This is a genomic window from Helicobacter sp., from assembly GCF_022770205.1.
Lineage (GTDB): Bacteria > Campylobacterota > Campylobacteria > Campylobacterales > Helicobacteraceae > Helicobacter_D.
On the sequence record NZ_JALEIK010000027.1, the window covers coordinates 1 to 56,674 of the forward strand.

At 36.9% G+C, this 56,674-nt stretch carries 58 protein-coding genes (1 of these 58 cut by a window edge); 25 read left to right on the forward strand and 33 right to left on the reverse strand.

Annotated elements, in window-relative coordinates:
• On the forward strand, positions 1–323 hold a 323-nt coding region (locus MRZ19_RS05425; protein ID WP_291031146.1), incomplete at its 5' end, for a methyl-accepting chemotaxis protein.
• Here the strand turns inward: MRZ19_RS05425 and MRZ19_RS05430 are convergent.
• The 4 genes from MRZ19_RS05430 to MRZ19_RS05445 form a co-directional block, all read right to left on the reverse strand.
• Complete coding sequence (locus MRZ19_RS05430) at positions 320–961, reverse strand: MarC family protein (protein ID WP_291031148.1); 642 nt, start codon at positions 959–961, stop codon at positions 320–322. The genes MRZ19_RS05425 and MRZ19_RS05430 overlap by 4 nt on opposite strands.
• Before the next feature lie 189 nt (positions 962–1,150).
• Positions 1,151–2,212, reverse strand: coding sequence for an ATP-binding protein (locus MRZ19_RS05435; RefSeq protein WP_291031150.1), 1,062 nt, complete (start codon positions 2,210–2,212; stop codon positions 1,151–1,153).
• A complete protein-coding gene (locus tag MRZ19_RS05440; protein WP_291031152.1) occupies positions 2,213–4,777 on the reverse strand; it encodes a DEAD/DEAH box helicase family protein in 2,565 nt (854 codons plus the stop codon). It lies immediately after the preceding gene.
• A gap of 11 nt (positions 4,778–4,788) precedes the next feature.
• The gene (locus tag MRZ19_RS05445; RefSeq protein WP_291031154.1) at positions 4,789–6,534 is read right to left on the reverse strand and encodes a site-specific DNA-methyltransferase; all 1,746 of its coding nucleotides are present in this window, start codon (positions 6,532–6,534) and stop codon (positions 4,789–4,791) included.
• Between the two features lie 359 nt (positions 6,535–6,893).
• On the opposite strand from MRZ19_RS05445, the gene MRZ19_RS05450 reads away from it, so the two are divergent.
• Positions 6,894–8,534: a CTP synthase gene (locus MRZ19_RS05450; RefSeq protein WP_291031156.1), complete on the forward strand. Its 1,641-nt coding sequence runs from the start codon at positions 6,894–6,896 to the stop codon at positions 8,532–8,534.
• 9 nt (positions 8,535–8,543) lie between these two features.
• Positions 8,544–10,118: a single-stranded-DNA-specific exonuclease RecJ gene (gene recJ, locus MRZ19_RS05455; RefSeq protein ID WP_291031158.1), complete on the forward strand. Its 1,575-nt coding sequence runs from the start codon at positions 8,544–8,546 to the stop codon at positions 10,116–10,118.
• On the opposite strand, the gene MRZ19_RS05460 is transcribed toward recJ, so the two are convergent.
• From MRZ19_RS05460 to MRZ19_RS05510, 11 genes are all read right to left on the reverse strand, one after another.
• Positions 10,103–12,487 carry an MMPL family transporter gene (locus MRZ19_RS05460; protein WP_291031160.1) on the reverse strand — a complete coding sequence of 795 codons (2,385 nt, stop codon included), beginning with the start codon at positions 12,485–12,487 and terminating at the stop codon, positions 10,103–10,105. The two genes, recJ and MRZ19_RS05460, sit on opposite strands and share 16 nt — an antisense overlap.
• Positions 12,462–13,082 carry an ABC transporter substrate-binding protein gene (locus tag MRZ19_RS05465; protein ID WP_291031162.1) on the reverse strand — a complete coding sequence of 207 codons (621 nt, stop codon included), beginning with the start codon at positions 13,080–13,082 and terminating at the stop codon, positions 12,462–12,464. The genes MRZ19_RS05460 and MRZ19_RS05465 overlap by 26 nt, the downstream gene beginning before the upstream one ends.
• Entirely contained in the window at positions 13,082–13,795 is a 714-nt protein-coding gene (locus tag MRZ19_RS05470) for a VacJ family lipoprotein (protein WP_291031164.1), read from the reverse strand. Before MRZ19_RS05470 ends, MRZ19_RS05465 begins: the two co-directional genes overlap by 1 nt.
• A gap of 8 nt (positions 13,796–13,803) precedes the next feature.
• On the reverse strand, positions 13,804–15,663 hold the full coding sequence (dxs, locus tag MRZ19_RS05475) for a 1-deoxy-D-xylulose-5-phosphate synthase (protein ID WP_291031169.1): 1,860 nt from the start codon (positions 15,661–15,663) through the stop codon (positions 13,804–13,806).
• Entirely contained in the window at positions 15,663–16,505 is an 843-nt protein-coding gene (gene fliH / locus MRZ19_RS05480; protein ID WP_291031175.1) for a flagellar assembly protein FliH, read from the reverse strand. The genes dxs and fliH overlap by 1 nt, the downstream gene beginning before the upstream one ends.
• On the reverse strand, positions 16,489–17,523 hold the full coding sequence (gene fliG, locus MRZ19_RS05485; protein WP_291031177.1) for a flagellar motor switch protein FliG: 1,035 nt from the start codon (positions 17,521–17,523) through the stop codon (positions 16,489–16,491). The genes fliH and fliG overlap by 17 nt, the downstream gene beginning before the upstream one ends.
• A complete protein-coding gene (gene fliF / locus MRZ19_RS05490) occupies positions 17,523–19,241 on the reverse strand; it encodes a flagellar basal-body MS-ring/collar protein FliF (RefSeq protein WP_291031179.1) in 1,719 nt (572 codons plus the stop codon). Before fliF ends, fliG begins: the two co-directional genes overlap by 1 nt.
• A 10-nt stretch (positions 19,242–19,251) precedes the next feature.
• Complete coding sequence (gene hisC, locus MRZ19_RS05495) at positions 19,252–20,355, reverse strand: histidinol-phosphate transaminase (protein ID WP_291031181.1); 1,104 nt, start codon at positions 20,353–20,355, stop codon at positions 19,252–19,254.
• Between the two features lie 62 nt (positions 20,356–20,417).
• A complete protein-coding gene (locus MRZ19_RS05500; protein WP_291031183.1) occupies positions 20,418–21,854 on the reverse strand; it encodes a hypothetical protein in 1,437 nt (478 codons plus the stop codon).
• A gap of 33 nt (positions 21,855–21,887) precedes the next feature.
• Positions 21,888–22,607, reverse strand: a complete 720-nt coding sequence (locus MRZ19_RS05505; RefSeq protein ID WP_291031185.1) for a polyphenol oxidase family protein — start codon at positions 22,605–22,607, stop codon at positions 21,888–21,890.
• A complete protein-coding gene (locus tag MRZ19_RS05510; RefSeq protein WP_291031187.1) occupies positions 22,604–23,599 on the reverse strand; it encodes a rod shape-determining protein in 996 nt (331 codons plus the stop codon). Before MRZ19_RS05510 ends, MRZ19_RS05505 begins: the two co-directional genes overlap by 4 nt.
• 136 nt (positions 23,600–23,735) lie before the next feature.
• On the opposite strand from MRZ19_RS05510, the gene MRZ19_RS05515 reads away from it, so the two are divergent.
• Both MRZ19_RS05515 and MRZ19_RS05520 read left to right on the forward strand, forming a co-directional pair.
• Entirely contained in the window at positions 23,736–24,947 is a 1,212-nt protein-coding gene (locus tag MRZ19_RS05515; protein ID WP_291031189.1) for a M48 family metallopeptidase, read from the forward strand.
• Between the two features lie 15 nt (positions 24,948–24,962).
• The gene (locus MRZ19_RS05520; protein ID WP_291031191.1) at positions 24,963–25,811 is read left to right on the forward strand and encodes a HemK/PrmC family methyltransferase; all 849 of its coding nucleotides are present in this window, start codon (positions 24,963–24,965) and stop codon (positions 25,809–25,811) included.
• Positions 25,812–25,817: 6 nt separating this feature from the next.
• Here MRZ19_RS05520 and MRZ19_RS05525 read toward each other — a convergent pair whose 3' ends face one another.
• The 6 genes from MRZ19_RS05525 to tatB are packed head-to-tail and all read right to left on the reverse strand — an operon-like array spanning position 25,818 to position 29,237.
• The gene (locus tag MRZ19_RS05525; protein WP_291031193.1) at positions 25,818–26,195 is read right to left on the reverse strand and encodes a hypothetical protein; all 378 of its coding nucleotides are present in this window, start codon (positions 26,193–26,195) and stop codon (positions 25,818–25,820) included.
• Positions 26,189–26,404, reverse strand: coding sequence for a PP0621 family protein (locus MRZ19_RS05530; RefSeq protein ID WP_291031195.1), 216 nt, complete (start codon positions 26,402–26,404; stop codon positions 26,189–26,191). The genes MRZ19_RS05525 and MRZ19_RS05530 overlap by 7 nt, the downstream gene beginning before the upstream one ends.
• Positions 26,398–26,961: a 16S rRNA (guanine(527)-N(7))-methyltransferase RsmG gene (gene rsmG / locus MRZ19_RS05535; protein WP_291031197.1), complete on the reverse strand. Its 564-nt coding sequence runs from the start codon at positions 26,959–26,961 to the stop codon at positions 26,398–26,400. The genes MRZ19_RS05530 and rsmG overlap by 7 nt, the downstream gene beginning before the upstream one ends.
• 8 nt (positions 26,962–26,969) lie before the next feature.
• Positions 26,970–28,046, reverse strand: a complete 1,077-nt coding sequence (gene queA, locus MRZ19_RS05540; RefSeq protein ID WP_291031199.1) for a tRNA preQ1(34) S-adenosylmethionine ribosyltransferase-isomerase QueA — start codon at positions 28,044–28,046, stop codon at positions 26,970–26,972.
• Positions 28,046–28,777: a twin-arginine translocase subunit TatC gene (gene tatC, locus MRZ19_RS05545; RefSeq protein ID WP_291031201.1), complete on the reverse strand. Its 732-nt coding sequence runs from the start codon at positions 28,775–28,777 to the stop codon at positions 28,046–28,048. Before tatC ends, queA begins: the two co-directional genes overlap by 1 nt.
• Entirely contained in the window at positions 28,770–29,237 is a 468-nt protein-coding gene (gene tatB / locus MRZ19_RS05550) for a Sec-independent protein translocase protein TatB (RefSeq protein WP_291031204.1), read from the reverse strand. The genes tatC and tatB overlap by 8 nt, the downstream gene beginning before the upstream one ends.
• Before the next feature lie 97 nt (positions 29,238–29,334).
• Between tatB and MRZ19_RS05555 the strand changes: the two genes are divergently transcribed.
• Positions 29,335–29,655 carry a hypothetical protein gene (locus MRZ19_RS05555; RefSeq protein WP_291031206.1) on the forward strand — a complete coding sequence of 107 codons (321 nt, stop codon included), beginning with the start codon at positions 29,335–29,337 and terminating at the stop codon, positions 29,653–29,655.
• Between the two features lie 4 nt (positions 29,656–29,659).
• Here the strand turns inward: MRZ19_RS05555 and MRZ19_RS05560 are convergent, their stop codons facing one another.
• From MRZ19_RS05560 to MRZ19_RS05610, 11 genes are all read right to left on the reverse strand, one after another.
• Entirely contained in the window at positions 29,660–30,925 is a 1,266-nt protein-coding gene (locus MRZ19_RS05560) for a 3-isopropylmalate dehydratase large subunit (protein WP_291031208.1), read from the reverse strand.
• Positions 30,926–30,935: 10 nt separating this feature from the next.
• Complete coding sequence (gene hisG, locus MRZ19_RS05565) at positions 30,936–31,550, reverse strand: ATP phosphoribosyltransferase (protein ID WP_291031210.1); 615 nt, start codon at positions 31,548–31,550, stop codon at positions 30,936–30,938.
• Positions 31,547–32,185, reverse strand: a complete 639-nt coding sequence (locus MRZ19_RS05570; protein ID WP_291031212.1) for a type III pantothenate kinase — start codon at positions 32,183–32,185, stop codon at positions 31,547–31,549. The genes hisG and MRZ19_RS05570 overlap by 4 nt, the downstream gene beginning before the upstream one ends.
• A 9-nt stretch (positions 32,186–32,194) precedes the next feature.
• Positions 32,195–33,214: a hypothetical protein gene (locus MRZ19_RS05575; RefSeq protein WP_291031214.1), complete on the reverse strand. Its 1,020-nt coding sequence runs from the start codon at positions 33,212–33,214 to the stop codon at positions 32,195–32,197.
• A complete protein-coding gene (locus MRZ19_RS05580) occupies positions 33,204–33,794 on the reverse strand; it encodes a hypothetical protein (RefSeq protein ID WP_291031216.1) in 591 nt (196 codons plus the stop codon). Before MRZ19_RS05580 ends, MRZ19_RS05575 begins: the two co-directional genes overlap by 11 nt.
• Positions 33,795–33,809: 15 nt before the next feature.
• Positions 33,810–34,241, reverse strand: coding sequence for a dUTP diphosphatase (gene dut / locus MRZ19_RS05585; protein WP_291031218.1), 432 nt, complete (start codon positions 34,239–34,241; stop codon positions 33,810–33,812).
• A 13-nt stretch (positions 34,242–34,254) separates the two neighbouring features.
• A complete protein-coding gene (greA, locus tag MRZ19_RS05590; RefSeq protein WP_291031317.1) occupies positions 34,255–34,725 on the reverse strand; it encodes a transcription elongation factor GreA in 471 nt (156 codons plus the stop codon).
• 70 nt (positions 34,726–34,795) lie between these two features.
• Complete coding sequence (gene lpxB / locus MRZ19_RS05595; protein ID WP_291031220.1) at positions 34,796–35,950, reverse strand: lipid-A-disaccharide synthase; 1,155 nt, start codon at positions 35,948–35,950, stop codon at positions 34,796–34,798.
• Between the two features lie 12 nt (positions 35,951–35,962).
• A complete protein-coding gene (locus MRZ19_RS05600; RefSeq protein WP_291031222.1) occupies positions 35,963–36,598 on the reverse strand; it encodes a hypothetical protein in 636 nt (211 codons plus the stop codon).
• Positions 36,598–37,197 (reverse strand): NUDIX hydrolase, encoded by a 600-nt coding sequence (locus tag MRZ19_RS05605; RefSeq protein ID WP_291031223.1) that lies wholly within the window; start codon positions 37,195–37,197, stop codon positions 36,598–36,600. The genes MRZ19_RS05600 and MRZ19_RS05605 overlap by 1 nt, the downstream gene beginning before the upstream one ends.
• The gene (locus tag MRZ19_RS05610; protein WP_291031225.1) at positions 37,197–38,441 is read right to left on the reverse strand and encodes a peptidoglycan DD-metalloendopeptidase family protein; all 1,245 of its coding nucleotides are present in this window, start codon (positions 38,439–38,441) and stop codon (positions 37,197–37,199) included. Before MRZ19_RS05610 ends, MRZ19_RS05605 begins: the two co-directional genes overlap by 1 nt.
• Positions 38,442–38,569: 128 nt before the next feature.
• On the opposite strand from MRZ19_RS05610, the gene MRZ19_RS05615 reads away from it, so the two are divergent.
• From MRZ19_RS05615 to MRZ19_RS05640, 6 genes are all read left to right on the forward strand, one after another.
• Entirely contained in the window at positions 38,570–38,764 is a 195-nt protein-coding gene (locus MRZ19_RS05615) for a hypothetical protein (protein WP_291031227.1), read from the forward strand.
• Positions 38,765–38,815: 51 nt separating this feature from the next.
• A complete protein-coding gene (locus MRZ19_RS05620) occupies positions 38,816–39,052 on the forward strand; it encodes a flagellar biosynthesis anti-sigma factor FlgM (protein ID WP_291031230.1) in 237 nt (78 codons plus the stop codon).
• 27 nt (positions 39,053–39,079) lie between these two features.
• Positions 39,080–39,535, forward strand: coding sequence for a hypothetical protein (locus MRZ19_RS05625; RefSeq protein ID WP_291031232.1), 456 nt, complete (start codon positions 39,080–39,082; stop codon positions 39,533–39,535).
• A gap of 11 nt (positions 39,536–39,546) precedes the next feature.
• On the forward strand, positions 39,547–41,373 hold the full coding sequence (flgK, locus tag MRZ19_RS05630; protein WP_291031234.1) for a flagellar hook-associated protein FlgK: 1,827 nt from the start codon (positions 39,547–39,549) through the stop codon (positions 41,371–41,373).
• Between the two features lie 194 nt (positions 41,374–41,567).
• Complete coding sequence (locus tag MRZ19_RS05635; protein WP_291031236.1) at positions 41,568–43,001, forward strand: major outer membrane protein; 1,434 nt, start codon at positions 41,568–41,570, stop codon at positions 42,999–43,001.
• A 103-nt stretch (positions 43,002–43,104) separates the two neighbouring features.
• On the forward strand, positions 43,105–43,395 hold the full coding sequence (locus tag MRZ19_RS05640; RefSeq protein ID WP_291031238.1) for a hypothetical protein: 291 nt from the start codon (positions 43,105–43,107) through the stop codon (positions 43,393–43,395).
• A 215-nt stretch (positions 43,396–43,610) separates the two neighbouring features.
• On the opposite strand, the gene MRZ19_RS05645 is transcribed toward MRZ19_RS05640, so the two are convergent.
• Positions 43,611–44,495, reverse strand: a complete 885-nt coding sequence (locus tag MRZ19_RS05645; RefSeq protein ID WP_291031240.1) for an NAD(P)H-dependent glycerol-3-phosphate dehydrogenase — start codon at positions 44,493–44,495, stop codon at positions 43,611–43,613.
• A gap of 98 nt (positions 44,496–44,593) precedes the next feature.
• Between MRZ19_RS05645 and fliI the strand changes: the two genes are divergently transcribed.
• The 13 genes from fliI to truA all read left to right on the forward strand — a co-directional run.
• A complete protein-coding gene (gene fliI / locus MRZ19_RS05650; protein WP_291031242.1) occupies positions 44,594–45,892 on the forward strand; it encodes a flagellar protein export ATPase FliI in 1,299 nt (432 codons plus the stop codon).
• Positions 45,893–45,960: 68 nt separating this feature from the next.
• Positions 45,961–46,278, forward strand: coding sequence for a thioredoxin (gene trxA, locus MRZ19_RS05655; protein ID WP_291031245.1), 318 nt, complete (start codon positions 45,961–45,963; stop codon positions 46,276–46,278).
• Between the two features lie 36 nt (positions 46,279–46,314).
• Positions 46,315–46,791 carry a hypothetical protein gene (locus tag MRZ19_RS05660; protein WP_291031247.1) on the forward strand — a complete coding sequence of 159 codons (477 nt, stop codon included), beginning with the start codon at positions 46,315–46,317 and terminating at the stop codon, positions 46,789–46,791.
• A gap of 9 nt (positions 46,792–46,800) precedes the next feature.
• On the forward strand, positions 46,801–47,739 hold the full coding sequence (gene trxB / locus MRZ19_RS05665; protein ID WP_291031318.1) for a thioredoxin-disulfide reductase: 939 nt from the start codon (positions 46,801–46,803) through the stop codon (positions 47,737–47,739).
• A 9-nt stretch (positions 47,740–47,748) separates the two neighbouring features.
• Positions 47,749–48,516, forward strand: coding sequence for a 4-hydroxy-tetrahydrodipicolinate reductase (dapB, locus tag MRZ19_RS05670; protein ID WP_291031249.1), 768 nt, complete (start codon positions 47,749–47,751; stop codon positions 48,514–48,516).
• Between the two features lie 23 nt (positions 48,517–48,539).
• The gene (gene purF / locus MRZ19_RS05675) at positions 48,540–49,931 is read left to right on the forward strand and encodes an amidophosphoribosyltransferase (protein ID WP_291031251.1); all 1,392 of its coding nucleotides are present in this window, start codon (positions 48,540–48,542) and stop codon (positions 49,929–49,931) included.
• Between the two features lie 18 nt (positions 49,932–49,949).
• On the forward strand, positions 49,950–50,903 hold the full coding sequence (locus MRZ19_RS05680) for a TIGR01212 family radical SAM protein (protein ID WP_291031319.1): 954 nt from the start codon (positions 49,950–49,952) through the stop codon (positions 50,901–50,903).
• A 152-nt stretch (positions 50,904–51,055) separates the two neighbouring features.
• Positions 51,056–52,399, forward strand: a complete 1,344-nt coding sequence (locus tag MRZ19_RS05685; protein WP_291031253.1) for a hypothetical protein — start codon at positions 51,056–51,058, stop codon at positions 52,397–52,399.
• A gap of 138 nt (positions 52,400–52,537) precedes the next feature.
• Positions 52,538–53,188, forward strand: a complete 651-nt coding sequence (locus MRZ19_RS05690) for a uracil-DNA glycosylase family protein (protein ID WP_291031255.1) — start codon at positions 52,538–52,540, stop codon at positions 53,186–53,188.
• Complete coding sequence (locus MRZ19_RS05695) at positions 53,181–54,407, forward strand: hypothetical protein (protein WP_291031257.1); 1,227 nt, start codon at positions 53,181–53,183, stop codon at positions 54,405–54,407. Before MRZ19_RS05690 ends, MRZ19_RS05695 begins: the two co-directional genes overlap by 8 nt.
• Positions 54,408–54,415: 8 nt before the next feature.
• Positions 54,416–55,180 carry a YgjP-like metallopeptidase domain-containing protein gene (locus MRZ19_RS05700; RefSeq protein ID WP_291031259.1) on the forward strand — a complete coding sequence of 255 codons (765 nt, stop codon included), beginning with the start codon at positions 54,416–54,418 and terminating at the stop codon, positions 55,178–55,180.
• Positions 55,177–56,214: an LptF/LptG family permease gene (locus tag MRZ19_RS05705; RefSeq protein ID WP_291031261.1), complete on the forward strand. Its 1,038-nt coding sequence runs from the start codon at positions 55,177–55,179 to the stop codon at positions 56,212–56,214. Before MRZ19_RS05700 ends, MRZ19_RS05705 begins: the two co-directional genes overlap by 4 nt.
• A 45-nt stretch (positions 56,215–56,259) precedes the next feature.
• On the forward strand, positions 56,260–56,674 hold the 5' portion of the coding sequence (gene truA, locus MRZ19_RS05710; RefSeq protein WP_291031263.1) for a tRNA pseudouridine(38-40) synthase TruA. The gene runs 290 nt beyond the window's last position; only the first 415 of its 705 coding nucleotides appear in the window; its start codon is at positions 56,260–56,262; its stop codon lies off the right edge, out of view.

Sequence of the window (56,674 nt, forward strand, 5' to 3'; positions counted from 1 at the left end):
CTATTGAAGCAGCAAGAGCAGGAGAACACGGAAGAGGATTTGCTGTTGTTGCTGATGAAGTAAGAAAACTAGCAGAGAGAACAGGAAAATCCCTAACAGAAATTGAAGCAAATGTTAATATCCTAGTGCAAGGCGTGAATGATATGAGTGAGTCTATAAAAGAACAAACTCAAGGTGTAAGTCAAATCAATGAAGCCATTGCACAATTAGAATCTGTAACACAAGATAATGTAAGTGTTGCAAACCATACAAGTGATATTTCTACAAATGTCAATAAGATTGCTGATGATATTTTAGGAGATGTGAATAAGAAGAAGTTTTAGGGAGTTTGTATTACTCCCATTCCTTGAAGCCCTGCAATAATCATTTGGATTCCAACAGCTATGATGAAAATTAACGCAATGCGTGAAAGCACATATAAGACTAAATGCCCTAAAATTTTTTCAATCATCGCAGAGAAATAAAATAAAATTAATAAAAAGATAAATGCGGCAATCACGGCTCCAGCGGCAATTAGCATATTGCTTTCTTCTGCGATGATGATGACGGTGGATAAAGTCCCTGGTCCTACAAGCATAGGGAATGCCATAGGGATTATACTATGCTTTAAAAGCTCGCTAAATTCTAAATCTTTGTAGCTAGAAAAGTCTTGTTGTGTTTGTGAGAAGAGTAAGCTTTTAAGACTCATTACGCCAATGACTAAGCCACCTGCTACACGCAAGCTATCTAAATTGACACGAAAGAGATATTGCATTATAAAAGAACCGCTAAGAAGAAAAAGCAAAACAATCAAAAATGCTACCCATAGAATGTTGCGAAAAAGCTTTTGACGCAAGCGGATAGGGACTTGTTCTGTCATTGCGATGAATAAGGGGAGATTGCCAAAGGGGTTTAAAACGGCGATGATTGTAACGGTTGCTACGCCAATGATGTAGCTTACAGATTCTATGTTTTCAAACATTTTATGCCTTTGAAGTCGTTTTGGATTCCATTTGATTTAAACAATAAAGCCTTTGTGGGTTTGCGCTTGTTTAATGTCGTCCCTGTGTGAAGTTTCACAAAATAAAGCTTAAAGGCTTTTTAAACTCTAAAAGTTGGAATCGTAAATGCCATTTGATTTTAGTGCGCAAGGGTTTAAAGAGGGCACAAGCTAATCTAAAATGTTGGAATCTAAAATGCAATTTTGGGCAAACTCTACAAAAGGAATAATAGAGTAGGGCATTCCTAGATGTTCGCCTTGCTTGCATTCGTTTAAAGAGAGAATCAATAAGGAATCGCAAAATTCCCTTTCTTTACCAAGCTTATTTAAGCGTGTTTCTAGCGTCTGTGTAAAAGGCGCACAAAGGATTCCAAGTGATAAAGAAGGAATGTAAAAGTCAAGCTTATCGGTGTAGAAAAATTCTAGTTTAAAATGGTAGAGCAATTCTAAAAACACCATATTTTCAAAAAGCAGGTTAAAGTTGCGTTCAAATGAAACAGCATTTTTTAAAGTGAAATCCCAAAAATAGAGTTTTTTAGGTGCTAGGGCGTGTTCAAATTTTTCTAGCCAAAATAAGATTCCGCTTTTTTCTAAGGTTTGGGCATAAGCGTAGAATCTATCTTTTGAGAGTTTGCCTTCTTTTTTGAGCTTTGTGTAAATTTGATGGAGTGAGATTTTTTGCCCTAGATTTAAAATAAGATTGCGCAATATCCAAAAATCTGTTGGGCTAGATGCAAGCAGTTTTAAAAACTCTCCCTTTTTTTGCCCATTTAATTGTTCAAATAAATTGCCAAATTTTAAATATTGTGCTAGGGCGTATTCTTCTTGGATTTTACGCATTGCTAGAAACTCCGCAAAGGTGATTGGGGGCATTTGTATGTTGTGGAAATTTTCACAAGGGGTGCTAGAAATCACAATCAAAAAAGGGAGTATAAAATCAAGTGGAATTAAAGGAGTATGATTATCTAAAATCAAAATAGAAATATTTTTTTCTTTCAAAAATTGTTTAAGATTTTCTAAATCTTTTAGTGGGTTTAAGCGCGTGTCGTTGCAGTTAATGTAGAGTTTGTTCAATGCGCTAAATTGTGGCTTGCTAAAGTGGTGTAGCATGCAATCTGTTTTGCCAATTCCCATTGCGCCATAAAGGCAGGTTTTGCTTTGAAATTCTAGGGAAATTTGCCTATGGAATCGTAAGTTTAATTTCGGATAGGATTCTAATATTTTTTCAAGCATCTATAAATCACTAAGTTGTGCTAAAAATCCATCTAAATTATATGATTGTTCTAAATCTTTATTTTCAAAAATTAAAAAGAATTTGAAATTTTTATCGCTATTTTTATTTGCATTTTTTATCCATTCTTCTGCAATTAAATTTTTATTAATCGCATTTTGTTCGCTTAAAAAATCGCCTTTTGTTTCTATGAAAATCACACTTTTTTTAGTCCAAACAATAAAATCAGGGTAAAAATTCAAAAATCCATTAAAGCAAAAATCTTTTTTCTCTGTGTTTCTATAAAAACAAACCACATTATCATAGCTAGCAATTTTTTCTATCGCTTCTTTTTCAAATTTATTTAGCCTGCAAGCACTAAATAAAGACTTGCTAGAAGTGGTGATTGCTTGTGAGTCTTTGTCTATGTATTCTGGGATTTTAAAGCTATTTGTATCATCGGTTACCACAATGCTATCATTCTCACATTTTTTAAAAAATTGCTCTTTTGCGTGTTTGTCTAGTAAATCTTGTATTTTCTCTCCTATCTTAGTTGCAAAATGCGCTAAGGTATGTGCTTCTATTTGAATCCCAATTAACGCCCTTTTGACATAGTCTTGGATTGCGTTATAGGATGGGAATTTCTTTGTATCTGTTATGATGTATGTGATTTTTTGTGCTACTAAGTCTATGCGCTCCTCTCCGCTTTTGCTTGATAACTCTCTTTCTAGTTGTTCAAGTTTAGCTTGTGTGATTAAATCTGTATAAAGGCTACCATCTTGATTGATTCCTATTTCTTTAACATTTTGTGAAGCTCCAAAGTCAATATTGCTATCGCTTTTAGAGAGATTAAATCCTTCGTATAAATTTTCTTTAGCTAGCTTAATTGGTGTTATTCTGTTTGGAATTTTTATCGCAAAATATCCAAAACTTTTTCCTATAAATTCTTTAAAATTTTCTTTTATTTTTAGTTGATTTTCGTGCTTTTTCATTTCAATTTCCTTTTGTTGCTGTGCTTGTGCGATTTGACTTATCTCTTTTAATTCTTGTATGGAATCGTTATTTTGGGAGTTTTCTGGCGTGTGTGGAATTTCTTTTGTGGTTTCTATCGTTGTTTGTGTGGCTTGTTGCGTTTTGTTTTCTTGGATTTGTGTGTTACTAAAGAGTGAGGGATTGGGGTTTTGTAATGTGAATTGTTTTTTTGAAAAATCTTGTGAAATTTTTTGTAAATCTTCTTGGATTCTATAATCATTCTTGCTAAATCCCGCCCCTTGTAATCCTGTTTGAATCTCACTAATTGCTGCGTCAAATTTATCGCTATAACTTAACACATAGGAGCAATTAAGAGAGGATTGGCTTGACTTTCTAGCGTTTGGCTGCCTTAGGATTCTGCCTACAATTTGTTCAATATCTGTTTTATTGCTTTTATGCGATAGACTTGCTAGCACATAAGCACTTGGGCAATCCCACCCTTCTTTTAAGGCGTTAATGGTGATGATAAATTTAATAGGGCAAGTAATGGCTTTTAAATCCACATTTTTAATTTCATTGATTTTTGCGGTTTTGATTGCGATTTGATTTGCTTCTACGCCGTAACTAATTAGCTTGTCTTTTATGATGTTAAAGTGTTCTAGGTTTTCTTTGATTTGTTTTTCTGTTTTTTCCTCATTTTTGCTTTGTGCTTGGATTAGCACTAAAGGGCGGAAGTTTTCACCATTGCTGATTGCTTCCTTTTCTAAGCCCTTTTGTAAATCTATCGCCTTGTTAATTAGGCTATCTTCACTCTCAAGTTTATAGACGATAATAGGGAGTTTTATCATATTTTCCTCTTTAAGTTGCCAAGCGGGAATGAGAGTTAAAATATTTGTTCTCTCTTTTGGCGTGGCACTTAATTCTAAAATAAACTTAGGATTTAATCCCTCTTGTAACTCTAAGCTAAGTTCTGAAGTGGCTCTGTGGCTCTCATCAAGTATCATTAAAGGTCTATACGCCTTTAGCACATTAAATAAGCTTAGAGTTTCATTTTCTAAAAGTTTAGATTCAAAAGTGTCTAAATTGCTATTTTCTTCATAAATCTTTCTCTTGCTTTTTGCCTCTTTTAGACTATCAGCCATTATCACACAAACACAGAGATGATTTTCCACACTATGTTCATTAAAGCCTTCACCATTGATTAATTGCTCCTTATCAAAGACTAAAATCGCATTATTAAAATATGCACTTAAGGCGTGGTAATAAGGATGTGATTTATCGCGTAAGTTTGCAAGCGTTTGTGTTAAAATCGCTTCATTTGGCACAATCCATACCACAATACCGCTACTTTTGGATTCCATATTTTTATAATAAGTGGTAATAGAATGTAAGGCTAGAAGTGTTTTACCCCCACCTGTTGGGATTTTGTAACACACTTTTGGGATTCCATTAATGGTGTTTTGGTAAGGTTTATAGCCTTCTTTATGCGTGTAAAATTCCTGCCACACAGAATGTAAGTTGGTAAATTTTCCCATTGCATAAGGGCTTGTTTTTAAAATCTCTAAATAGCGTTGAAAGTCTTGTATCACGCTTGCTTGGTAGTGTTTTAATCGCATTGTCAGTCCTTTTATAGCTTGCGTATATCTCTTGGAATTTGTCTAAACTCTATGTTTTGTTCATTGAGTTGTGCTTGTGAGAGCGTGCAATTATCCGCATAGATGATATAGGAATCTTGTTTTTTAAGGCGTGGGAGAAACTCTAAGTTTAGCGTTGTGGATTTATGTTTTTCATAGATGAAATAAAGGGCTTTTTGGCTCACTTCCCCTACAAAATAGTTTGCGCTAAAGGCGTCTTTATCATAAGTTAGTGCTGTGTTAAACTCTGTGTAAAAGATGTATTCTAAAATCTTTTGTATCTTTAAATTTTCATTTAAAACCTTTTTGCCTTTTTTGTTAAGCAACACAGGCTCTCCTACTTCTAAAAAGCTAAACTCCCCTCCTGTTGCATTTAGCATTGGCTCTTTACCATAGCCGCTAATTGCGTATTTCACTCTTTGTGCTGTGATAGAGTCTGCATAATCCTCACATTCTATTAAGATAAACTTGCGATTGCCCCCATCTTGCTTGTTTAGCTCTAGCACAGCGTGGGCGGTGGTGCCACTGCCTGCAAAGGAATCTAAAATAATGGAATCTTTTTTTGCATAAGTTGCACATTGTATTAGGTTTTGTATTAGTTGCCTTGGTTTAGGATAATCAAAAATTTTTTTACCAAAAATTGCTAATAATTCTTTTTCACTTTCTTGATTATCGCCCCAATCTTTAAGTAGTAAATCCGTGATTGATTTTCTTCCTTGCTTTTCTTCTTCTGAAACATCTCTTCTTAATCCGTAATTTGTAGTAATAAATAAAAGAGAATGCTTAATAAAATCATCAATTTTTTCTTGTGAAACTGAAAATAATGCTCTTACTTCAACTTCATTTGTTGTTATTCCATTTTCATAAAATACATCGTTTAGATATTCTACCGACATAGTCTTTATTTTATAAACACCCTTTTTAATTACGCCTTTTTCTCCAAGTTTTACTCTAACGCCTTTTGAAAATTTTCTAACGCTTAGTTGATTTGTTAAATTAATCACTTTTTTTGTAGCATCGCTTAAGGTATCAAGGGATAATTTATTTAAGGATTCCTTATGTTTTGCATATACTAAAACATATTCCATAACTTTAGCGGTATGTTTTGCTAAAAAAGATGGTTGTTTTTTGCGTTTCCAATGCAAAGTATCTACAAAATTCCTCTCTCCAAAAATTTCATCACAGAGAAGTTTTAAATGCGCCATTTCATTGTCATCAATGCTAATAAAAATCACTCCGCTTTCACTTAAGAGTTCGTGGAGTAGCCTTAAGCGTGGATACATCATACAGAGCCATTTATCGTGGCGGGTTAAATCCTCTCTATTAACAACTTTGCTTAACCATTTTTGCATAAGGGGGCTATTGACATTATCGTTATAAATCCAATTTTCAGAGCCTGTGTTATAGGGCGGGTCTATGTAAATGCAGTGAATCTTGTTTGCATACATAGGGAGGAGGGATTTTAGGGCTAGGAGGTTATCGCCTTTTATGATTTTATTTTCTGCTAGATTTTCGTGGCAAATTTCTTGGGAATCTTTAAAATTGCTTGTGGGATAGCCATCTAGGCTAGTCTTTGCGCAATTTTTTGCTAGCCCAAGAGCTTCACGCGCGATACTAGAATCTAGTTTTGAGGCTTGTGAAGTGCTAGGGTAAGTGTAGAGTAAATCTAGTGTGTGGTAGGGAATGTAAGAGTAGTGGTTTTGAACCGCTTTTTTACCACGCCATTGTAAATGCACCATTTTTGTCCTTTAAAAAAGTAAAATTATAATGGAATTTGGATTAAGAAATTTTGTTTTTGTAAGAATTTTGTGAAATTTGCACCTAACCGCCCTTCTTTGGTGCAAATGTGGTGTTGTGTTTAAGCTTACGCTAAGGCGGTATGGCTTATGATTTTAATGTGATTTTAATAATTAGAGAAGTCTTAAGATTTCTCTAATGAGTTGCAAAATAGCGATGATGATTTTTAAAATCTTCTCTACCATTTAAACACTCTCACACTAAAGAAAGTCTAGCACTTAAACACATTACGATTCTAACTTTTTATGGATTAATCTTTGATTATTTAGTATAATTTGCGTTTTTAATGATGAGGTTTGTGATGTCTAAATTTGAAACAAAATACATTTTTGTAACAGGTGGTGTGTTAAGCTCTTTGGGGAAGGGAATCACTTCATCATCACTTGCGACACTTTTAAAGCATTCTGGATTTAAAGTTGGAATCGTGAAAATTGATCCTTATATCAATGTAGATCCAGGCACTATGAGCCCGCTAGAACACGGAGAAGTGTTTGTAACACACGATGGGGCGGAAACAGATTTAGACATAGGGCATTATGAACGCTTTTTAAATACGGATTTTACTTCTAAGAATAATTTTACAACAGGGCAGGTGTATTTAAGCGTCATTGACAGAGAGCGCAAAGGTGGGTATCTAGGAAAAACAATTCAGGTGATTCCGCATATTGTGGATGAAATAAAGCGTAGAATCCGCCTTGCTGGGGAGGAAAATGAGATTTTGGTAGTGGAGCTTGGTGGAACGGTTGGGGATATTGAAGGTTTGCCTTTTTTAGAAGCAATGCGTGAGATGAAGCACGAATACGGAATGGATAGGGTGATAAGTTTGCATTTAACGCTTATCCCGCTAATTCGTGCAGCTGGAGAGCTTAAGACAAAGCCTACACAACATAGTGTGCAAGAGCTAAGACGCATAGGAATCACTCCACAAATCATTATTGCACGCACGGAAAAAGAGATTCCAAAAGAGCTTAAAAGCAAGCTTTCTATGAGTTGTGATGTGGATTATGATTGTGTCATAACTGCACAAGATGCAAAAAGCATTTACCAAATGCCGCTTAATTTTTTAAAAGAAGGCGTTTTAGTGCCAATTGCTAGGTTTTTAAAACTTCCGGAGTTTAGCCCGGATATGAAAGAGTGGGATTTGCTTGTCAAGCAGATTTTAGCACCGCAAAAGGAGGTGAAAATCGCCTTTGTGGGTAAGTATCTACGATTAAAGGAGTCCTATAAATCGCTTATTGAAGCGTTGATTCACGCAGGAGCAAACCTTGATACAAAGGTGGATATTCAATGGATTGATAGTGAGGAGCTAGAGAAAAATGAAGATGTGCTAGAGCAGTTAAAATATGTAGATGGAATCTTAGTTCCGGGCGGTTTTGGTGAGCGGGGGATTAATGGAAAAATGCGTGCGATTACCTTTGCTAGAGAAAATAAGATTCCTTTTTTAGGGATTTGTCTTGGAATGCAACTTGCAATTATAGAGTTTTGTCGTAATGTTTTAGGGATAAAAGATGCGGATTCTATGGAGTTTAATCCTAAGACAAAAGAGCCGGCAATTTATTTGATAGAAAATTTTATAGATCAAGCTGGCAAGGAGCAAATCAGAACGCACACTTCGCCAATGGGTGGGACTATGCGTTTAGGTGAGTATAAATGCGTAACAAAGGATAATAGCAAGCTACAAATTGCATACCAAGGGCAAAAAATGGTGAAAGAACGCCACCGCCACCGCTATGAAGCAAATCCAAAATATAGAGCAAAGCTAGAAGCGCAAGGAATGGTGGTAAGTGGTGAGAGTGATGGGCTAATTGAAGCAGTGGAGCTTGAAAATCATCCGTGGTTTGTGGCGGTGCAGTTTCATCCGGAATTTACTTCAAGATTGCAAGCTCCTAATTGCGTGATTTTGGAATTCATTAAACAATCGCTTAAGTTTGCACGCGCTTAAGAGTATCCTGTGATTGCGCATTTTAAAAGACTTGATTTTAAGGGGGTAGAATCGCTTTTAAAAGAGCGTTTTGCTAAAGAAAAGATTAAGTCTTTAAAGGATTTGCCAAAACCTGAGAAACTTAATAATTTAATAGAAATTGCTACACGCATTAAAGTGGCAATGGAAGCAAAAAGGCGCATTGTTGTTGTGGGGGATTATGATGTTGATGGGGTGGCGTCTTGTGCGATTTTGCACGCATTTTTTCAAAAGATTTCATATCCTATTGGCGTGGAGATTCCAAACCGCTTTAGTGATGGTTATGGGTTGTCAAAGTCTGTGATTGAGCGATTAGAATGCGATGTGATTATCACGGTGGATAATGGAATCAATGCGATTGAAGCGGCAGAGATTTGTAAGGATAGGGGAATTGAGCTGTTAATTACAGACCACCATACGCCCCAAGAGATTTTGCCCAATGCGTTAATTTGTAATCCCAAGCTTTCCATTGACTTCCCTGAATCTGAGATTTGTGGGGCTTGCGTGGCGTGGTATTTGTGTGCGGGGTTAAAGCAAGTGCTTGGTGTTGAAGTGGCGATGGTGGAGTTTTTAGACTTGCTTGCTTTAGCAATTGTTAGTGATGTGATGCCTTTACTTGGGATGAATCGTGTGCTTTTAAAAAAGGGCTTGGAGGTGTTAAAAGGGAGTCAAAGAATGGCATTTGTGCATTTAAAGGAGCAGTTTTGTAGGTTAAATCTTGATGCGCAACTGATTAGCTATTACATTGCGCCTTTGTTAAATTGTGCAGGCAGAATGGATAGTGCAATGCTTGCTTACCGCTTTTTAATAGAGGATAATGTGTTGGAATCTCAAATGCTTTTAGATGCACTTTTAGGGATTAACACAGAGCGTAAGGCGTTGCAAAATGCGATTTACACAGAGGCTAGAAGGGAGTTTTGTGCGCAAGAAAATTATAGAGAGATTCCTTTTATCTTAACCTATAATCCTAGCTGGCACGAAGGAATTGTTGGGATTATAGCAGCGCGCTTGAGTGAAGAGTTTTTTAAGCCTTGTATTGTTTTAACGCAAAAAGATGGAATCTTAAAGGGAAGTATGCGCTCTAGTTGCATAGATTGTATGGAGGTTTTAGAGAGCGCAAGTGAGCATTTAGTTGCATTTGGTGGGCATTTTGGTGCGGCTGGATTGAGTTTAAAGAAAGAAGCTTTAGGGGATTTTAAGAAAGCATTAATGCGTTTTAGTTATGCGCAAAAGGTAGAATCTAATTTTAGTGATGTTTTAGGGTATTTACCGCTTAATGTGGTAGGAGATGCGTTTTTTGCAATGGTGCAGAGTTTTGCTCCCTTTGGAAATGCAAATGCGATTCCAAAGTTTTATGTGGAAGCTAAGATTGTTTATGTGCGTTATTTTGGTGCAGGGCATAGTCAATTAAGATTGAGCGATGGAACTGCTGTGTGCAATGCTTTAGTGTTTAATCAGGATTTAAGGGAGAGGCAGGGTAAGAAAATTGCTTGTTTGTATTACTTGCAGTGGGATAGTTTTAAACAAAGTGTGGTGTTGTATGTCAAGCATTACACTTTTTTATAAAAGTTATGCAGTAAGGTTGGAAGTAGCACAAGTGAGCTAGCAAGCATTAGAAGCATTGTAAGCGTGGTTAGGAATCCAAAATAAATTGTTGGCGTGAAGTTGCTAGTCATCATCATACAAAAGCCTACAACAATGATTAAGGTTGTGTAAGACATCGCATTGCCAATGGAGCTATGGGAGTTTATGAGTGCTTGCTCTAGGGGGTGGATTTTAAACTCGGCAATGAAGCGGTGGATATAGTGTATCGCATCATCAACGCCAATTCCAAGCGCAATTGCAGCAATGGTAATTCCCATTAAATCTAATGGAGTCCCGCTAAAACCTAAGATTCCAAAGATTACACCTAGTGGGATTAGGTTTGTTAAAAGGGCAATTAAGGCTAATTTAAAACTTCTAAAAATGAGAATAAAAACTAAAAAAATTGCTCCGATGACAAAGCTTAGGGTATTTACTTGCGCATTGATTAGGCTTTGTAAAAGATTGTTATAAAGCACCATTGCGCCATTGATTTCTAGCTTGACATTTTCATCTTTTAAAAGTTCTTGTAAGTCTGTTTTAATTTGCGTGATAAAGGCGTTGCGCTCTAAGGTGGGATTAGAATCAAAGGTGCGCAAAGAGAAGCGAAGTTGGTTTTCTTTTAAATTTGCATAGGGGGTAAAAAGCTGGGCTTTTAGCTCTTGTGAGAAATTTTTATACAAAAAGGCAAGGGTGAAGCCATCTGCGCCAATGCCTAGATTTTCTAAAAGCATTGCTAGGCTATGCAGGCTTAGGATTGAACCGATGTAAGTGCTAGTTTGTGGAGCGGTTTGTAGATAGCTATGCACGCTTTTTGCAATGCGGAGTTTTTGGCTATCAAACCAATAGGCGTCTTGGGATTGTAGGGCTTCAAATTCTTCTTCAAATTCTGACACAAAGGAATTTGCGGAATCCTTTTTTTCTATGAAGGTGATAAGAATTTCTAAGGGAATAGTGCCACCTAATGCTTTGTCAATTGTTAAAAGCCCTTGTTTAATGGTGCTAGAGTCTTTGAAGTAATTCACAAAGCTATTTTCAACTTTTAAATTTTGGATTCCATAGAAGCTAAAGGCTATGCAAAGCAGAGCAATGGTGTAAATGATTTTAGGGTGTTTTATTGCAAGTTTTACGCATAGGCATAAAAGGGATTCTTGGATTGTTGGGAGTTTTGCGATTTTTTTAGGCTTGGGAAGTAAGGCTAGAATGCTACAAAAGAGTATAAAAGTAAAGATTAAGGCTACGCTTACGCCTAAGCTCATTATGATTCCTAGGTGGATAATGGGTAAAATGTTGGAATACATCAGGCTTAAAAAGCCTACCATTGTGGTAAGCACAGCAAAAAAACTTGGGGCTTGTTTGCTTATTAGTGTTGCATAGAGTAGGCTTTTTTGTGTGGCGTTTGGGAATTTTTGATAAAACTCTAAATAGGTTACGCTTAAATGCACCACTAAAGAAACATTGATGATGAGCAAAAGGGAAACATAATTAGACGATAGGATGGTGATTTGGTAGCCAAGTGCTGCAAAAATCCCGCTACTTAGCACAAGGGTGAAAAAACAGATTCCAAGTGTGAGTGCTACAAATTGCCAATTTCTAAAAAATACCCAAAGCATTAGCGATAAAATCACGCTAAGTGCTGTTCCGTAGGTGATTAAATCAGATTTTATGTAGGCTATCATATCGTTAGCAATGAGTGTGATTCCGCCAATTTGCAAGCCCTCATATTTGCTTTGGAGTGCTTTTAAGGCTTTGATTGTGGAGTTATTTTGTGCTTGAAGGTTTATTGGCTCTTCTAAATGGGGATTGTCTTTAAGCGTGATGACAATGCCGGCGGTTTTTGCGTCCTTTGAGATTAGGTTTTGTAGGAAAAAGGGGTGGCTTAAAATCTCTTTTTTAGCAAGCTCTAAATCCACTTCTTTGGATAGTAAGGTGGGGTTAAGCTTGAGTGTTTCTTGCAAGTCTAGGTTTGGCACGCTTTTAAGCAGGGGTGCGTTTAGGATGCTAAGCGTGCTTTGGATTTGTGGAATCGCATTTAAATCGGCGGTGAGTTCTTTTAAGGTTGCAAGGGAGTTGTAGGAGAATATATCACTGCTTTTTGGAGTGTATGCTACGATTAAAAAATCTTTAATGGAATAGTTTTTTAAAAGAGATGTGTAAGCTTGAAAATCCTTGTCGTTTTCTAAAATTAAGCTATCAGAGCTTGCGTCAATTGGGAGTTTTAAAGCAAAGAATCCAAAAATAAAAAAGAAAGCCATACAAATTGCTAGGGTGCGTTTTGGCGCACGCAATAGCTTCTTATAAAAATGCGTAAGATGGAATTTAAATGTGTTATTTTGCTTCAAAAGAAATTTCATTGCGCAGATTATCTAAGAGTGCATTAAAATCAGATTTTGCTAGAAAATCGTTGATTTGTGAGCGGTAGGTTTGGATGATGCTAATGCCTAGGATGTCTATGTCATAGATTTTCCAATCCTCTGTATTGTTATAGAATTTAAAAATAATTTCATTGGTTTTGCCATTAATGATAAGAGAAGTTTTGAGATTATAACGATTGTTTTTTGGTTGGTTACTGCCGATAATTTCTATTTTTTCGTCTTGATAAAGCTTTAATTTATGCGTAAAATTCTTTTTAAGATTGCATTTAAAACTTGCTTTAAAAGCTTCAAATTGCTCTAGTGTTAGTGTTTTATAATGCTTAGAGAGTGCAAGTTGGCTCATAAGATTATAATCAAATAGCGGATCAAAAAGTGCAAAAATTTGGTTTGCCACTTGCTGAAGGGCAGCTCCATTTTGTGGCGTGTCTTGCGCTATTTTTGGGAGTTTTTGTAGAATGTGGAAGGTTGCTTCAATATTTGTTTGCATTGTGCTATTGATTTTGTCAAATTCTATGCTAAAAGCAAGATTGGTTAAAAGAATGCAGCCTAAGAGAAGTTTTGCTAAAGTTTTCATCAATCTCCTTTGATAAGTTCATTGCGGTATTGAAAATAAGCATCACGCATTAAAATATAACCATCGCTGATTGCTCCTTGCCGTAAGCTATCAATGGTATTTTTATGGTATGCAACGGAGCTAAACTCTTTTAATGTGCTAGTTGTGATACTTAGTAGGGTGGGATTGAGATAGCTTATGGGATTTGCTAGCGCATTTAAGGGCATAGCAAGGGTATCACGCACACTACTTGGTCCTAAAAGGGGTAAAACAAGATACGCACCACTCTCAATCCCCCATTTTCCAAAAGCGATTCCAAAGTCAGTTTTATGAGAATAAAGCCCATTTTGCGATGCAACATCAAAAAGCCCTAAGATTCCAACAGAGGAATTTAGCGCAAAACGCCCAAGTTCATCCATCGCTTCTTTGGGTTCAAAGGCAAGCAAATGCGCTAAAAAGCGCAAGGGTGAAGTGAGATTGTCAAAGAAATTATAGATTCCATAGCGATAGCCTAAGGGAATCATTTTGTTATAAGCCTTTAGCAATGGATTGAGGGCATAATCATAAACTTCCCAATTTAGCGTGTAGATGAAGTGATTGTAACCATAAAGCGGGTCGCTAGGCTCTTTGGTGCTATATTCTTCTTCAAAACTATTGAGTAAATCTATGGAGTCTAACGCATAAAGGGCAGTGTTAAAGGCAAATAAAATCCCTAGAATCAGCCTTTTAAACATAATTTTTCCTAAAGATGCTTTGTGATTTTTGTAACAAGACTTTGTGTGTCAAGTCCTAGTTTTGTTTCTATAACTTCAACTTTTCCGTGTGGAATAAACGCATCTTCAAATTCTAAAGAGCAGATTTGAATCCCTAGCGTATTTTCTTGTACAAATGCACTTAAAATCTGTCCGATTCCGCCAATTTTAGCACTATCGCTAAAGATAAACCACTTTTTATGAGTTTTTGCAAGGGAGATTAAGGCGTTTTTGTCCAAAGGCTTTGCAAAGCGCAAATCCACTAAACTTGCATTAATTCCTTGTTTTTCTAATTCAAGCAAGCATTTGTATGCGCGTCCTACACCATTGCCATAACCTAGTAATAAAATCTCACTTTTGCATTCTTTTAAAATTTCTAATTTTCCATATTCAAAGGGCGTGCTATGAAAAATCTCTTCTTTGAGTAAAAAAGCCTTTCTAGGATAACGGAATGCACAGGGTCCGCTTGAAAAATCTCTAGCAAATTTGACAGCTAAGGCAAGTGTGGCTAAATCGCGCGGTGCAAAAAGGGTAAAATTTGGAATTAGATTTAAATAGCCAATGTCAAATGCGCCTTGGTGTGTTTCGCCATCTTCCCCTACGATTCCTGCTCTATCAATGGCAAATTTTACAGGTGTTTTCATAATGCCTACATCGTGGATGAGTTGGTCAAAAGCGCGTTGTAAGAAAGTGGAGTAAATTGCCACAAAAGGCTTAAAGCCTTCCTTTGCTAATGCACTAGCTTGTGTGGTGGCGTGTTGCTCGGCAATGGCAACATCCCAAAAGCGATTAGGGTAGGCTTTAATGAGTTTATCTAATCCTGTGCCGCTAGGCATTGCAGCAGTGATTCCAACAATGCTAGAGTCTTTATCTGCAAGCTCAAGTAGGGTTTGTGCAAAGATAGAAGTAGGAGATTCTACACTGCTTTTTGCAAGGGATTTTTTTTGTGGATCAAAGGGGCTAACTCCGTGCCATTGCTCTAAATGCCCTTCTGCTGGAGTGTATCCCTTGCCCTTTAGGGTTTGTGCGTGCACAACAACAGGTTTTTTGGTGCTTTTAGCAAGGATTAGAGTGTTAATGATTTCTTTTAAATTGTGTCCATCAATTGGTCCGATGTATTCTAGTCCTAGTTCTTCAAAAAGGATTCCGGGTGTGATGAGTTTTAAGGATTCTTCAAAGCGTTTAACAATATAGGTAGCATTTGGCATATTATTGATTGCATTGCCGATTTTGTTTTTAATCCCCTGCACAAATTTCCCTGCAATGATTTGAGAGAGATATTTACTAATTGCTCCAATGGGTTCTGCAATGCTCATTTCATTATCATTTAGGATAATTACCATTGGATATTTGCGATCGCCTAATTCATTTAAGGCTTCATACACAAGCCCAGCACTCATTGCTCCATCGCCAATGAGTGCAACAGGAGTGTGATTGCTACCCTTAAGAGAGAAGGCTTTAGCTGCCCCTACTCCTAGAGAGATAGAAGTAGAGCTATGTCCGGCAATGAAGTAGTCTTGCACGCTTTCACTAGGTCTTGTAAAGCCGCTAATTCCATCGCTTTGACGCAGTGTTTCAAAGGAATCCCAACGCCCTGTTAAGAGCTTATGCGCATAAGCTTGATGGCTAACATCAAAGATAAAGGGATCATTTGGGCTATCAAAAACATAGTGCATTCCAATGATGAGTTCTACTGCGCCAAGTGTTGAGCTAAGATGCCCTCCGTTTTTAGAAACGACTTCTAAAATTCTTTCACGCACGAGTTGTGCAAGCGTGTTTAGAGTAGCAAAATCTTTTTCACTGAGTGTATTTTTGTTTAGAATTTCTAAATATTTCGGATCAAGTGGCATTAGGATTTATTCTCTAAAATGGATTTTTTTAAGGTTTCAAAGCGTGCAAAGATATTACCATCAATATTGCCTGCATTGCTTAAAATCACAACGCCACCTTTAGCAATGGCGATGTCTGCTTCAAGGATGACATTGTTTAAATCCTTTAAGGATTCTTTTAGTACTTCTAAATCTCCTGGAAAAACTTTTAATTTCACTTCCGTATTTTGCGCAACATCTTGTAAAAGAGTGCGCGCTAAAGAAGAGGCAATTTTTGCACTATTTGCGTTAATTTCAGCAGTGATGACTTCTTTTGCAATATCAAGTGCGATGGAGCTTAATTCTTTTTCTAGGTTTAAAATATGGTTTTTGGATTCTAAAATATTTGTATCAATGCGCTGAATGCTTAATGCATAAAGCTCTTTTTGGCTATTAATTTGCGCTTCTAATTCTTGTTTTGCCTGCTGATAACCTTCATTATAACCCTGCTCTTTTGCCTCATTTTTTGCAAGGGAAACTTTTTCGTTGATTTCTCTTTCTTGTTTGTCAAATTGCTCTTGGAGTTTTTGTAAAGATTCTGCTAGCACATCACTTTTTTGTAAGATTTTATCCACAACTTCTGCTTCAAAGAGTTTTAGCGCAGGAGCATCAATGCTTGGTTCAGTAGGTTGTGGCGTTTCAACAGCTTGCAGGGCGGGCTCTGGCGTGTCTTCTTCTTGTGTGCTAGGCTCTGCATTGGGTTGGGATTTCTTTTTTGGTGTAATTTCCATATTACGAAAATTGTATTTTTTAATATCGTGCCGATTTTTGTGCTGCTCTGTAATAATATTTTCGTGTTCGTTAATATTATTCAATGGTATCATCTTGTTCGCCAATTTGGATAATGCCTTGCTCAGAGAGGGATTGCACAGTTTCTACAATTCTGCGTTGTGCAGCTTCTACATCTTTGACTTTGACTGCACCTAAAAATTGCATTTCTTCTAAAAATTGCTCTCCTGCTCTTTGAGACATATTTGAAACAAATTTTTGTTTTAACTCTTCAGGTGATGCTTTGAGTGCTAAAATCAAATCTTTTTTATCAGCAATTTTTAGAATTTCTCTAATTGCATTATTATCAAGTTTTTCAATATCTTCAAAAGTAAACATCATTTCTTTGATTGCAACAGCAAGTTGGTCATCAATTTGCTCAATATAGGCAATGGTTGCTTTGGAAGCTTTCTGTCCTAAGCGGTTAAACACTTCTGCAACAGCACGGATTCCACCCACTTCAACTTTATAGCTTGTTAGGGATTCTAGTTTGTTTTCTAAAACGGTTGAAACGCGTTTGACAACATTTGGTGAAATATCGCCTAAGTTTGCCATACGGATTGCAATTTCTGCGCGCAAATCGTCTGAAAAGAAGTTGAGTGTTTCTGCTGCGTTTGTGGGATCCATATGCGCTAGAATCAGAGCAATGGTTTGTGGGTGCTCGTGGATAATGAAATCTGAAAGTTGTTGTGGACGCACGCGTGAGAGATAGGCAAAGTTTTGAGAAGATTGCATAGATTTTGCAAGTTTGTCCAAAACTTTCTTAGCAGCTTCTGGTCCAAGTGTGCGGTATAGCAACTCTTTTGCATATTCAAAACCGCCTGTGGAAATGTATTGATTGGATTGAAAAATCGCATAAAATTCTTCTAAAATTGCTGCAGCAATCACTTTATCAACACCAGAGTTTTGTGCAATGTATTTGGAAATTTCTGTGATGGAATCTAAATCAAGATGGGAAAAAATTTCTCCTGTTAATTCATCGCCTAATTGCACAAGTAAAATAGCAATTTTTTCTGCCATTGAGAGTTCATCGTATTGGGATTGTTGGCGTGGGCTTAGTGAGATGGAAGGCATTAGCGTTTTCCTCCTATGTTGTCAAACCCTAGTTCATCGTGCACTAGTGTTTGGAATAAGTTTGCAAGATCAGTTGGTTTTTCTGCTGCAAGATCTTTGATTTTTTCAAGTAGCACATTATACTTGATTTCATCTTCGTTTGCACCACTTCCAAAGCCAAGTTGATCTTCAATTCTACGACGCATTTCATTGAGGCGATCGTTATTTTCTTCTTCGTCATCGTCAATTTTAATAAGCGATTCCAACTCCTCTTCTTCATCTGCTTTTGCTTCAAGCATACGCTCGCTAAAGGGAACAATCACTTTTTTGTAAAAGAAGAAGAGTATGATGCCTACAAGCACATATTTAAGCAGCGGCATAAATGGCTCTAAAAGTTTTGTAGAAGTTTCTAAGAATCGCTCTAAGGGTGTGCGCCCTTTAAATCCTGCAAGCTGTCCGTTTAATTGGAAATTGCTAACAGAAACTTCATCGCCTCTTTGCTCATTGTATCCGATTGCTTGGCGCACAAGGGCGGAGATTTTTGTCATCTCTTCTTCGTTTAAAGCGATGTATTTGAGTTGCTCTACACCTTCTGCATTGAGTTCTCTTTCATAGCGTCCATCCACAACCACAGCAGCAGATAATCTACGGATTGTAGCAAACTCTCCTTTAATATTAGAGATGGTTTTGCTGATTTCAAAATTTGTTGTGTTTTGTGTTTTTTCGTATTTTTCCTTTGTGTCATCATCCTCTAGCCCTTGCACAGGACCTATGTTGCTCACCACTCCGGGCACTCCGCCAATTTCTTTAGGGCGGAATCCTTCACGCTTTTCTTCTAAATCTTGAATGCTGCGCACAACATTATTGGGATCATAAAATTCTTGTGTGCTTTCTTTTTGCGCGAAGTCAAATTCTGCAGTAACTTTTGCTACAACACCATCTTTGCCCCCCGTGATTGGAGATAGGATATTGACAATTTTTGCTTCTAAAGCGTGTTCAAAATCTGTTTTATAGCGCAGTTGTGCTACTGCTAAATCTCTAGCACCGCCTAATTCATCAAGCTCGCTTAGGGGTTCTCCCCTTTCATTGACAACTTCTACATTTTGGATGGTTAGGTTTGGCACAGCGGAAGAAACAATGTTTTTAATCCCTGAAATTTGCTTAGGTGTTAGGGTTTGTGCAGGCTTAAAGACAAGCACAACAGAAGCAGTTGGCGGGGTTTGTTCACTAACAAAGACGGTTTTTTCAGGTTGGGCTAAATGCACGGTTGCTTTTTGGATGGGTGCTAGGCTTTCAATTGTGCGGGCTAATTCACCTTCAATTGCGCGCAGGTATTTAATGCGTTGGTCAAAATCTGTCGCACCAAAATCTTTTGTGTCAAAGATTTCAAAACCAATTTTGCTACTTTTTGGGATTCCGTTGCTTGCAAGCTTCATTCTCTCTTCATAAACAAATTCTTGCGGAACTAGAATCGTATTGTCTTTTGGGATTTTGTAGGGAATCTTATCTTGCTGGAGTTGCTGGACAATGAGTGCGCCATCTTCTGGGCTAACTCCTTCAAATAAAACGGCATAACCCGGATATAAGATTCCAGCTTTGTTGTTGGTAGAATTCCATACGATAAGCCCCGAGATAAATCCTACCACAACAACAATTGTTGCTAAAATGACAATTTTTTGTTTTTTGTTTAGCTTTTTATAAAGGCTTCTAATCTGCTCAAAAAGTATTTTTAAATCCAAGTTTTATTGCCTACTTTTGTTTAAGATAAGTGTTAAAAAGTGTGAAAAACTTTTCGTTTTGCTTTGGTGTGCCTATGGTTATTCTAATAGCGTTTAAACCATAGCTTGCTAGATTTCTAATAATCATCCCTTGTTTAAATAAATGCTCTGCAATTTCTGTGGAATTTATCGGTGTGTTAAAATAATAGGCGATGAAGTTTGCATAACTTGGCGTAAATTTAAAGCCTTTTTCTTTAGCAAAATTTTCAAATAAAGGCATTTGTTCTAAATTATTTTCTATGCTTTTTTTAAGATGTGCTTTGTCTTTTAGTGCTGCAAGGGCTGCTGCAAGCGATGGAGTGGTGACATTAAAAGGGGGGCGCAACTTCGCAAGTGCTTGGATGATTGTAGGATTTGCGATTCCATATCCTATGCGCATTCCGCCTAGTCCATAGACTTTAGAAAATGTGCCTGTGTAAATCACATTTGAAAAAGTATGAATCAATGCTTTTGGGTCAAGTGCTTTATTGGAATCCTTCGCTTTTGCGTATTCTTGGTATGCACCATCAATCACAACCAAGCAATTAGAATCAATCTGTCTTAAAAAATCAAAGATTTCTTTAGCATCTAAGCATTCTCCTAGCGGATTATTGGGAGTGCAAAGAAAAATGATTGCAGGCTTATGCAAGCTATAAGCGTCTAAAAATTCTTCTAAATTATGTGTAGGGCTTGGCGTGCGTATGATTTCAGCTCCAATGGCTTTTGCATAGATTTCATACATTGCAAAAGTGGTTTTTGCCATTAAGACTTTGCTTGTGTGGTTTGCTTTAGCGTGGAGACAAAATTCAAGGATTTGATCGCTTCCTGCACCAATAATTAGAGTGTCTTTTGCCACATTAAAATGTTTTGCTAAGGCTTCTTTGAGCGCATACATAGAATCATCAGGATAGAAATGCGCATCTTGTGCAACTTTAATGATTGCTTCTATTGCCTTTTTGCTAGCCCCTAGCGGATTTTCATTAGATGCAAGTTTAACCACTGCATCTTTTGAGATTCCATATTCTCTTACCACAAGTTCAATAGGCAGCCCTGCTTCATATGTTTTAATGGAATCTAAAGTTGCATTAAAAGTCATTGTTTAAAACCCCAAGAAAAATAATCAGTTATTGTAGCAAAAAAATTAATAAAGCACAAAAACTATAAAATCATCCGCATCGTATCAATGAATTGATTAATATTGCCTTGCGTAACATAGTAATCTACACCTTTTTTCCTGATGTCTGTAAGTGCGATGTTGCTAGTGTTTTTGGGGAGGATTGCGCAAAATTTTGGAGTGCAGAGAGTTGTGCTAAAGAGTTCAATATATTTTTGTATAAAACTTAGAATATTCATTTCACACACTTCCCATTCCATAATGACAATGTGGTAATCCACAGGATTAGAAATGCTTAAATGGTTGTATGGGTCATTAGAAGTTGTGATTTGTAAATCCTTATCAAAATTTTTCAAATATTCTTTATAACGCCTGCTATCGTCTTTTGAGCTTTGGATTAAGAGAATGTTTTTTTTAGAAAAGGTTTCTAGGTATTTTAAAAGATTAAAGAGTTCTTTAATTTCATTGCGGATTTTGTTTTTATCTAGGCTGTATAAAAAGTATTTTAGAAATGTTTTTGAGCTATAAGTGCCTGTGATTCCAGCCTTGATAAAAAACCTTCTTACGCTTAAACTGCGCTTTGCTCTTTCCCAAAGTAATGTGTCTAAATCATAGGCTTTTGCATTTAGGAGTTTGATAAAATCTTGTTTTAGTGTGTTTGTTAGCGGGAGATAGTTTCTTAAAAATGTTTCAAAATGCTCTTTGGAGAATGTATCCCTTGCTTGAGTGGCTTTAGCAAGCTTCTCTTTCTCTTCAGAGAGATATTGGAGCAAATCTACATAGCGTTTGCGGAGTTTTTTAAGATTGCTTAGGGCTTGTGCGTAGGCGGCGCTGTTTGTATCGGTGCGTTTTGCAAATTGATCTTCCATAGTTTTTAGTGCTGTTCCCATAGTGGATTGTTGGATTGTTGTGCTTTTGATTAGGGATTGTGTGCTTTCAATGAGTTCTTCCATTTTTACAAATTCTATTTGGCGCGCTAAAAAAATTTTTTGATAGGAGTATTGCGGAGGATAAGAGACTTTTTTAGCAAAGGATTCGTATTCTCTATCCAATGCACTAAGCTCTGATTTTAGGCTTGTTAAAGTGGCATTTGAAATGGTGCTATCTAGCTCAAAGAGATTATTATAAGCGGTAAATAAAAAGCGTTTAATGCGTAAAAAATCTAAATCTTTTTTAGAGTCAATGTCTTTTTTGTGGTGCTTAATGAGATTTTCAACACCGCCAAAATGCTCATAAATGCACTCTTTAATGCTATGTGTTTGGCGGATGGTAAAAGCTTGATTGGGATTTTTTTTAGGACGCACGAGAATGACTTGTATTTTGTCGTTGTTGAGTTCAAATTCAACTTCCATATTGGGTGTGATGTCTTTAAAATCTGCATCCCATACGCTCAAATCAAATGCAAAGCGTCGTTTATTGCGCGCTTGTTCAATCAAACCGCTTTTTGTTTGTGTGTTTAGTCCAATTAAATAACCAACCATTCCCTTAACCCTTTAAAAGCTAAAACATTTCAATTATATTAAAGACGCAAAAAGGGCAAAACGCCCGCAGTTAGAATCTCGCCGATAGGAGAAAAAGCTTGCATCGCAGCAAGTGCATTGTGGAGCGATGCTGTAGTTTTTGAGAGTGTATGTTTCTAATTGTGCTTTAATGGTGGCAATTAAATCTAAATAAAGTTTTCCATTACGCAAAATTCTGCCTTTTTCTAAAATATCCCCGTTAAAAACCTCTTCTTTTACTTCATAGCAACAATTTCTAATGGAAGGTCCAACAAAGATAAAAATAGCACTTAAGCAACTATGGAATCGCTTTTGTAAAAGCTCTAGTGCATTAATTAGGATTCCATTTTGTAAGCCAACACGCCCAGCGTGGAGTAAAATTAGAATCTTTTTTTGTGTATCAAAAAGCAAAATAGGATTACAATCTGCAACCATAACCATACCGATAATGCCTTTTTGTGTGATTAAGATTCCATCTCCTTTGCCTAAAAATCCTCCCGATTTTGCTTCTATGATAGTGTTTCCGTGTATTTGATGGAGATAGGCTAGGTTTTCTAATTGAAAAGGCGAGATTAAGGCACTTCTGTTTTGTAGAATACTCTCTTTAGAATCACTGCCAAAGGCAACATTAAGCGGAGCGTGGCTTAGGAATGCAGAAACGCCATTAGGTGTTTTGATATGTGTTTTTTGTGTGCATATAGTGGGATAAGGTTTTAAAGTGTTATTTGGAATCATAATTCTTGGTCATAATCTGCATAGTTTTGCATAATTAAATAAGTCCCTTTGGAGATGTCTAATAAAGGATTTGGTGAGAGATTAATCTTTATTTTTAATTCTTCTTCTAAATAGTCTTTTAGTCCCTGCATCAAGGCTAATCCTCCTGTTAGCACTGCTCCATCGTCAATTAAATCCGGTGCAACTTGTGGTGGAGCTTCGTGGATGGCTTCTAAAATCACACGCTTGATTTTTTCCATACTTTTTAAGAGGAGATTTTTAAAGTCATTAAGCTGTAATTCATAGGCAATGGGCATTCCGTTGATGAGGTTTTTTGCGCTAATGTTAATGCTAGGATTATCTGAGAAGACATTGATGCTATGTTTAATGTTCTCTGCGATATCTTTACTAATGCTAATGCTTTTGTTGTGGCGACAAAATTCCATAATGGCATAATCCATAAAATCTCCTGCCTCTTTAGTGAAGGCACTTGTTACAAGCCCTCCTAAAGAAATGATGCTAGCTTCTACAAGCCCCCCGCCAGCGTCAATAACCATTTTTGCGCGTGCAGTGCTAATATCAAGCCCAGCACCTACACTAGCACTAAAGGGATATTCTATCAAAAAAACTTCCTTTGCGCCTGCAAGCATTGTGGCTTCATACAAAGAGTGGCGTTCTACTTGCGTCAAATTTTGAGGAATGCTGATTCCAACTCTAGGGGCTAAAGAGTTTGTTTTTCCTTTCTCAATCAAGGCTTGCATAAAGATTTTTGTGGTTTCAAAATCACTAATTGCTCCTTTTGAAATGGGATTAATCACGCTAATTTCTCGTGGCGCACGCCCTAGCATTTTTTTTGCGTGATTGCCAATAGCTAGTGTGCGTGTGCTGTTGTATTTATTTTCTAGTGCAATGCAGGTTGCTTCGCAAAATAGCACTTCATCAGTATTGTTGCGCACAATGGTATTTGCTGTCCCTAAATCCACTGCAATATCGGTTCTATCAAATAAAGCCATAAAATCCCAATCTAAATTTTTGGGGAATTATACATTAATAAATAGTAAATTTTATGCGTTTTTGTTATAATGGAGGCGGGTTTATTGGATTTTGCTAGTGAGTTTAGGCAAATTTAAATGATTGCAAGGGTTTTTAATGTTTATTTTTCTGTGTTATGCGTTATTTTTGAGTGTTCCAAAGATTGTTTTGTCTGTGCTTCAGTTAGGTTTTTTAAAACAAGAGGGCGCAAAAGAGCCTTATATCTTAGAGAGAACAAAATTCATCCAAGCTGCGCGCTATGCAACTTTGCGTGAGAGATTAAGCATCATAAGCACGCTTTTGGATTTAGGGTTTGTTGGTTTTTGGCTTTTGTATGGATTTAGAGAGTTAGAAAATGTGCTAGATTTTTCCCCCTTAGTGGAATCTGTGGTATTTGTGCTTTGTTTTTTGGTGGTGCAAGCGTTGGTAGCTTTACCCTTAAGTGCGTATCAAACTTTAGTGGTGGATAGGGAGTTTGGCTTTGCTAAGGGGGGAGTGAAGCTTTTTATAAAGGATACTTTAAAATCTTTTGCGTTGCTTTTAGTAATTGGGGGAATCTTAATTTTTGCGTTTAGTTGGATGATTTTAAATGTGGAAAATTGGGAGCTTTATGCTTTTATATTGGGAGTTGTGTTGATTGTAAGTCTTAATATGCTTTATCCAATAGTCATTGCGCCTTTGTTTAATAAATTTTCACCTTTAGAAAATGCAGAGTTAAAAGAAGCGATTAATGCTTTGCTTGTGCGTGTTGGATTTAAAAGTGAGGGTGTGTTTGTGATGGATGCTTCTAAAAGAGATGGACGATTGAATGCCTATTTTGCTGGGCTTGGGAGAGCAAAAAGAGTGATTTTGTTTGATACGCTATTAGATAAGATTTCTCCTGCATCACTCTTAGCGGTGTTAGGACACGAATTAGGACATTTTAAGCACTATGATCTTTATAAAATGATGGTGTTCATTCTTGGATTCTTTGCCATTCTTGTGTTTTTTGTGGCAAATCTACCAGAGGCACTTTTTGCTAGTGCAAACTTAGAAGTAAGCGCGCAAGCAAATCTTGTCTTTTTATTGATTTTAAGTGCGCCTTTTGGATTTTATTTTATGCTTATAGTGAATTTTTTAAGTTGTAAAAATGAGTTTAATGCGGATAAATTTGGAGCAAGTTTAACAACAAAGGAAGATTTAGCAAATGCTTTGCTTGTGCTTGTTAAAGAGAATAATTCCTTTCCACTTGCACATCCTTTATATATGCGTTTTTATTATAGCCATCCGCCCTTAATGGCAAGGCTTATTGCTTTAGATTGTGGGCATTTGGGAAAAAGTGTAGCATAGGGGTGAAGGGTAAAGATGCGTGGAACTATTGCAGGATTGTTAAATGTTGGCACACAGATTCTGCAACACAATGCAATAATGCGCCCACGCTTAGAAGCAGAGGTTTTATTAGGCTTTGTGTTGGGGCTACAAAGAGTGGAGTTGCACGCACATTTTGATCGCATTGTGGAATCTTTTTTTGTAGAATCGTATTTTAGGCTGCTTAAACGCCGCGCAAATCACGAGCCTATGGAGTATTTAATAGAAAAGGTGAGTTTTTATGGCGAGGAGCTATACATTTCTTATGGTGCTTTGATTCCGCGTCCTGAAACAGAGATTTTAGTGGATAAAGCATTGCAATTAATTTTAGATAAAGATTGTAAAAATATTGCAGAAATTGGTGTGGGAAGTGGCGCGATTAGCGTGATGCTAGCGCATTTAAGCAAGGATTTAAAAAGCGATTCCAACTTTTATGCTAGCGATATTTCCCCTGAAGCCTTGTTTAATGCCTGTGTGAATAGGGAAAAATTTAGGGTGAAAAATTTAAGTTTGCATTTGGGTGCGTATTTGGATTTTAATGCAAAGCTTAGGATTAATTTTGATGTTTTGGTGTCAAATCCGCCTTATATTAAAGAAGGCGAGATGCTTCCAAAATCTCTATCCTATGAGCCACAAAAAGCACTTTTTGGAGGGGAGAAGGGTGATGAGATGCTGTGCCATATTATTGACTTGGCGCAAGAGAATCGCATTCCATATTTGCTTTGTGAGATGGGCTATAATCAAAAAGAGAGCATTAAGGTGCATTTAAGCAATATCCCCCATAAAAGTGTGGAGTTTTATAAGGATTTAGCGGGGCTAGATCGTGGCTTTGTGATTAGTTTTTAGCGATTCCTATGTAAAGATAACTCCATCAATTCCGTATTCTATGGCGTTTTCAATTTGCTTCTCTTGTGTGATGCACAACAATATCTTTGCGTCAAAGAGATAGGTTTCTGCAAGTTTTTGTAAATGCCTTGCAAATGTTAAGTCAGAAGTTAGTAAGTAGTGTGCGCCTAGATTAATCAAAAGCATCGCTTCTGTAATATTTGCTGGGATAACTCCAAAGTTTAGATGGTTGTCTTGGCAGTATTTTGCCAATTGTAAAAGTGTAGTAGAGTCGCTATGGGTTAAGATTAAAAAATCATTTGGCAATGTATTTTGGATTTTAGTTTTTTCTGTTGCAAAAATAAGATTTAAAGGTGTGATTAAGGGGTGGTTTAAGATTAGCATTGTGCGCATTCCTTGGAGCAATAGTATTTGCCATCTTGAAGAATTGCTTCATCGCTTGAAACATAAGTGCCACATTTTGAGCATTCTAATAGAATGGAATCTTTTTGATGTTTTTTTTCTTTGTCTTCTTGTTTTGGGGATTTTGGTTTTTTAAAAAAGAAATAATAGATTCCAACAATGCAGAGTGCAAAAATAATCCATTTTAACATAAAATATCCTTTCCATTAATGATAAGATATTGCGATAGAGTGTGTGCAAAGCGTGAGTGTTTTAGTCCTTTTGGCAATTCATTTTCTACATTTGAGCCTTTATAGAGTAAAAGTGTTGTGTCATTTTTGATGCAATGCTTGCATTTTTCCAAAAGCATTTTCACATCAAAAGCTGCTCTTGAAGTGATGAAATCAGGCAAGCTTTCAAGGTTTAAGGATTCTATTTTTTTGCGCGCAATGCTTAGGTGTGTTAGTTTTAAATGGGCTTTTATGTTTTGTAAAAAGGAGGCTTTTTTGGCGTTTGGCTCACATAAAATTGTTGGAATCTCAAGGGCAATGTGTAAAGGAATGGCAGGAAAGCCATTGCCGCTACCAATGTCAAGCAGTAAATGTTTATTATTCAAATTAACTTTACTTAAAGGATACAAAGAGTTTTCAATATTTTTTTGAATACTTTTAGCATCTTTTGCACCACTTAGGCTATGGATTGCATTCCAAGAGAGTAGCATTTGTGTGTAGTTTTCTAAAAGTTCTTGTTGTTTGTGATTAAGTTGCATTGTATCTCTTATAAAATTAGCATTCCATCGCCATAGGAATAAAAGCGATAGTTGTTTGCAATGGCTTCTTTATAAAGACTTAAGGTTTGTTCCAATCCGATAAAAGAGGCAACTAGCATTAAAAGCGTAGTTTTTGGCAGATGGAAGTTGGTTAAAAGTGCGTGGGTGGCTTTTGGTGGGTTTTGTGGGTGTAAAAATAAATCGCACTCTCCATTTAATGCTTTGCCTTCTTTAAAAGCTTCACTTCTTGCATAGGCTTCAATTGTGCGTGTTGCAGTTGTGCCAATGGCGGTGATGTGTTTTGCGTCTTTGATTTTTGTTGCGGAATCTTGGGGTATAAAAAAGGATTCCGTGTGCATTTTATGCTCTAAAATATTCTCTGTGCTAACCCCAATAAATGTTCCTGCGCCTATATGCAGAGTGATTTCTGCCGTGTTAAAATGCGCTTTTAAAGACGCATAAGACTCTTTGCTAAAATGCAAGGAAGCAGTGGGAGCAGCAATTGCTCCTATGTGCCTAGCAAACACACTTTGGTAGTCTTCCTTGTCTGCTATTGTGGCATTGCGCTTGATGTAAGGGGGCAGGGGAATGCGTCCGTTATGTTCTAAAAAAGTAAAGAAATCATTGCAACTTAGCGGAATCTCTTCATTTTCTTGTAGGGTAAAAAACTCCGCTTCTTTAAATCCGATTCCAATATTTTGGCTTAAAATCCTAGCATAGACTCTACCAAAGGCAATAATGCTGCCTATTTTTAAACGCCCTTTAAATTGCATTAAATAGCGATTTTTATCAAGTTCTTTATGGAATAATGCTTCAATTTTTGCTCCACCTTGTGTGGAATCTTTTTTAGAGTTTTGCAGGATTTTTTTACCATAGATTCTAGCAGGTAGGACTTTCGTGTTGTTAAACACAAGTAAGGTGTTTTTTGGTAAAAAGCTTGCAAAATCCTTAAAAGTGCTATGTGTAATGCTGCAATTCTTGCGGTTAAACACAAGCAATTTTGCTGCTTCTTTTGGGTGAATGGGTTTTGTTGCAATGCACTCTTTTGGAAGTGTGTAGTTGTAACTTGAGAGTAGGGTATCCATTAGTCTTCTTGTGGCTCTTCTTTATAGGGATTTACCATTTTTGCAATTATAATAGAAAGCCCATAGAGCAAGGTTAAGGGGATTGCCATTAAGAATTGTGAGAGCATATCAGGGGGAGTTAGAAGGGCTGCTAGGACAAAGATAAGCACAATGGCAAATTTAAAGTAGCTTTTTAGTGTTTTATCTGTTACTAGTCCAATTTTTGCTAGAAAAAATGTAACCACTGGGAGTTCAAAAGATACACCAAAGCCTACCATCAATTTTGCAAAAAATCCTACATAATCCCCAATGCTAGGAAGGGCAGTAAAAAGTTGGCTACCAAAATTGATTAAATATCCAAAACCTATGGGGAAGGCAATGTAATAAGCAAAGGCACAGCCACATAAAAAGAAAAATGTCCCAAAAATCACAAAAGGAAGCACAAGTTTTTTTTCATTTTCATAAAGTCCGGGGGCTACAAATGCCCAAATTTGCCAAAAAATTACAGGCAGTGCGAAAATAAAACCGCTAAAAAACGCCACTTTAATGGCTGTGAAAAATGCCTCACCAACTTGAGTGAAAATCACACTCTCACGCCCTTTTGGCAAGGCAGTGCTTAAGGGTGCTACCATCCAATCTAAAATGATTTCCCAAAAATAAAACGACGCTGCAAATGTGATAGTAAGGGCGATTGCAATGCGGATTAAACAGCGGCGTAAATCTTGGATATGGGGCTTTAAATCTTCAAGCATTAAGATTCCTTGTGTCTTGTGGAGTTGTTTCAAGGTTTAGGGTGGCTGTGCTAGTGTTTGGTTTGGATTCCTCTGTGTTTTGTGAAGTTTTAGCTTCTGTTTGGGGGCTTAATGCAGAATCTTTTTTTTGGTTTTGTAGCTCTTGTGGTAGAATTTGTTGCGTTGGGGTTTTAGAATCCTCTAAAAGCGTTGCATCTAAATCAAGTGTTTTTAAATCCAGCTCTTTTGTTAGATTGTGCGCTTCTTGTGTGATGCTATTTTTATAAGCTAAGGCTTCTTCTTTAATTTTATTAAGATTAATCTCCCTATCTAAGCTTTCTTTTGCCTCCTCCATTGTTTTTTTGATGGCACGAAAGAGTTTTGCTATATCCACAAGTGCTTTTGGTAATTTTTCTGGTCCTAGAAAGATGATTGCCACAACGGCAATCATTAAAATTTCAAAAAATCCCATTCCAAACATTGCTAAATTGCCTTTTTTGTTAGCTGTTGGGATTTTATCTAATTTTGGAATAAAGTGTGCTTAGAAAAGTTTAGAATTTTACTAAGAAGGTGTAACAATGGATAGAATTTTAAGCAAGGTAATGTTTGGAAAAGTGCTATTTATGGCGTCATTAGTTGGGGTTTTATTTGGGTTTAGTGGGTGTATTTCTCCTAAAGCAGATGCGTTTTTACTAGGTGTTGGGCTTGGTTCTGCAACAACGGCGTATTTTTTAAAAGGGGGAAGCATTGCGGGGTATAGTTTGCACTCTTTTCAAAATGGGAGTAAGAATCCTACCACACAACAACACAGGGATTTTTCAATCCCTAGTGAGCTAGAGTGGCAATATATGGGAGAAGAGATTTTTTCTCAAACACAACAAGCACAAGGGAGATTTTAAAAGGCTAAAGGCGTGGGTCTGCAATTTTACCTGCAATTGCACTTATTGCAGCAACTGCGGAATTTGCAAGATACACTTCAGAGTTTCTAGCTCCCATTCTGCCTACAAAATTGCGGTTTGTGGTAGAAACACAGCGTTCATTATCCCCTAAGATTCCCATATACCCGCCAAGGCACGCACCACAGGTGGGATTTGATAGGAGTGCGCCGGAATCCAAAAGAATATCAATATAACCTAGTTTATGGGCATCTTTGTAGATTTGTTGTGTGCCTGGAGTGATGATTAAACGCACATCTTTATGCACCTTTTTGCCCTTTAGAATCTCGCTTGCAATTTTTAAATCACTTAAGCGTCCATTTGTGCAACTGCCAATGAAAACTTGGTCAATTTTTAAATTATCTCTAACCGCTTGTGTGATGCTTTTGCCATTGCTAGGTAAAAAGGGATAGGCGACTACTGGTTCAAGCTTGCTAATATCAATGGTTAGGGTGCGTGTGTAGGTGGCATCTAAGTCTGAAAAAAATTCTTTTGGCTTTGCGCGCAAATTTGGGCGACTTGCTAGAAACTCGCGCGTGATGGAATCTGGAGCGATGATTCCATTTTTAGCCCCTGCTTCAATTGCCATATTACAAAGAGAAAATCTATCATCCATATTCAAATAAGAAATTCCTTCACCGCAAAACTCTAAGGCTTCATAAAGTGCGCCATCAACGCCAATTTGGCGGATGATTTCTAGGATTAAGTCCTTGCCATAAATGTGTTGTGCAGGTTTTCCAATAAATTCTACTTTAATGGAGCTTGGCACTTTAAACCAATTGCGTCCTGTAACCATTGCATAGGCTAAATCTGTGCTACCCATTCCTGTGCTAAAAGCCCCTAATGCGCCGTGTGTGCAAGTGTGAGAGTCTGCTCCAATAATCACATCTCCGCTAACTACTAAGCCTTTTTCTGGCAAAAGGGCGTGCTCAATCCCCATATCTTTTTCATCAAAGAAATGTTTAAGATTGTGCTTTTTTGCAAAATCACGGCTAATTCTTGCTTGATTTGCACTTGCGATGTCTTTTGCTGGGATAAAATGGTCCATTACAATGCAAAATCCATCAGGGTTTGCTAATCTTTCTGCACCACTCTCTTCAAATGCTTTGATAGAAAGCGGTGTTGTGATGTCATTGCCTATAACCATATCAATGGGAGAATCTACAATATCTCCTGCATAAACTTCTTTTTTTGTATGTTCTGAAAAAATCTTTTCTGTAATTGTCTGTCCCATTTTTACTCCTTTAAAGATTTAATGTATTTTTAAAGTGCCGTTGGATTTCTAAAATTTTTTGTTTTTGCAGATAAAAACTATTGGGATTTGCTACTAAATATGCGCTAATATCCATAATCGTGTGATCAATTTTTAAATTGTTTTGGCGCATTGTATCGCCCGTTTCTACTAAATCTACAATTGCATCTGCCATTCCTACAAGGGGGGCTAGTTCAATAGAGCCATAGAGTTTAATGATTTCTATGTTCATTGCTTTTTGCGCAAAAAAGGCTTTGGTGATGTTTATCATTTTTGTAGCAATTCTTAGATTGGGATTTGCAAAGCTAAAGGCATAAGAGTTTGGAGAGCCAATACACACGCGACATTTTCCAAAACCTAAATCAAGCAAGCGCACAAGGGGGCTTTTTTGCTCTTCTAGCACATCAAGTCCTACCACCCCAATGTCTGCTGCTCCGCGCTCTACATAGGCTGGGACATCTTGGTTTCTTACAAGCATAAAGCTAAAATTGTCTTTTTGTAAAATGAGCTTGCGATCTTCAAATTGCAAGGATGCTTGCAAAAGGTGTTCAAAAATTTTTAGCGTTTTTTCTGCATTGCGCCCTTTTGGTAATGCAACCCTAATCATAAGTAAATCCCTTTTGCGGTGAAATTTGTTTCAATTGCCTTTTGCATCCCTTTAAAAACAAGTAAATCATCATAAAAGCAGTTTTTAAAGAAATGCGAAAGAAACTTGCCATCGCCCCCTGTGAAATGGATTTTTTTATTTTTGGATGTGGTTTGTAGGATTAAAATGATGGATTTTAGCATTCCATAACTGATAGCATCTTTTGTGTTTTGTGGAAATGTGTGCAAATCCACAGCAAGATTGACTTCTTGGTCTAAAATGGCGATATTGTTAAACATTTTACGATATTGCGCAATTCCGGGCATTATAAAACCACCCAAATGAATGCCTTGATGCATAATATCAATGGTTAAAGCACTTCCAGCATCCACAATCACGCCATCATCAATTGCCATACAAGCTGCTATTCTATCTACCCCTAAGCCTTTGTAGGTTGTGTCAAGATTTAAATGATTGCATAAATCAAAGCAGCGCTTATGCGAGCGCAGAAGTGCATTTGTGGAATCTTTATTGACGCTGATGTAAATAATCGTTTCTTTGGGATCTTTTGGCGTTAGCGCACTTTTGTCTTCCTTCCAGATTCTTCCGCAATAATAAAAATGCAAAAAGCTATTTCCAATATCGCAAAGAATCATACAAGACACCTATTGAATGTTAAAAAAGCGATTACCAATGAAGATTTTTCCAGCAGCAGAAAATGTTGGCTCTGTGATTGGTTTAGGTAATCTTTGGATTCTGCTTGTTTGTAAATCATCATCAACGCTAATCATATAACCTTGTGTCTCAAGCACTACAATATCTTTTCCGTGGTTTGTTGCAGAAAAATGCGCAAAGGGAAATTTTATGCGGCGTGTTTCGTTTAAATCTCTATCTGTTAGAATAATCTCACCTTCATTAGAGAAAATAAAGATTCTATCTTCAAAAAACAAAAGATCTTTAATGTTAGCATCAAAGGTGTTAATGATATTTGGACTCACAGAAATGACACGCTTAGGAGTTGCTGCTACCATACGGCTTCCAATAGCCTCTAAAAAAATGACATTATTAAAGAATTTATCGCCATTAACGACAATATTTCTAACAAGGCGCATACTTACTTTATCCACAATAATCAGCTTACCATCTAGTGTAGGAATCACTACAATATCGCTCAAAAAATAAGGAGAAGCGATGAGTGTATTGTTTGCTGGAGCAGGGACATTATCTTGGCGATACACAATTTGCATACGCTTTAAATCATAAATTGCAATGGTGTTTGTGTCAAAGATGATTGCGATTAAATTGTCTTCTTTTGAAGCACTAATTGGAATACTCTCAAGCTCAATTGTTGTTTCTTCTTTAGTGTTTTTGTTAATTAGCACTAGTGATTTTTTGTGTTGTATGATGTAATGCTCTTCTGTTTGGTTAAGATATTTTGAATCTCTACTGAGTCTAATGTCTGGGATTTCTGCGTGCTTTGTAATGAATTGTCCATTCAGAAGTGTTGCGCCATTGCGCACAATAGAGCTAATCCACGCTGGAGAAGAGCCATCATAAAGCACAGAGCCTTCTACATTTTTTTCAGGTTTGAAATAATATTTAGAGCCACAACCACTGAATAATAAAGCTCCCACAATGCTTAAAAAGCCAAGTTTTAAAGTTTGCTTTAAAAGACTATTTTGCATAATCTACTCCTTTAATGCTAAGATGTGTAAGTGCATTTGTAAGGTCGCGAATTGGAGAATCGTTTTTGATCTTTGCTAAAATTTCTTTGGCTTTTTGCAAGTTTCCTGCTTGAATCTCTAAAAATGCAGCTTGTAAATAGCTAAAATCTCCGCTGTTTTGAGAATTTAGTGCATTTAAATCTTGATGCAGTGAGGCATTTTGTGTTTTTGCAAATTGCGCAATAATGGAATCTTTGGAAGATTCTAAAGTTTTTAATGCAGTTGTATCGTTAGTCTTTAGTGCATTTTGAAAAAGATATAAATCGTATAATCTACTTTTAGAGTTTTTTAGCATTACAAGGGCATTTTCATCCCCTTGTAATGCTTTTTCATACGCATTGGCTAAGTTTTGTTGCTTGTTTTCTTGGTAATAGTTATTGCTAATATAACCTATGGCAATGATAATAAGGATTCCAAGCAGTGTAAAGAGTGCAAGCTTGTAACGCTTAAACCAATTTTCAAGACGCAAAAGCCCTTCTAACATTTTTTCATCGTTGTTAATTTCTTCTTTGATGTATTCTACATTTTGTTTTAAGCTCAAATGGTTCTCCTTTTCTTATTTTCCTGTGCTTCCAAAGCCGCCCGCTCCGCGCTCTGTATGCTCCAAAACTTCTACCATTTCAATTTCTGCTTTTTCAATAGGGCAAAGCACAGCTTGAGCGATTCTATCGCCAATATTCATAGCAAAATCCTTTTTTCCGTGATTAATTAAAAGCACTTTAATCTCACCGCGATAATCAGAATCAATCGTTCCAGGTGCATTTAAAACAGAGATTCCGTATTTCAAAGCAAGCCCACTTCTAGGGCGAACTTGAATCTCATATTTTTCATCAAAGCTAAAGCTAAGCCCTGTTGGCACAAGCTTGTATTCTCCGCTTTTAATGATTGTATGCTCACTTGCGCATAAATCAAAGCCAGAAGCTCCGCTTGTTTGGTATTTTGGAAGTGTTGCCTTTGGGTTTAGAAGTTTGATTTTTAGCACAGCCATTGCTTTTAAGCCCTTAAAACACAATGGGTTTGTAAGTGATGTCTAAAATCGCATAATCCACGCGCCCTTTGGGTAGAATCACACCCACTTCATCGCCTACAACCTTGCCTAAAAGCTGCTTTGCAAGCGGAGAGTGATAAGAGATTAAGCCCTTGCTAGGATTGCTCTCAGTTGCGCCAACAATGGTGTATGTGCAACTTTCTTCTGTGTCTAAATCTTCTAGCGTGATTGTTGAGCCAAAGCTGACTTTATCGTGGGAGAGTGTTGTTGGGTCAATGACGCGCGCTTCTGCTACAAGCTGTGTTAGCTCATTAATGCGCGCATCTAAAAAGAGTTGGCGTTCTCTTGCAGCGTGATATTCTGCGTTTTCCTTTAAATCGCCGTGTTCTCTAGCGGTGTCAATTTCAAGAATGTTTTTTGGGCGTTCAATTTCTTTTAGATTCTTAAGTTCGGCAATTAGCTTGTTATAGCCGTATTCTGTCATAGGCTCCACAAAGATTCCTTAAAAAATAAAATGATTTGCAATAGTAAGGCAAAGAGGGTTAAAAAGCCCTTTATTTTTGTAAATTTTTGATTAAATTTTCTAAATTTGTCGCACAAGTTTGCGCACTTCCTTGTTGTAAGTATTCTATGAGTTTTGCTTTTTGGGTAAAAAAGTGCGTGTAATTAAAGGTTTCATAAGCATTAAGTAAGTTTTGTGGTGTAACAAAATGTTGCAAAAATTCTGGATGTATGGGGGGGATTTTTGGGTTGGGATTATTTTTAGGTGCTTTGTAGGTGTAAAATTCTAAGAATATATTGGATAGTCCGATAAAGTTTAGCTTTACAAGGATTTTTGCGATGGAATAATCTAATGCGCGTGTTTTGTAAGCTAGAATTGTTGGAATCCCTAAAAGCGTGGATTCCAAAGTTGCTGTTCCGCTACACACAAAGGCAAAGGAGCAGTCTTTTAGCCCTGCATAAGTGTCAAAGGTGATTTCAAAATCGCTCAAATCTCCATAAATTGCGTTTAAATCCTTGTCTTTAAAAGTCTGTGGCGCAATAAGTAGCGGAATCTTACCTTGATTTTTAAGGGTTTTAGCTAGGGTTTTAAAAATAGGAAGGAGTGCTTTTATTTCAGCCTTTCTTGAGCCGGGCATAAAGGCAATTTTTTGAGAGTTTTGGCGTGCATTTAGGGAAAAAGGAAGCGCATCTAAAAGTGGATGTCCAACATAACAAATAGGTGTGCCTTTGGGATAGAAATCACATTCAAAGGGTAAAATTCCCCAAAGGGAATCGCAAATTTTACTTAAAACTTTTGCGCGATAGGCTTTCCAAGCCCAAACTTGTGGCAGGATGTAATACACAATGTGCGGAGAGTGTTTAGAGTTGTAAGAGCGTTTTTTAATGGTGCGAATCAGTGGAATGTTAAACGATGATGAGTCCATAAAAAGCGCAATATCGCTTGTGCTAGCAAGTTTAACAAGCTCTTTTTTGGTGATAAGAAATTTTGGGATTAATTTTAAGATTCCGCTAAAGCCCATTATGCGAAAGTTAGAAGGATTTAAAATGTTTTGAAAATTGCTTTTATAACTTGTAAGCACTTGAGTATCAAAGATTCCACAAAGAATAAAAGGAATCCCTTTTTGACTAAATGTATCTAAAAGCCTTAAAAGATGTAAATTTGCAGAGTATTCAAGTGCGGAGATAAAGATTTTTACAGACTTCATAGGATGGATGGCTTAAAATTTATTGGCGTTTGTAGAATCTAAAAGTGTTTCTTTTGGAGTTTGCAATAAATCGTGCATTTCAATCTGTAGTTTTGAAAACTCTAAATCAAGAGTTTTAAATTTAGATTCCACATTTATTAGTGTGTCAAACAATTCCTTAGCCTTTTTAAACTCTACATAATCTTTTGCGGGATTTGCAAGCAAGCGTTGGTGCTTTTGGTAGGAAACTTCTAATTTTGTTACAGGTTCTGGGGCGATGTGTGGGAGTTTGGCAAAAATTTCTTGCATTGTTTTTAAAATCTCTTGTAAGCTTGCATAATGTGTGGCAAGATTTGAAAAATCTTGGGATTCCAAAGGATTGGATTCTAAATTTTCTAAAAAGTTGGAATCGGATTTTTCTAAAGTTAGATTGCTTTCTTTTAAGGCTTTATTTTTTGCTTCTAACTCTTTATTTTGCGCAAGTAAAAATGCATTTTTTGCAGAAATGTCGTTAAAGGATTCCACTAGGGCTTCTTTATCTTTTTTTAGAGTATTAAATTCATCATTAAATTTTTTTCTTGCTTCCTCAAAAATTGCATAAATTTGCCAAACTTCTTTTATCTCATCAAGCTTTTGTGTAAGCTCTCTTAAGTCGGAGAGATTTTGCATTAGGCAATATTCCTAAAAAACCACAGAAATGCAAACATAATTCCAGAACTCTTAGGAAAACCAGAATCCAAAATAAAATCATAAGCCTCTGTTTTTGGGATAAAGATTACTTCTATATTCTCATCATCAATCCCACCGCCTAGATTTTCGCGATAACTCTCATCAAGTGTTGCAAAAAAAAGCGTTTGTTTGCTTCCAGCAAAACCCACAGAGCTATAAAATTCAGCAATTTGTTTGATGTTTTCTAAGGGAATGTTATAACCACATTCTTCTAAGATTTCCTCTTGTATGATGACATTAAGCGGCTTATCCTTGTCTGTGATTCCAGCGCATAATTCAAAAGTATATCCAATTTCACTTTTTAAATGCTCTGTATTACGCTCCCTTTCTTTTAAGAATACAGCGGGGCGAAATTGTTTGACAACAACAAATGCTTCCTTTTGTGTGTGGTAGAGTAGTGCAGCTACGCTATCGTGTGCTTCAATAATATCCCAACTGCGCTCCTTGCCATTTTCTGTAAAGTGCATTCTTTTAGATTTGATGTATTTGGAATTTTCACAAGCGCAAAAGCGGATATTTGAAATATTTTTAGGTTGCATTAATTGAGATTCTTATTTGCGTTAAGATACACAATATAGCCATCTTTGATACGCTTAAAAGGTGTATTTTGTAGTTTATCTTGCATTAAAGCGGCATTAAGTGCTTGTTGATAATTTTTAGCATTTGCTAAAAAACTCTCCCTTTCTTTTCCTTGTAGTTTGGAATGCGCAATTTTTAGATGTTTGACAGGATTAACTGCGTTGCCATTTTTGTATAATCCAAAATGTAAATGTGGTCCTGTGCTAAGTCCTGTGCTACCCACTGTTCCAATTTTTATTCCTTGTTTTACTTGCGTGCCTACTCGGATTCCTTGCTCAATCTTGTGCATATGTGCATAAAGTGTTCTATACCCATTGTCGTGCTGGATAATCACTGTTCTGCCATACCCCCCCTTTGTGCCGGCAAAAATAACTTTTCCATTGCCAGCAGCGCGGATTGGTGTGTGCCTTGGTGCTGCATAATCTGTGCCTAAATGTGGGCGCGTATAGCCTAAAATAGGGTGTTTTCTCCCCATTGAAAAATGCGATGAGATTCTTTTGTATTGCAAAGGTAGTGTTAAAAGATATTTGTTCAAATTGTTGCCATTTAAGTCGTAAAAATTTCCATCTTCGTGGCGGATAACATAGTGATTATTGTTTCTAACCTTAAGTGTAGAAGCTTTAATGTTTGGAGAGCCAAAGTTTTTGCCTAAGCGGTATTTGCGCTCATAAATGATTGCGAGTTGATCGCCTTTACGCACTTCACGGCGAAAATCTACACTTCCTTTATAAGCTTGGATAAAATCACTTGCTAGAAAGCTATCGCCTGTTAAATGGATGATGTCGTTATAAAGCGAGTTATCCACAGAGAGTGCAATGGTGTGTTCTTGAGAAAAATACACAATTGGAATCGCACGCATTCTGTATGTATCGCCTTGCTTAAAGATGTGCAGTTGCGAGTTTTCATTGATGGGGATTAAGGCTTGCAATAGCACAGAGTCATCATAAAGCGTATAATAAGTGCTTCCGCTAATGATTTCATCAGCAAGCTCTTTATCTTCTGGTGCAAGCTCATAATAAGTGTTTAAAGGAATCGCATTTTTTTTAAAGAAGGTGAGCAATGTCTGTCCTTGTTCCCATTTGAATTCTTGAATTGTTGCAGCGTGTGAAAATATTCCAAGCATTCCAAAGGCAAGCCAAAATTTAAGCGTGCATTTAAAGAAAAGTGCAATTTTAAGTTGTTTAAAGCCTTGCTTAGTGAGCATAGTGAGCCTTTTAAAGATTTAATGTTGCTTAAATGAAGTGAGAAATTATAGCACAAAATACGCAATTTAGATAGAAATTTTGGTATAATCTGCCCTTTATTTTGTGCAAAAAGCTTAAGGGTGTAACGATGAAAGATTGGTTTGTGCCATCTATTGGGTTTGGATTGTTTGTGTATTTTATGCTTTTTGTGATTTTATATGCCATTAAGATTGGTGGAGCAAATGTCCCATTGCATAGTGAAGTGCAACAGATTGCTCCGCCCAAAACAGATACAGAGAAATTTTTGCAAGATGTTGCAAAAAGTGTGCGTGAATCGTTTTAGTTTTTTAAAATTTAGCCGATATGGTTATACCATCTTATGAAAGGATACACAATGATTAGTCATTTGATGAGCAATGCGACTTTTTCAACGGCTATTAATCAAGCAAACAATAAAAGCCCTGCGCAAGTTAATACCCTTGATGATAAGCAAAAAACAAAAGAAACTACAAAGATGGAATCCAAAACCGATTCCAAAGTGGATACAATTAAAGATGCCATTAAAAATGGAACATATAAACTTGACTTAAAGGGGAGTGCAGAAAAGTTGGCACAAGAATTGCTTGGATAGAGATAACTTACATTTTAGGAGTTATCTATGTCTTTGCAGTTTTTACAGGGTGCATTAGAGGATATTAAAGCCCTCATTGCAATTACTGAACAAGATATTGTTGATATTAAGATTGCAAATAATGACGCAATCTTTGCAAGGATTCCACAAAAAGAAGAATTAACCGCATCCTTTATCCGCAAGAAGGAAGCTTATGCGCAAGAAATAGAAGAACGCTTACGCAAAGAGTTTCCCAATTCTACTTTAGAAGATTTGACTTATGAAGACAAGCAACGCTTGCTAGGTGAGGGTGCTAGCCAATACACAGCAGACTTACACGATAATCTCAATTTACTCAAAGATTTAAATCTCCGTTTTGGCAAAATGTCTTTAGCGGTTTCTGAATTTTATAGCTCTTTGCTGGGCAAAATTGTTCCCATTGAAGAGCGTGGGTATAAAAAACAATCGCTAGGAAATGCATCGTTTTTGCAAGCAGAAGTTTAAAAGGGTAAGCAATGGGCGGATTACTCTCTTCTTTAAACACCCCTTACACTGGATTAACCGGGCATCAGGTAATGGTAGATGTTACCGGAAACAATATTGCAAATGCAAATAATGCATTTTATTCCCGCCAAGTTGTGCGCAGTGCTGCTGAGACTCCCCTTTGGAAGCAGAATTACGCATTAGGACAGGGTTTAGATATTCTAAGCATTGAGCGTGTGCACGATGAATACACTTTTATGCGTTATAAAAAAGCAAGCGCGGAGAAGACTTATTATGACACAAGTTTTTCTGGGCTTAGAGAAGCTTCTTCTTATTATCCGGAGATTGATGGTGTTGGAATCTATAAGGATTTGCAGGGCTATTTTAATGCTTGGAAAAATTTTTCTACAAAGGCTGGCGACACAGCGCAAAAAATCGCCCTAGCAGAGCAAACCAACACATTAACAAAAAATATCCAAGAAACGCGTAAATCTTTAACATATCTTCAGGAACGCTTAAATGATGAAATGAAAGTAGCAGTTGAAGAAGTGAATCGGTTAGGCGAACAAATTGCAATCATTAATAAACAAATTGCAGAATATGAAAGCAAAGATTTGCATAAAAAGGCAAATGATTTGCGTGATTTGCGTGATGAATATGAGTTTGAAATTAATAATTTAATTGGTTGTGATGTTTTTAAGCAGAATGTGCAAGGAAGTGCTTGTGTGAATAAAGACATTGCTGATTTTGATGATGACTATACCTTAACCATCGGAGGAAGATCTATTGTAGATGGCGATTCCTTCCATCCGCTAGTGTTGGATAACTCTGAGAATCTAAGTGGAATTTATACCATTAAATATTTAAGAAGCGATCATAAGCCCTATGATTTGACGAATGCTTTAAATCAAGGTAAAGTGGGCGCATTGCTAGACTTAATCCGCACAGAAGATGTGCTAGGATGTAATGGCACATTAGGCAAACTTCAAGTCTATATTAATGATTTAGACACTTTTGCAAATGGAATCATAGAGGCTACAAATAATATTTACGCAGAATCCTCTCAGCTTGGAGCAAGAAGCGATGTTTTAATGCTTGATCCAAGAGATGCGCTAACAACAAGCAATTATAATGTGCGGGAGGGAACATTTAAGGTTGTGATGTATGACAAAGATGGTAAAGAGTTAGGTGCTAGGGAAGTTACGATTAATAATCTTACAACAATGCAAAGTGTTGTAGAACAGCTTAATGCAAATGTTGATGATAATAAAGATGGAGATGCGCTCAATGACTTTGATGATCATTTCCAAGCGGTGTATAATAATGACTCTAGGACTTTTATGATTAATGCTAAAAATCCTTCAGCAGAGATTTATATTTCCATCCAAGATAATGGCACAAATTTCGCTGGAGCCTTTGGTGTGAATCGTTTTTTTGAGGGAGATAATGCAAGCAATATGGAGCTAGCACAAAATTATCGCAACGATCCAACATTAATCCGCGCCTTTAGAGAGCCTGTAGATGGAAATTTTATTGTTGCAAATAAGATACAGCAGCTCCAATTTGATAAGATTACTTTTACAGATTATAAAGGGGAACAGCGTTTAGAAACGATTAATGGGTATTTTCGTTACATTTCTGATAAAGTTGCTTCAGAAACACAAGCAGCACAAACCACACAAGCCACAAAAGAAGCCATCTATAACGCAACAAAGAAAGAGTATAAAGCACTCTCTGAAGTTTCTGTGGATGATGAATTAGTCAATCTTATTAGATTCCAAAGTGGATATAGTGCAAATGCAAAGATGATTACAACCATTGATGAGATGATAAACACGCTTTTAGGGATTAAAAGCTAATTTTAGTAGAATCTAGTGAATTGTGAATGCGCAATAAATTTTAGCAATAAAAAATAAACTAATCATAAATAAATCCAAATATTTGTCAATTTTATGAAAAAAATTGCCAAAAAACTCGTAAAAAACTTGCTTTTTAAGAAAGCTTTTTTATACAATTACTCCGCAATTATAATTTACTTCTTAAGGAGATTAAAATGAGGTTTTTAAAATTAAGTTTGGCAGCGAGTGTTGCACTAGGCGCATTCTCTATTACAAGTTTTGCACAGCCATTAGAAGAGGCGATTAAAGGTGTAGATGTGAAGGGGTATTTAAGATACCGCTATACAGATGATAGATATGACAATAAAGATTTTAAAAAAGATAATGTCGATGGTAGTAACGCAAGACATCAATGGCGTGCGCGTGCGGATTTTAAAACGCCAACAGTTGAAGCAGTTTCTGTTAATTTAGGGATTCAATATGATGGCGCAAACAATGTAAATCACGGGAAAAATGATAATGGATGGGCTGGAAATGGTCTTGGCTCTAAAGAAGATTCTGATTTTGGTGTAAGCACATTTTATGCAACAATCACTCCAGATAGCACAGCTACCACTGTAATTCTTGGTAAGCAACGCCTTGACACTCCATTAACAGATTCAGGCGATGATAGAGCAACAGGTATCCTAGCTATGAATAGCGATATTCCGGGACTTACTCTAGTAGCAGGTGCATTTGATGCTTGGAGTGTAGATGCTGTTACAGGAAGTTCTTCTGTAGCTGAGCCGCTTTATACACTTGCAGCAATTTATAACACAGATACAGGCATTGGTAATATTGGCGCGAGGGTTTGGGGCTTCACAGCGAAAGATTTAGTTGATTCAGCAATCTTCACAGAGCTTTCTTGGAAGCATAGTTTATTGTATGCAAAACTCCAATATGGTTTCACACAACTTGATGATAGTGAAGGTACCATCATTGCAAGTAGATATGGGCGGCTAATTCCTGATAACGCAAATAGCAAAGCAAATGTTGCACAAGATAATGATTTACTCTCTTTCCAACTTGGTGCAAACTTTAAAGAGAATTTTGGACTTCCATTAGATGTAAAAGCAGGATATATCACAAACTTCCAAGATGGTATAGCGGTATCTTTTGATTCTGAAGGAGAGTTCGCAAAGGCTGGTAAGCTATGGTTTGATAATAAGGCAACAGGGGCTTCTTATGGTCTAGGAAATGCTCTAGGTGGTGGTTTGAACTTCGGTGGTGTTGATGGCTATAGAGTAGCTGCTGATCAAGAAAAAGAAATCAATGTATTCTATGGTTCTTTAAATTATGCTTTAGTGGATAACAGATTAAAGCTAGGTTTAGATGCGGTATTTGGTAAGAGCGAATTAACAGATAAAAAAGTTGCGGTAAATGATTTTACTTCTGTTAAAACTAAATTTACAGAAATTACTCCAAGTGTTAGCTGGCGACACACTAAGAATTTAATAGTTTCCGCGTATTATGCAGTTTTAAACACAGAGCTTGATTTAACAAAAGCAACTGCTGTAAACAACAATAATGTTGCAACAGCAACACAAATACAAGATATGCCTGATGAAGGCAGAAACAGAGCAAGAGTAGAAGTAAGATACTCTTTCTAATCTCTCATAGAATCCCCTTTGGGATTCCATCTTTTTAACTCTCTAGCTTTTTTAAACTTTCAAAAACTAATTCTAACAATGTCAATGGATACTAAAAGAGAGAATGGAATCTTATAATTGGAATCTAAAATCGCATTTTAAGAATTTAGAACTTGTCACAAATTGCACCACAAAAATTGCCATCTTAGAAATTATTTTAAGAAATATGCTTGATAATGTATTAAAAGAGAGAGAGATAAAGAAGGGATTATTATCCATACCATTAGAAAAGAAAAGGTGCAAAATAATAAGTTTAAGAAGTATGATATTCATAACAAAGAAACCTTTATATGCAATGGTAGAAAAGCGCATTTCGCAAATTCTTTTAAAGTGGATATTGTTTTGGGCTTGCTAAGAAACTTACGCAATCGCTCTTACCACTCCAAGATTAACTACAAATATCATTAAAGGCACTCCAATTGGAATCCACCCTGATAAAATCCAAGTTTTCTTAAAAGATTTGATTTGCATATACGATAAAGGATTATTGAAGTATTGTTAAAGAGAGTTGACGCAAAGTCCACCCTTGAATTTCGCTTTATACAAGCTTAAACTCTTAAAAATCATTTACTAGCTTTGCATTAAATCTAGTAAGCTTTGTTTTGGGCTTTTGCCTTGCATAATGAGTGTAACTTCTTTTGCAATGGGTGTGTAGATATTGTGTTTGTTTGCTAATGTGTAAATTTCTTGTGCAGTTTTGACTCCTTCTGCCACTTCGCCAAGTGTTTCTAAAATTTCTGTGAGTGCTTTGCCTTGCGCTAGATAGAGTCCTACACGAAAATTGCGTGAGAGTGTAGAGTTTGCTGTTAAAAATAAATCTCCTGCCCCTGATAATCCTAAAAATGTGGAATCTTGCGCACCAAAAAATTTTCCAAAGCGTGTCATCTCCACTAATCCTCTAGCAACTAATGAAGCGCGCGCATTATTTCCAAGCTCTAAGCCTTCACAAATCCCGCTTGCAATGGCAATGACGTTTTTATAAGCCCCGCTAACTTCACCACCTATAATATCTAGGGAGGCATAAGTTTTGATGAAACTAGGAAAAAGCGCACACCATTCTTTTGCAAGCTCTAGTGTGTGTGCGTGAATGTTTAGTGCGCAAGGCAATGTGCTTTGCACTTCTTTGGCAAAGCTTGGTCCTGCTAGATAGCTTAAACTTGCTTTAGGATAAAAGGAATCAAAAATTTCGCTAACAAATTGTCCCTTTGCGATTCCTTTTGAAGCAACTAAAATCTTAGCGTTTTTAGGGAGTGGATTAGAACTAAGCCATAAATGTAGCGCAGAACTTGCAATTGCTACAACAAAATAATCGCTATCTTGGGCTTGCTCCTGTGTGATTTGAAATGTGGAATCCAAATTTTTACGTGAGATGATGAAGGCTTGGTTTTTCTCTCTAAAGGCAAAGTGTAGCGCACCCCCCCAAGCTCCACCACCAAATACGCTGACTTTAGGCATTTTAAACCTTTAATTAAAGTTTGTACTAGACGCACTAAGGCTGTAATTTTAGTAAAAATATATTAAAATTTCACTACATTTTTTACAAAGAGTTTGCAATGGCTTTAAAAAATTTAAGAGAACGCTTAAATGGTTTAAATCTTTCTCTAACTTTTGGGCTTGTTATTAAGGTTGAGCAGGGATTCTTATTGGCAAATGGGCTAACTCCGCGCATTGGTGATATTGTAAGAATTCTTAGTGAGGATAATCAAAGTATGGGAATGGTGAGCGCACTTGAAAAGGAGTGTTTTAAAATCACTCCTTTTTCTTTTATTGAAGGCACAAAGGTGGGCGATAAAGTGTATTTAAACACGCGTGGGCTGCAAATTCCTGTAGGACCGGAGATTTTAGGAAGGGTGATTAATCCTTTAGGGGAGCCTATTGATGGCAAGGGGGTGATTAGGGCTGAAGGAGCTATGCCAATTATGCGTGCGCCTATTGAGGCGATGAAGAGGGGGAGGATTGATGCAGTTTTTAGTGTGGGGGTTAAAAGTATTGATGGTTTGCTCACTTGTGGTAAGGGGCAAAAGCTTGGAATCTTTGCGGGAAGTGGAGTTGGAAAATCTACTTTAATGGGAATGATTGTGCAAGGAGCAGTGGCAAAAATCAAAGTGATTGCACTCATTGGTGAGCGTGGGCGTGAAGTGCCGGAGTTTGTGGAGAAAAATTTAGGAGGGGATTTGACAAATACGGTGTTAATTGTCGCAACGAGTGATGATTCTCCGTTAATGCGAAAATATGGCGCATTTGCAGCGATGAGTGTGGCGGAGTATTTTAAGGCAATGGGTGAAGATGTGCTTTTTATGATGGATTCTGTAACGCGCTTTGCAATGGCGCAAAGAGAAATTGGCTTGGCACTAGGTGAACCGCCAACTAGCAAGGGTTATCCTCCTTCTGTTTTGACACTTCTGCCACAACTTATGGAGCGTGCAGGGAAAGAAGAGGGGCAGGGTTCCATTACGGCTTATTTTACCGTGCTTGTAGAGGGTGATGATATGAGCGATCCTATTGCTGATCAGAGCCGAAGTATTTTAGATGGGCATATTGTGCTAGATCGCTCTTTAACGGATTTTGGAATCTATCCGCCTATTAATGTGTTAAACTCTGCTTCAAGATTAATGAATGATGTTGCAAACAAGGAGCATATTGAAGCAGCTAGAAAATTTCGCCGCTTGTATGCAATGCTAAAGGAAAATGAAGTGCTAATAAGGATTGGTGCGTATCAAGCAGGAAGTGATAAGGATTTAGACGAAGCCATTGCTAAAAAAGAGGCAATGGAAGAGTATTTAAAGCAAGATTATGATGCTGTTTTCTCTTATGAAGAGAGTGTGGAGAAACTCATTGCAATTATGCGCTAAGTTTTTATTTTTTTAAGTAATCTGGTTGTATAATGCACAGGTATTTTTAATATTTTAAGGAGAAAATTATGGCTGGTTATATTGAATTAACAGAGCAGAATTTTGAAGACATTATTAAAGATGGTGTTGTAATGGTAGATTTTTGGGCTCCTTGGTGTGGACCTTGTAGAATGATTGCTCCTGTGATTGATAAGCTTGCAGAGGAATATGCGGGAAAGGCAAAAATTTGTAAAGTGAATACAGATGAGCAACAAGCTTTATCCTCTAAATTTGGAATCCGATCAATTCCTACCATTTATTTTTATAAAAATGGTGAAAAGGTTGATGAAATCATTGGTGCAGCAAGTGAGCAAGCATTTAAAGATAAGATTGATGGTTTATTATAATTCCATTGATTTTACATTGGAGCAAAAGAGGGTAGCGTGAAAAAGTGCTGCCCAAAACTTCCTATTGCATTTGTCATTGTTTTTGTGGTGGGTGCATTTGTTTATTATCAATACACTTTCACTTCTGTGGTAAAAATTGATTTTACACAAGACTCTTTCTATATTGATACACAAGATGGTATGGATCTTTTTTCTCCGAAGTCTGAGCGTTATAATATTTGTTTTTATAATAGTTTTTTAAAAAGCCAAGAAGTATTTTTACAAAAGCAGCTGCAAAATGGGATTCCGCTTTTAGCAATTGACTTTTATCAAAGAGGAGAAAATCTTTTTAAGGAAAAAAATTTTAAATTAGTGAGAATTTCAAGTAGTTTTATGCTAAAATTAATCCACGGATTCAATATAAGAACATTACCACAATGTTTTATCATTAAACAAGATGTAAAGAATCCTATGCAATATACACATTTAAAAGATTTTGGATTTTACAAAGTTATTAATTTTAAAACAGAATAAGGAGAAATGATGTTAGAATTAGCAATTATTGGTGGTGGTCCTGCTGGATTGAGTGCGGGATTATATGCAACAAGAGGTGGTTTAAAAGATGTTGTTTTGTTTGAAAAGGGAATGCCCGGAGGACAAATTACATCAAGCAGTGAAATGGAAAATTATCCCGGTGTTGCAGAAGTCAAAAGTGGATTTGATTTTATGATGCCTTGGCAGGAGCAGTGTTTTCGCTTTGGATTAAAGCATCAAATGATTGAAGTTGTGCGTGTTAAGAAAAATGGTAATCATTTTGGAATCGTGCTAAGTGATGGCAAAGAGGTGGAATCTAAAGCCGTTATTATCGCAACTGGTGGAAGTCCAAAGAGATCTGGAGTAAAAGGTGAAGATGTGTTCTGGGGAAAGGGCGTTAGTTCTTGTGCGACTTGTGATGGATTTTTCTACAAAGGTAAAGAAGTGGCGATTTTAGGCGGTGGAGATACTGCAATTGAAGAAGCGATTTATTTGGCTAAAATCTGTTCTAAAGTGAGTATAATCCATAGAAGAAATGAATTTCGCGCTTCACCTATTACGGTAGAGCGTGCAAAAAAGGAATCAAAAATTGAGTTTTTAACGCCTTATGGGATTGAGGAGGTTTTAGGTAATAATTCTGGAGTTACAGGATTGCAACTGAAAAATTTAGAAAATGGGAGTGAAAAGAAAATAGATATTGCTTGCATTTTTGTTTTAATTGGTTATAAGGTGAATAATGCTGTACTTTTACAAGAAGATGGCAGCAGTATTTGTGCGCTTAATGAATACGGAGAAGCATTGGTTAACCTAAAAATGGAAACAAATGTTCCAGGATTGTTTGTTGCAGGGGATTTGCGTGTAGATGCACAAAAGCAAGTTGTGTGTGCAGCAGCAGATGGCACAACAGCGGCACTTCGTGCGATTGAATATGTTGATCATCATAAATAAAGGATAGGTATGTTAGGGATTGGGGTCTTTGGTGCAGGTGGGCGTGTAGGACAGCTTCTAGTTGAGTTAGCAAAGGGAAGCAATGCAGTTAGGTTGGAATCTGTGTATGTGCGCAAGGATTTGGACTTTTCTATTGATCCGGGTGTTTTGATTACTAAGGATTTGAAAGTCTTTTTAGATAGCACAGATGTGATTATTGATTTTACAACAGCAGAGGGAACAAATGCGTTACTTGAAGTGGCACTTAAGAATCCAAAGCCAATTGTGATTGGCACAACAGGGCTTGAAGAGCAGCATAAAAATCTCATTAAAGAAGCGTCTAAAAAAATGCCAATTTTGTATGCAAGCAATATGTCGCTAGGTGTTGCAGTGCTAAACAAGGCAATTAAGCTTGTGGCTAGCACATTGAGAGATTTTGACATTGAGATTGTAGAAACGCACCATCGCCATAAAAAAGATTCTCCAAGTGGCACGGCATTGCATTTAGCACAGACTTGTGCAGAGGCTAGAGGGTTAAATTTGGATTCTGTGCGTCAAAGCAGTAGAAATGGGAATATTGGGGAGCGCAATAAAGATGAAATTGGTGTGATGGCGTTGCGTGGGGGTGATGTGGCTGGAATCCATAATGTTGGATTCTATGGTGAGGGTGAGCATTTGGAATTTATCCACACAGCAACATCACGCGCAACATTTGCACAAGGTGCAATTAAAGCAGCACTTTGGTTGCAGAATCAACCCAATGGTTTGTATGGCATTAGTGATGCATTAGGACTTTAAGTGGAAGAGAGATTTTAAAATCTGTGTGCAAGGAAAGTTGCCAAGCCAACAAAGATAGGAGTTGGAATGAGGAATGCGCAGTTGTGGGCGTGTATAATGCGCAAAATGCAGCAAGTTTAGCGTATTACTCTCTTTTTTCTATGCAGCACAGAGGACAGGAAGCCTCTGGAATTGCCACAAGCAATGGAGAAAAAATCACAACGATTAAAAATCACGGCTTAGTGACAGAGGTTTTTTGTGATGAAAAGCTTAATAAACTTAAGGGTTTTAGTGCAGTAGGGCATAATCGTTATTCCACTGCTGGTGGAGATTCTATTGCTGATGCGCAACCGATTTTTGCACGCTATGATTTGGGTGAAGTTGCCATTGTGCATAATGGAAATTTGACAAATGCGCGCAAAATTCGTGATGATCTTATCAATGAGGGTTCTATTTTTCAAAGTTATATGGATACGGAAAATCTTATCCATTTAATCGCTAGATCGCAACAAGAAAATTTGATTGATAGGATTAAAGAGGCGGTAACAAAGCTAGAGGGCGCATTTTGTTTTGTGATTTTAAGTCGTAAGAAGATGTTTGTCATTCGTGATAGAAATGGATTCCGTCCTTTATCACTTGGTGGAATTACAAATGCTGATGGGAGTCAAGGCTATGTAGTTGCTAGTGAAACTTGCGCTTTTGATCTAGTGGGTGCAAAATATATCCGTGATGTAGAGCCGGGTGAAATGTTAGTGTTTTCTGAAAAAGGAATGGAATCGCATAGCATTATGCCTAAAAACCCTTATCCTTGCGTGTTTGAGTATGTGTATTTTGCGCGCCCTGATAGTAGAGTTTTTGGGCATTTAGTGTATGATGTGCGTAAGAATATGGGAAGGGAGTTAGCAAAGGAAAATCCTGTGGAAGCGGACTTAGTTATTCCTGTGCCTGATAGCGGAGTGGCAGCTGCGCTTGGGTATTCTAAGCAAAGTGGAATCCCTTTTGAGTTAGGAATTATCCGTAATCATTATGTGGGAAGGACTTTTATTGAGCCAACCCAACACATTAGAGAGCTAAAGGTGCGTTTAAAGTTGAATCCTATTAGAGAGTTGATTGAAAATAAACGCGTGATTGTGATTGATGATTCTATTGTGCGTGGGACTACAAGTCGTCAAATTGTAAAAATTCTGCGCGATTGTGGAGCAAAAGAAATCCATCTAAAAATTTCTTCACCGCCTACAATTTCTCCTTGTTTTTATGGAGTGGATACCCCAAATAAAGAAGAGTTGATTAGTGCTAAAATGAGTGAAGAGGAAGTGTGTCAGTTTATTGGTGCGGATTCTTTGGCGTTTTTATCGCTTAAGGGATTAGAGCGTAGTATTAACACACAAGGCTATCAATATTGCCAAGCTTGTTTTGATGGTAAATACATTGTCTAAGGGTGATATGTGAAACAAATGCTAACATTTGGACGCTATTGTAAAAGGCGTTTTGGACAAAGGGTGCGTAAAATTCCCATTGCGCTTGCTGGCTTTACCTGTCCTAATATTGATGGGAGTGTGGCGCGTGGCGGCTGTATCTTTTGTAAGAATGAAAGTTTCTCTCCCACGCTTGATAAAGAACCTAAAGTGCGTTTGACAATGCACCCTAATATGAAAGAAAATCCGCTTTTAGATATGCAATTAAAGCAACTCCATAGTCAGTTTAAATGGCAGAGTGAGTTTCACTACAATAAATTTGGCGTGGCTAAATATATGATTTATTTTCAGTCTTTTACCAACACTTATGCGCCTTTTGATACGCTGCAAAAACTTTATACAGAGGCTTTAAGTCTGCCAAATGTTGTGGGAATGTCTATTGGCACGCGCACAGATAGTATAGATTTAAGGATTCTTGATTTTCTAGCAGAGCTTGCACAAAAAAAGGGGCAGGAAATCTGGGTGGAGTATGGAATCCAATCCGTGTATGATGAAACTTTAAAGTGTATTAACCGCGGACACGGCACGGAAAATATGGAGTTTTGCATTAAGGAAAGTAAGAAGCGAGGATTAAAAACTTGTTCACATATTATTTATGGACTCCCAAAAGAGACAAAAGAGATGATGCTGCATAGTCTAAAAACCGTGCTTGATTGGGGAAGTGATGGAATCAAAGTGCATCCGCTTTATATCATAGAAAAAACTCTGCTTGCAAATTTGTATGCAAAGGGAGAGTATAAGCCAATTACGCTTAGGGATTATATTGATGTGATTGTAGAATCGCTAAAGATGATTCCACAAAGCGTTGTGATGCATAGGGTTAGTGCGGGTGTGCGTAATGATACTTTGCTTGCTCCAAAATGGTGTTTTGATAAAAATATCCAAATGCGCGCAATCCGCGACGCACTAAGAGAAGCTGGGATAGAGTATTAAAAGTTGGAATCGCATTTTGGATTCCATATTTTAATAAGTTCTTTAAGAATTTAAAAATAAATAAAAACTAAAATTTGGGAATACTTTTTGCTTGTAGAATGCCAAAGGAATTGTTTAAGTTTAAGGATAAAATCTAAATTTAAGGATCGCAAATGTCATATTGGTATTCTAAGCGTTTGGGCGTTCAGTCTTATGTGCAAGGTGTAAATTATGGCGCATTAATGCAAGATGCGTTAAATCCGGAAAATAAAAATGCGGAAAATGAAAGACTTAGTATAAGCTCTTCACAAGAGGATTATTTCAAAAAGCAACAAATGATTAAAGAGGCAATGCAACAGCTTCAAAACAATGGTTATGTTGAGCCAAAAATTGCCAAAGAAATGGATGTAGAAGCTTTGAAAGAGAGTTTGCAAAAAGCAAATAATGGCGAGTCATTAGGCGTTGAAATGCTAGGAAATGCGGAATCTAAGGAAGCAAAAAAGCAAAGTTTAATGTCTGTAAAAAATGAAGCGTTATTAAAGGAATCAACGCTAGCTTCTGCGATTGATATTGAAAATAAGGCGCAAATTCAGCCACAAAATATTTTAGATAAAAAGCAAGAGCTAGAAACTCAAAAAAAGATGAAGGAGAATGTTTTACAAAGTGTGGAAAATGATGCTTTGATTAAAAGAGAGAGCAAAAAAGATGGAATCCAAAATGGAATCTTAGACACAGCCATTGTCCAAACAAGCCCTAAGGCTCCAAGTGGTATTAGTGAAGCAATTAAAAAAGCGCATAATCCCCTAGAAATCACAGAAAAAAGTGATAAATCCATCAAACAAGCGGTGGAGTTTACCGATGAAGTGAGTGGAAAAAAGGTGCGTGTGCCATTAAGGGATGAGAATGCGCAAAAACTTATTGAAAAGTTTGGCTCATTAGAAGAAGCAAGTGATTATGTGAAGGGCTTTTATTATGATGCGGCGTATAAAATGGGGTATTTAAGTGGTGATAGTGATGGCAATGGGAAAATTAGCTTAGAAGAAGGCGTGCATTTAAAGAGTCTTGTGAGCTTGCGTGATGGGAGTTATTATTCCATTGCAGATAGGGTTGGTGGGGAGTTGGAATCGCAAAAGAAGTTTTTAGAGCAAGTTGGGTTGATTGATAATCTTAGCGATTTTATTAACCACTCTATCGCACAAGATAGCGACTTTGATGGGGCGATTACCTTAAATGAGATGATGGGTGATGATGGCAAGGCGGTGCTGTTTAAGGTAGGCGAGCAAGCAAGCGGTAATGTGGAAATGTTTGTGGTTTGGAAGTTTAACTTTGATTTAAGCAAAGATGGGGAGATTTTGCTAAATCTTGGAGCAAAAGAGGAAGTCAAAGTAGAAGTTGCGGATAAAAAAGATTTAAAGGAATATGCGGATAAAAACTATTTAGAAACCCTAGAAGAAAATAAGCGCATAAATGTGTTAAAAAGTGAAGTGCTGTTAAAAAATATGGTAGAGAGTGCTTAGGTGGAGCTAAAATCTCTACTGCTTGAAGTTATCTTTTTTGCTGTGGTGATGCTTGCGCTCCTTTGGTATCGGAGTAGGCTTAAATAAGAAGTGTTTAATAATTTTAGTTTATAATTGCATTTATTTATCGGGGAATTCTTGCAGACACTTCATCAAGCCTTGCTTTTAAAAAAACTCCATTTGTTGCAATCTTGTGGTTTTTCTTATTGTGAGCCACCATTTCTAGCACCCACACAGCAAAGATTCCAAAGCCAAAATTCAAGGGATTTAAAAGCGATTGTGGAATCTTGCAAATTGTGCGCACAAAAATCTTCAGAGCCAAATTTTGGGCTTTGCCATCAAAATTCTAAGTTGGTTTTTGTTACCCTTTTTTCTTTATTTGATAGGCAAATGCGTTTTGGTTCTAAGGCTTCTATTATGCTAAAAAATATCATTGAAGGCGTGTTTAAACTTTCTTTAAGAGAAGTTTCTATTTTATCTCTTTTAAAATGTGAGATTCCAAAGCAAAATGAGCAGGAAAGCGTGGAATTGTGTATGGGATATTTTTTAAAGCAGTTGGAATTTTGTGGGGCTAAAACGCTTGTAGTTTTAGGCTCTGAAGTGTATTATTTTTTAACAAAAGATAGAAATGGTTATAATAGTGTGCAAGGAAAGCTTTTAAAATGGAATCATTATGCGCTGTTTCCAACATTTGCTTTGTCGCTTCTTGTGCGCCAACCAGAGCTAAAAATCAATGCGCATAAGGAATTTTTGGAATTAAAACGCTTAATGGGAGAGAAATATGCTTAAGAAAATAATATTGTGTGTGATAGTGTTTGTGTATCCGCAATTTGCATTGGCAAGTGGAAAATATCTCTCCCCCTTACCTTTGCCAAATACGGAAGTGTTAAATCTTGAGAGTAAGAGTTGTAACACAAATTGTTTGCGCGATTTGTTGCGTAAGGGGCAAGTGTTTTCTTTTATCGCCAATGTGAATAAAGAGAATCAAAATGATGCCATTATCACAGAGTTAAATGCTCTTTTAAGCGCATTAGAAATCTCTGAGATTCCTTATTTTATGGGCACACAAAAGCCATTTTTTAATATCGCATTAATGTTTCCACGCAAAAGTGTAGGACGCTATTCTAGCACAACAACAAATGTCGTCTTAAGCTATCTTTTAAGCCAAAAAGGGAGATTTAATTTTGAAATTTTTGATTCTAAAACGGAATCGTTAGAAGATGTGGAAGCGGTTTTGCAGGCTATTTATGCTAAGGGTTATCGTCAAGTGATTGCCATTGTTACACAAGAGGGGGCAAATGCTATTAATGCGCTAGATTTTGATATGCTTGTGTTTATTCCAACGGTGCATAAAATGCAACTTGATGAGGCAATTAGGACGCCAAATGTAATTTTTGGTGGAATCAGTTATGCAGAGCAAATCCAGGAACTCTCTGCGTTAAATCCAAGCGTGCAAGCAGTAAGTTTTTATGACACAAGCCTTATAGGTCAGCAAATGCAAGCTTACACACAGGAGGCAAATCCTAATCTTGTGTATGCGCAAAGTTTTAATCTCAAGGAGAATCCAAATTCTTCTAAAGAGATAAAAAGTCTAAAAAATATATTGCGCTCTACTCGTATTTTTCTAAACACGCCAGTAACAAATTCTAGCATCATTCTCTCTCAAATGACTTATAATGATATTCGTCCTAGTGGAGTGTATTCTACGCAAATTAATTACAATCCAAGTTTACTCTCCATCACACAGGAGCGTGATAGGGCAAATATGTATGTTGCAAATTCTATTATGCCGCTTGATGATTTGCTTGTGGAGAATGCTAGGTTTTTAAATGCAGATTTAGAATACAATTGGATTAATTACACAACTGCCTTTGGGATTGAATATTTTTATACAAGAAGTATGCCCGGAGCAAAGCGTTATTTTAAAGAAAAGATTAAAGAGCAGCAAGTGCAATATGATGTGGAGATTTTGCAGCCTACAAATACGCGTTTTGCTCCTTTGCAGTGATGGAGATTTTGGAATTGCTGAAAGATTTTCCTAGCGATTTGTTGTTGAGATTTGTGGAGAGTCATCGCATTAAAGGCATTAAAATGGGTTTTGATGGGGAAGGTGCTTTGGTGGTTAAGAAATCTAAAAGAATTTCCAAAAAGCATTGTTTGGAGTTTTTAAATGCAAATAGGGATTGGGTGTTGGCACATTTTAAGGAAATGCAAGCATTTCAAATGCGTGAAAATCAAATGTATTGCTTTGGTGAGTGGCGGGACTTTAATGCTATATGGTTAGAATTAAAGGAAGCAGAAAGATTGGATAAGGTTTTAATGCGCATACAAAGGGAGTTTAAAAAGTTAGAATCCAAAATGGATTTTAGGGTTTTGCAAATGCTTTGGTGTAATGCAATGAAAGATTCGCACCATAAAAAGGTGCTAGAGATGCTTTATAAAGAAATGTTAGAATCCTATGTAACAAAACGCTTGGAAGTTTTTACAAAGGCTATGGATTTATATCCTAGCAATATAGGGTTTGGTAAAAGCTATCGGCAGCTTGGTTGCTGCTATGCAAAAACGCAGAAAATCCGCTTTTCTTTACGCTTATCCTTAATGCCAAAAGATTGCATTGATAGTGTCATCATTCACGAGCTAGCGCATTTAAAGTACCAAAACCATAGTAAGGATTTTTGGAATTTTGTAGAAAAATTTGATGCAAATCCTAAAAGAGTGCAATCTTGGCTTGATGCACATTGGGAAAATTTACGCATTTATTATAAGGTTTTTAAGCCTTGAGAATTAAAAATTTTTTATTTCAGAGTTTTGCACAAGTCTTTTTTCCTGTTTTTTTGGTGCTGTTTTTTATTGCTTCTGTGGTGATTTTTATCCGTATTGCAGGGGTAACTTTTATAGTAAAAATTAGCTTTTTGGAGCTTTTAACTTTATATTTTTATACGCTGCCAACAATGCTATTTTTTGTGATTCCGCTAAGTTTTTTTGTGGCGTGTGTGCTTGGGTTGTCGCATCTTAGTTTTGATTATGAACTTCCTGTGCTATTTGCGCTTGGAATGCCACCACAGCAAATCTTTAAGATTTTTTTGCCCATTGCATTGCTTGCAAGCGTGAGTTTATTTGTGTTATCTTTTGTGCTAACTCCGCTTAGTGATATTGCCTATCGGCAGTTTTTAGAGGAGCGCAAAAGCAGTATTGATATAAATTTGCAAGCTGGAGAGTTTGGACAAAAACTTGGTGAATGGCTTGTGTATGTGCAGAGAGGAAAGAATGATGTTTATGAGAATATTGTGTTGCTATCTTTACAAAAGGGTGAAGGCAGTCAAAAAGATGGGCTAATTTTTGCTAAAAGGGTAAGCATTGAAAATATTGATGGCGTGATTGCAGTGCATTTAAAAGAGGGCAAGATTTATCGTAAAGTTAGCGATGGAATGGAGAGTGTTAATTTTGACAGGATGGTTTTGCGCTCTGTTGTGGATTTTACAGGTGATGGCAATATGGGTTTGATGGAGTATTGGAAAAGGGCGTTTTATGAGAATCCTAGGCAGGATAAGACAAAGCGGAATCTTAGTATGTATGTGCTGCTTTCCCTTTTTCCGCTCATTAGTTTATTTTATTTTCCCTTGCTAGGTGTGAAAAATCCGCGCTATCAAAAGAATTATACAATCCTTCAAACAATGGGTGTGGTTGGGACATTTTTTGTTTTAATGTATTTAGTAACGACTTATGTGCCGCTCATTGGAATGGTTTTACTACCATTTATTTGGTGCTGTGTGGGGTATGTTTTATACAAACGCTATGTGGCAAGATTTTATTAAGCCAAGGGGGATTCCATTAAGGCATTGCAAGGTTTTAGGGTAGCAATGCGCATTGCGTATAATGGCGGTGCGTTTTTTGGATTCCAAAGGCAAAATGGTAGGCAAAGTGTTGCCAATGCATTAGAGAATGTGTTGCATAGTGTGGGAATCTTTAGCAAGATTATCGCAAGTGGGCGCACAGATAAGGGAGTGCATTCAAGTGCGCAAGTGATTGCTTTAGAGATTCCTTATTTTTGGAAGGATTTGAAGGGCTTACAAGCACTCTTAAACACAAAGCTTGCACCAAATATTACCATTAAGCGCATTTGGGAAGTTGATAGGGATTTTCACGCAAGATTTAGTGTAAAAAGGCGGGGGTATTGTTATGTGTTAAGCAAGTATTCTTCTCCCTTTTTAACGCCGTTTTCCTTGCATTATAATCTAAAAAATCCCAGTTTAATGCAGCAAGCATTAAAGCTTT

What these genes read in the sequence shown, in the direction of transcription:
- MRZ19_RS05635 (WP_291031236.1), top strand. Translation starts at nt 41,568, where the DNA reads ATGAGGTTTTTAAAATTAAGTTTGGCAGCGAGTGTTGCACTAGGCGCA.
- MRZ19_RS05570 (WP_291031212.1), bottom strand. Translation starts at nt 32,185, where the DNA reads ATGATTCTTTGCGATATTGGAAATAGCTTTTTGCATTTTTATTATTGC.
- hisC (WP_291031181.1), bottom strand. Translation starts at nt 20,355, where the DNA reads ATGACTTTTAATGCAACTTTAGATTCCATTAAAACATATGAAGCAGGG.
- MRZ19_RS05615 (WP_291031227.1), top strand. Translation starts at nt 38,570, where the DNA reads ATGAAAGATTGGTTTGTGCCATCTATTGGGTTTGGATTGTTTGTGTAT.
- MRZ19_RS05680 (WP_291031319.1), top strand. Translation starts at nt 49,950, where the DNA reads ATGCTAACATTTGGACGCTATTGTAAAAGGCGTTTTGGACAAAGGGTG.
- queA (WP_291031199.1), bottom strand. Translation starts at nt 28,046, where the DNA reads ATGGATACCCTACTCTCAAGTTACAACTACACACTTCCAAAAGAGTGC.
- dxs (WP_291031169.1), bottom strand. Translation starts at nt 15,663, where the DNA reads ATGCCACTTGATCCGAAATATTTAGAAATTCTAAACAAAAATACACTC.
- tatC (WP_291031201.1), bottom strand. Translation starts at nt 28,777, where the DNA reads ATGCTTGAAGATTTAAAGCCCCATATCCAAGATTTACGCCGCTGTTTA.
- MRZ19_RS05610 (WP_291031225.1), bottom strand. Translation starts at nt 38,441, where the DNA reads ATGCTCACTAAGCAAGGCTTTAAACAACTTAAAATTGCACTTTTCTTT.
- trxB (WP_291031318.1), top strand. Translation starts at nt 46,801, where the DNA reads ATGTTAGAATTAGCAATTATTGGTGGTGGTCCTGCTGGATTGAGTGCG.
- MRZ19_RS05575 (WP_291031214.1), bottom strand. Translation starts at nt 33,214, where the DNA reads ATGCAAAATAGTCTTTTAAAGCAAACTTTAAAACTTGGCTTTTTAAGC.
- dapB (WP_291031249.1), top strand. Translation starts at nt 47,749, where the DNA reads ATGTTAGGGATTGGGGTCTTTGGTGCAGGTGGGCGTGTAGGACAGCTT.
- fliI (WP_291031242.1), top strand. Translation starts at nt 44,594, where the DNA reads ATGGCTTTAAAAAATTTAAGAGAACGCTTAAATGGTTTAAATCTTTCT.
- MRZ19_RS05695 (WP_291031257.1), top strand. Translation starts at nt 53,181, where the DNA reads ATGCTTAAGAAAATAATATTGTGTGTGATAGTGTTTGTGTATCCGCAA.
- MRZ19_RS05445 (WP_291031154.1), bottom strand. Translation starts at nt 6,534, where the DNA reads ATGGTGCATTTACAATGGCGTGGTAAAAAAGCGGTTCAAAACCACTAC.
- MRZ19_RS05435 (WP_291031150.1), bottom strand. Translation starts at nt 2,212, where the DNA reads ATGCTTGAAAAAATATTAGAATCCTATCCGAAATTAAACTTACGATTC.
- MRZ19_RS05645 (WP_291031240.1), bottom strand. Translation starts at nt 44,495, where the DNA reads ATGCCTAAAGTCAGCGTATTTGGTGGTGGAGCTTGGGGGGGTGCGCTA.
- greA (WP_291031317.1), bottom strand. Translation starts at nt 34,725, where the DNA reads ATGACAGAATACGGCTATAACAAGCTAATTGCCGAACTTAAGAATCTA.
- MRZ19_RS05640 (WP_291031238.1), top strand. Translation starts at nt 43,105, where the DNA reads ATGGAATCTTATAATTGGAATCTAAAATCGCATTTTAAGAATTTAGAA.
- flgK (WP_291031234.1), top strand. Translation starts at nt 39,547, where the DNA reads ATGGGCGGATTACTCTCTTCTTTAAACACCCCTTACACTGGATTAACC.
- lpxB (WP_291031220.1), bottom strand. Translation starts at nt 35,950, where the DNA reads ATGAAGTCTGTAAAAATCTTTATCTCCGCACTTGAATACTCTGCAAAT.
- MRZ19_RS05520 (WP_291031191.1), top strand. Translation starts at nt 24,963, where the DNA reads ATGCGTGGAACTATTGCAGGATTGTTAAATGTTGGCACACAGATTCTG.
- MRZ19_RS05600 (WP_291031222.1), bottom strand. Translation starts at nt 36,598, where the DNA reads ATGCAAAATCTCTCCGACTTAAGAGAGCTTACACAAAAGCTTGATGAG.
- MRZ19_RS05620 (WP_291031230.1), top strand. Translation starts at nt 38,816, where the DNA reads ATGATTAGTCATTTGATGAGCAATGCGACTTTTTCAACGGCTATTAAT.
- dut (WP_291031218.1), bottom strand. Translation starts at nt 34,241, where the DNA reads ATGGCTGTGCTAAAAATCAAACTTCTAAACCCAAAGGCAACACTTCCA.
- MRZ19_RS05440 (WP_291031152.1), bottom strand. Translation starts at nt 4,777, where the DNA reads ATGCGATTAAAACACTACCAAGCAAGCGTGATACAAGACTTTCAACGC.
- MRZ19_RS05685 (WP_291031253.1), top strand. Translation starts at nt 51,056, where the DNA reads ATGTCATATTGGTATTCTAAGCGTTTGGGCGTTCAGTCTTATGTGCAA.
- MRZ19_RS05500 (WP_291031183.1), bottom strand. Translation starts at nt 21,854, where the DNA reads ATGGTTGGTTATTTAATTGGACTAAACACACAAACAAAAAGCGGTTTG.
- MRZ19_RS05560 (WP_291031208.1), bottom strand. Translation starts at nt 30,925, where the DNA reads ATGGGACAGACAATTACAGAAAAGATTTTTTCAGAACATACAAAAAAA.
- rsmG (WP_291031197.1), bottom strand. Translation starts at nt 26,961, where the DNA reads ATGCAACTTAATCACAAACAACAAGAACTTTTAGAAAACTACACACAA.
- hisG (WP_291031210.1), bottom strand. Translation starts at nt 31,550, where the DNA reads ATGATTAGGGTTGCATTACCAAAAGGGCGCAATGCAGAAAAAACGCTA.
- MRZ19_RS05510 (WP_291031187.1), bottom strand. Translation starts at nt 23,599, where the DNA reads ATGGCTTTATTTGATAGAACCGATATTGCAGTGGATTTAGGGACAGCA.
- MRZ19_RS05515 (WP_291031189.1), top strand. Translation starts at nt 23,736, where the DNA reads ATGTTTATTTTTCTGTGTTATGCGTTATTTTTGAGTGTTCCAAAGATT.
- MRZ19_RS05530 (WP_291031195.1), bottom strand. Translation starts at nt 26,404, where the DNA reads ATGTTAAAATGGATTATTTTTGCACTCTGCATTGTTGGAATCTATTAT.
- MRZ19_RS05525 (WP_291031193.1), bottom strand. Translation starts at nt 26,195, where the DNA reads ATGCTAATCTTAAACCACCCCTTAATCACACCTTTAAATCTTATTTTT.
- MRZ19_RS05555 (WP_291031206.1), top strand. Translation starts at nt 29,335, where the DNA reads ATGGATAGAATTTTAAGCAAGGTAATGTTTGGAAAAGTGCTATTTATG.
- MRZ19_RS05430 (WP_291031148.1), bottom strand. Translation starts at nt 961, where the DNA reads ATGTTTGAAAACATAGAATCTGTAAGCTACATCATTGGCGTAGCAACC.
- MRZ19_RS05625 (WP_291031232.1), top strand. Translation starts at nt 39,080, where the DNA reads ATGTCTTTGCAGTTTTTACAGGGTGCATTAGAGGATATTAAAGCCCTC.
- MRZ19_RS05460 (WP_291031160.1), bottom strand. Translation starts at nt 12,487, where the DNA reads ATGAAATTTCTTTTGAAGCAAAATAACACATTTAAATTCCATCTTACG.
- fliG (WP_291031177.1), bottom strand. Translation starts at nt 17,523, where the DNA reads ATGCCTTCCATCTCACTAAGCCCACGCCAACAATCCCAATACGATGAA.
- MRZ19_RS05465 (WP_291031162.1), bottom strand. Translation starts at nt 13,082, where the DNA reads ATGAAAACTTTAGCAAAACTTCTCTTAGGCTGCATTCTTTTAACCAAT.
- MRZ19_RS05450 (WP_291031156.1), top strand. Translation starts at nt 6,894, where the DNA reads ATGTCTAAATTTGAAACAAAATACATTTTTGTAACAGGTGGTGTGTTA.
- trxA (WP_291031245.1), top strand. Translation starts at nt 45,961, where the DNA reads ATGGCTGGTTATATTGAATTAACAGAGCAGAATTTTGAAGACATTATT.
- tatB (WP_291031204.1), bottom strand. Translation starts at nt 29,237, where the DNA reads ATGTTTGGAATGGGATTTTTTGAAATTTTAATGATTGCCGTTGTGGCA.
- MRZ19_RS05470 (WP_291031164.1), bottom strand. Translation starts at nt 13,795, where the DNA reads ATGTTTAAAAGGCTGATTCTAGGGATTTTATTTGCCTTTAACACTGCC.
- MRZ19_RS05505 (WP_291031185.1), bottom strand. Translation starts at nt 22,607, where the DNA reads ATGATTCCAAATAACACTTTAAAACCTTATCCCACTATATGCACACAA.
- MRZ19_RS05605 (WP_291031223.1), bottom strand. Translation starts at nt 37,197, where the DNA reads ATGCAACCTAAAAATATTTCAAATATCCGCTTTTGCGCTTGTGAAAAT.
- fliH (WP_291031175.1), bottom strand. Translation starts at nt 16,505, where the DNA reads ATGATACCATTGAATAATATTAACGAACACGAAAATATTATTACAGAG.